Source organism: Burkholderia sp. MS389 (assembly GCF_016899425.1).
GTDB lineage: Bacteria > Pseudomonadota > Gammaproteobacteria > Burkholderiales > Burkholderiaceae > Burkholderia > Burkholderia sola.
Genome location: NZ_CP045995.1, coordinates 2,117,778 through 2,173,787, shown reverse-complemented (window position 1 = coordinate 2,173,787; position 56,010 = coordinate 2,117,778). Strand labels below are relative to the sequence as shown.

Below are 56,010 nucleotides of genomic sequence, written 5' to 3'. Positions count from 1 at the left end.
GTGAAGAGCGGATCGCCGCCTGTCAGCCGGCTCCACACGAACACCATCGCCGTGCACGGCGCGGCAGCCAGCAGGATCAGCCCGGCGATATAGCTGTCGAGCTGATCCGCCGGCAACAGCGGTGCAAACAGATGGCGGATGAACAGCCAGCCGAGGAACGCCATCGAGAACGGCTTGACGAGCCAGTTCACGACGAGCGTGACGCCGATGCCCTTCACGTGCTGACGCACCTCGTGCAGCGCGCCGAAGTCGACCTTCACCAGCATCGGCACGATCATCACCCAGATCAGCAGCCCGACCGGCAGATTGACCTGCGCGTACGCCATCCGGCCAATCGCGTGAAACAGGCCGGGCAGCGCCTGGCCGAAGGCAATGCCCGCGACGATGCACAGCGCCACCCATACGGTCAGGTAGCGTTCGAAGAAGTTGATGGCGGGTTGCGTGACCGCCGTACCGGGCGGCGCGACGTTGGGCGTATTCATCGGACGAGGTTCCGTCTTGAAGTCATGAGCGGCCGCTCGTTTCGCGCACATCGCGCTGCGCGCGGTCAGTGTTGTGCAATCTCGATCAGCGCCGCGTGAAGTGCGTCGTCGCTCATGCGATCGAGCGGCAGCGCCAGCAACTGCAGCATTCGATAGCCGATCGCTTGCCGAGTCAGTTCGAAGGCGAGACGCTTGCCTGCTTCGCCGCCCGTCGCGTTCGACGGATCGGCGTAGCCCCAATGCACTTTGACCGGGCTGCCGGGCCAGTACGGGCACGTCTCGGACGCCGCGCTGTCACAGACCGTGATGACGACGCGCATCTCGGGCGCGCCGTCGCCGACGAATTCGTCCCAGCTTTTGCTGCGAGCGTCGCCGACGTCGACACCGGCGTTCGTCAACGCTTCCAGCGCGAACGGATTCAGACGGCCGCTCGGTGCGCTGCCGGCGCTGTAGGCATGCACATCCTTGCCGAGTTTCGCGGCCCAGTGATTGAGCATGCCTTCCGCGAGCACGCTGCGCGCCGAGTTGTGGGTGCAGAGGATCAGGACGTTCGTGGTCATGGGCGAGCACGCGAATGCGCGTCAGGATTGACGGGAGCGGTCGATTTTTGCGGAAGGCGAGCAGCCGGACACCGGCGAGCACGGATTGCCGCCGCAACAGTTCTCCGTGAGATAGCCGAGCAGCCCGTTCATCGTGTCGAAGTTCGCGCAATAGAACACGAAGCGGCCGTCCTGACGGCTCGTCACGAGCTGCGCGTGCGCCAGCTCTTTCAGGTGAAAGGACAGCGACGAAGGCGGCACGGCGAGCAACGTGGCGATCTGGCCAGCCGGCATGCCTTGCGGCCCGGCCTGCACGAGCGCGCGAAAGACCGCGAGGCGGGATTCATGCGCGAGCGCCGCGAGTGCGGCAATGGTTTCGTTCGTTTCCATATTTCTATAATAGTCGAAATATGGAAATAGGGGAAGCGATGCCGAGGCATGGCATCGCCGGGGCGGTCTGTCGGTCAAAACGAGGCGTGATATCGAACACGTGTTGCCGCGCGCGCCGGCTCGCCACCATACGGCCGGTGTCTCGGTCCGAAACGACAGTCGGCCTGATCCTACCCGCGCCCGTGCAGTCGAACGGACAGCGCCTTCCGTACGGCCCCTGCGTCGACCCCTCGCGCCCTCGCCTCGTCGGTCGACCGTTCAATTGCCGCGATACGTCGACACGTGCCGCGGCGAACACAGCAACGGCGCGTGATGAACGAGATACTCGTGCGGTACGCGGCCGGCTGATCGAAGCCCGTCTCTGAAACGCTTTCTGACACATCGTCCATGACGTGGCGATGCGTCCAGCCAATGCGAATGTCGCGGAATCGTTGTGCAGCAAGCATTCGAAGCATCGGCCAAATGGCCAATGCCGATGAATTCGTACATGACCGGTGCCTGACGCCGGATGTTCTCCGCTACAGTGGTTGCACGTTTTCGCGAAGCGTCTCGGGCTGCTTCGGCATGCGATGCATGTAATGGAATGGCGCTCGAAACTCGCTGCGTAAACGAGCGCGGCCCGTAGGTGAAACAGCACCTGCAGGCCGCTGACCATAACCAACTCCACACAGGAGAGTTAACCATGGCTGGCGCGAATCATAACGCACCGACGTATTTCCGCGATTGTTTTGTCTCCCCTCGCTCGTCTCTTCAATCTGGCCGCATCGTGCCGCACATCCGGCTCACCGACATGGCGCCGCCTGTCATGTGTGTGTGGATGAAGCTGTCCGGCCGGTGGATCGAGGCAGCAGGCTTCGATCCCGAGCAGCGCCTGCGAATCGAGGTGTCGCACAAGCGGCTGGTGATCACGCCGATGGACGACGCGGATTGCGCTTCGGTCGAGAGCGCGGGACTCCCCGATATCGATCGCGGAACCGGGCAGCAGCGGCGCCTTTCGATGATGACGGAGGAAGCGTAATGAACTACGACGCATCGAATCAACGCACCGACAAGGTGCCGGACGATTTCGACTACTACGACGTCGGTGAACTGACGGCCAAGTCCGTCCTCGTACTGAAGCTCAATGCGCTGATGGTGTCGCGCGGCCTGACCGAAGAAGAGGCTGCAGCGCTCTCCGAAATGGCCCGGCCGGTCGTCACCCCCGAACAGCGCGAGCGGCTCCGGAACGTGACGCTGGACCAACTGATGCTGACGCTGGCGTCGTTCGGCCAGCATGTGGAGATCGTGGTGCGGCCGGCGGCGGGATCTGGGCCGGCGGGCATCACGGTTTCGGTCTGACGGGCCGGAGCACGGCTTAAAGAAGTGTGTTGCAGCCGGAAGCGCATCAGCGCTCGCATGAGGCAGCGTCAGGAGTAAGTACTATCGAATTACATAGCATGACTACAGCCGGGCCCAACGGCCGCCGCCGAAGCGGCTCCGGCGCCGCCACACCCGATCAATTTAACGTGGCGGATTGTTACAGCCAATCGGACCAGGCTGATTCTGCGAAAGCAGCGCACGGAGCGCGGCGAATTCTTCCTCCAACTGATCGTACGCAGCCTTGACGGCCGAATCCGCGAGCAGGCGTGCAGTGTCCGCCGCGGTGTGCCGCACCGGCACGTACCGATCCTCGTAAACGCTTGTACCGCGAGCCTTGGTCATCGTTGGCTTCCTCCTTCAATGGCCCATTGGCGATGCCCTCTGAGCCAGGTAAGTGAAGTTCGAACGATAACTGCTGCACACGCTCGACACAAAAAGAAAAACTGCTGCCGTCACAAACGGCAGCGGCCTACCCCGGCTGGTGTACCCGCCGCGCCGGCATCTCGATGCGAAAACGCGCGCTTGGGTGGACTTCATGAAGCAGGCGCTACAGGCGGCACTCGGCGGGCCATGCAGCGCCCTGTCGGCGACGCGGCCGCACCGGAGAATTCCGGCGCGACCGCCCCTGCCGCAGTTACGCCACGGCCGTCACCGCGCGCTCCGCGTCAAAGAACGTTGCCTGCGCAACCTGATCCGCACGCGCATACGCGCGGTTCACGCCGCTGATCACCGCACGAATCGACGCGGTCGTCAGGTTCGCATCGACGCCGACACCGAACGCACTGCCGCGCACACCCGTGCCGGCCAGCTCGGCGATCGCGATCGCCTTCGCATCGGCGCCCTGCGACAGCGCGCGCTCCTCGTAATGCTGGATCCGCAGCGGCGTGTGCAGCGCATGCATCAGCGCGTCGAGCGGGCCGTTGCCCTCGCCGCGCAGCACGCGGCGCTCGCCGTGCACGTCCGCGGTCAGCACGATCGTCTCGCGGCCGTCGCGCTCGATCAGCTCATGGCCGACATAGCGCAGCGGCGTATCGCTTTCGACGTATTCCTGCTGGAACAGCGACCAGATCTGCGCGCTCGTCACTTCGTGCCCGCTGTCGTCGGTCAGGCGCTGCACGGCCGCGCTGAAATCGACCTGCATGCGGCGCGGCAGCGCGACGCCGTAGCCCTGTTCAAGCAGGTACGCGATACCGCCCTTGCCCGACTGGCTGTTCACGCGAATGATCGAATCGTACGTGCGGCCGAGATCGCTCGGATCGATCGGCAGGTACGGCATTTCCCATACGGCGTCGGCGCGCTGAACCGCGAAGCCCTTCTTGATCGCGTCCTGGTGCGAACCGGAGAACGCAGTGAACACGAGATCGCCGACATACGGATGGCGCGGGTGAATCGGCAACTGCGTGCATTCCTCGGACGTACGCGCGATTTCGTTGATCCGCGAGAAATCGAGGCCCGGATCGACGCCCTGCGTGTACAGGTTCAGCGCGAGCGTCACGAGGTCGACGTTGCCCGTGCGTTCGCCGTTGCCGAACAGGCAGCCCTCGATCCGGTCGGCGCCCGCCATCACCGCGAGCTCGGCCGCCGCGACCGCGGTGCCGCGGTCGTTGTGCGGGTGGACCGACAGGATCAGCGAATCGCGGCGCGCGAGATTCCGGTGCATCCATTCGATCTGGTCCGCATAGTAATTCGGCGTGCCGATTTCCACCGTGGCCGGCAGGTTCACGATCGACTTGCGCTCGGGCGTCGGCTGCCATACGTCGAACACCGCATCGCAGACTTCCTTCGCGAAATCGAGTTCGGTCGCCGTGAACGTTTCCGGGCTGTACTGCAGCGTGAATTGCGTGTCGGTCGCCGCATCGGCGCAGCGCTTGATCGTGCGCGCCGCGTTCACCGCGAGCTGCTTCACGCCATCGCGATCGAGGCCGAACACGATCTTGCGGAATTCCGGCGCGGTCGCGTTGTACAGGTGCACGATTGCGCGCTTCGCACCGCGCAGCGATGCGAAGGTGCGCTCGATCAGGTCGTCGCGCGCCTGCGTCAGCACTTCGATCGTCACGTCGTCGGGAATGTGACCGCCCTCGATCAGCTCGCGGACGAAGTTGAAATCGGTTTCGGACGCGGACGGGAATGCGACCTCGATCTCCTTGAAGCCGATCGCGACCAGCGTCTTGAACATCCGCATCTTGCGCGCGGCGTCCATCGGTTCGAACAGCGCCTGGTTGCCGTCGCGCAGGTCGGTGCTCATCCAGATCGGCGCCTGCGTGATCGTGCGCGACGGCCACGTGCGGTCGGGCAGGTTGACGGGCGTGAACGGTCGGTATTTCGTCGCGGGGTTCTTCAGCATCATGATGTCGGTCCTCGGTCTGTTTGTCGGTGAAGCGCGGCGCGGCGGCCATCGGCGGCAAGAGCCGGCCGCGCGCGCAGCGGTAAAAACGGCAAGAAAACGGCACAACGGCAAAGCGGTACGGCGAACGACGGCCTTGGCGGTTGAGCGACCGGGACGGAGCGGAGTGATGACGGAAAAAAGACGAACTCAGGCGCCGGTCGACAACCGGGGCCAGGTCGGTGATGCGGGGAAAATCTGGCGCTTCAGGAACGAAGCAGATGGAAAGCGCGCAGCCGCAGACCCAGCCCGGAGAAGCGGGCTAGTAGTCGTAGCGAGAAGAGGAACTGGGCGGCGTGCATGGCCGGCATCAAATCACAGGGTGACCACGGCTGTCAACCGGGGACGGCTGCGCCTTCCGTCCCGCCCGATCCCGCGATACGCGCGTTGACGCAGAATCAGTCCCGTCCGATAGCCGACGGCGTCCGTCGTCGATATGCTTCACGGGTGCGGCGCCGGTGAGGCCCTATTCATGTTCGGAGTGAGTCGGTCCATCCTCTTCGCCGGTCGCCGCACACCCCTCCCTTGCGATCGGGCTTCGGCGCGGGCGTTCGACGGTGGCCGGTGGGCGCGGCCACGACCGAGATGTCGATGTTGAAACGAAACGCTGCCATATGCGAACGCCGAGCGTCTGCTCCGAAGTCCGATTGCGCCCCCCTCTCTCGCTTCGCGTTGCGCGCTCGCGCATCATTCAGGAAATCGATACACGCATCGATATAGTTCATCGAATATATCGAAATCCCCTTCATTAATCACATTTCAGTAAATCGATTAGCGCCGCCTTTCGATTTAATGAACAATAACCATTCTCGCCCGAATATTTTTTTATTTATTTTTCGCCATGCTTTGTACGTCGCGTTTCAAACGGCAAACGTTTGCGCGACAAGGCTCGCGCCTTATCCAATACCTATCAGGAGGCAAGCATGGCCGACTCTCAAACGTCATCCAATCGCGCCGGCGAGTTTTCGATTCCGCCGAATACCGATTTCCGCGCGATTTTCTTCGCGAATGCAGCCGAGCAACAGCACATCAAGCTGTTTATCGGCGACAGCCAGGAACCCGCCGCGTATCACAAGCTGACGACGCGCGACGGCCCGCGTGAAGCCACGCTGAATTCCGGCAACGGCAAGATCCGTTTCGAAGTGTCGGTGAACGGCAAGAAGTCGGCGACCGACGCGCGCCTCGCGCCGATCAACGGCAAGAAATCGGACGGCTCGCCGTTCACGGTCAACTTCGGGATCGTCGTGTCGGAAGACGGCCACGACAGCGACTACAACGACGGAATCGTCGTGCTCCAGTGGCCGATCGGCTGACCTGACGCGCGATCGACGGTCGCCCGCTGCCGGCCGCTTCCATGGCGGCCGGCGGGTTTGCGCCGGGTTCCGCGGACCCTCGCGCCCCATCCAGAACAAACCGCCTCATCACCGGAGACATCCATGCCGCTTCTTTCCGCTTCGATCGTCAGCGCGCCCGTCGCGACGTCGGAAAGTTACGTCGACATCCCGGGCCTGTATATCGACATCGCGAAGGCCGGGATTCGCGACGGGAAACTGCAGGTCACCCTCAACGTGCCGACGCCTTACGCGACCGGCAACAACTTCCCCGGCATCTATTTCGCGATCGCGACCGACAAGGGCGTCGTCGCGGACGGCTGCTTCACCTATTCGTCGAAGGTGCCCGAAAGCACCGGGCGCATGCCGTTCACGCTCGTCGCGACGATCGACGTCGGCAGCGGCGTCACGTTCGTGAAGGGCCAGTGGAAAAGCGTGCGCGGCAGCGCGATGCATATCGATTCGTACGCGAGCCTGTCCGCGATCGGGGAAACGGCCGCGCAGTCGTCGTCGCAAGGCGGCGGCAATCAGGGCGGCGAAACCGGTGGCGGCGGATCGGGCAACATCGGCGGCGGCGGCGAACGTGACGGCACGTTCAACCTCCCGCCGAACATCAAGTTCGGCGTCACCGCGCTCACCAACGCGGCGAACGACCAGACGATCGACATCTACATCGACGACGACCCGAAACCCGCGGCGACGTTCAAGGGCGCCGGCGTGCAGGACCAGAACCTCGGCACGAAGGTGCTCGACTCCGGCAAGGGCCGCGTGCGCGTGATCGTGATGGCGAACGGCAAGCCGTCGCGCCTGGGCTCGCGGCAGGTCGACATTTTCAAGAAGTCGTACTTCGGGATCGTCGGCTCGGAAGACGGTGCCGACGACGACTACAACGACGGCATCGTGTTCCTGAACTGGCCGCTCGGCTGAGCGGCTGAGCGGCGGCGGTCGCGAAACATCGCAACGGCGACCGGCCCGCCCTGCATTGCGAATCGTTCGAGCAGTCATTTGCAGTCCCACGTTCCACGCTCGGCGCCGCGCGCGGCCCGGTGCAATCCGTTCACCGGCCGCGCGGCGCGAGACTTTCCATCAACACGAGGACGACATGTCACAACCCTTTACCCACGACGATCTGTACGCACTGCTGCAACTCGCGGGCAACGACGCCACCGCCGTGCAGGCCAGCGGCGATCAGGCCGTGCTCGACCGGATGCGTCAGTTCATGACCACGCAGCTCGTCGAGAAACTGCCGCAGTACGACGTATTCGTCGATATCGCGACGATCCCGTACAGCTTCGACGTCGGCAGCTGGCAGAACAAGGTGAAAACCGATGCGGCCGGGCAGGTCGTCGCGTGCACGGTGACGTGGGCCGGCGCGCCGGGCGTGTTGCCCGGCGCCGCGGCGAAGTTCGGCGTCGGCGCGGTGGTCAATTACTTCTCGAAAGCGACGCCGCAACCCGTGCAGCCGGAGCCCGTGCCGACCGGCGGCGGCGAACGCGACGGCGTCTTCAACCTGCCGCCGAACATCGCGTTCGGCGTGACCGCGCTGGTCAATTCGTCCGCGCAGCAGACGATCGAGGTCTTCGTCGACGACAACCCGAAACCGGCCGCGACGTTCCAGGGCGCCGGCACGCAGGACGCGAACCTGAACACGCAGATCGTGAACTCGGGCAAGGGGAAGGTTCGCGTGGTCGTGACGGCGAACGGCAAGCCGTCGAAGATCGGCTCGCGTCAGGTCGATATCTTCAAGAAGACCTACTTCGGGCTGGTCGGCTCGGAAGATGGCGGCGACGGCGACTACAACGACGGCATCGCGATCCTGAACTGGCCGCTGGGTTGAACCGCAGGAGCCTGACGGTCGTCGCCACGCCGCCCGGCGTGGCGATTGGCCGGTGTGCCTCGGCCCTCTGCAAGCGCAGCCCCGCACCGATCACCCCGCCTGCGGCGCGACAGCCGTCGACATCGCCACGGGCTGCGCGAACGCGGCCGACGCCAATTGAGTGCGCGCGTCACGCGCCACGCGGTTGAACGCCACGCGCTGCGCGCCCTTCAGTTTCGCCGCCTTGGCTGCATGCACGAGTTCGATTGGATCGACGAGGCGGGCATGCCGGCGAACCTCGAAGTGCAGATGCGGGCCGGTCGCCGTGCCCGTGCTGCCGACCGCGCCGACGCGTTGACCGCGCACGACGCGCGCGCCGGTGCGCAGCGTCGGCTCGAACGCCGACAGGTGCGCGTAGTACGACGCATAGCCGCCGTCATGCCCAATCACCACGTACTTGCCGTAGCCGTTCGGCTCGGTGCCGATGAACGTCACGACGCCGCGCTCCGACGCATGCACGGCGCGGCCTGCGGGCGCCGCGAGATCGACGCCCGAATGCACGTGACGCGCCCCGCTCACCGGATGCACGCGCGTGCCGAATTGCGAGCTGATGCGCGTCGCGGCGACCGGCATCGCGAAGCGCGTGCCGGCAAGCGGCATGCCGTCGAGTTCGTAATAGGCGCCCGGCGAGCCGGCCTGCGGCGCGAACCACACGGCCGCGACGCGCTGCCCACGAAAGCGGACGTCGAGCGCCGTCACGCGTGCGCGGCCCGGCCGCACTGCGTCGTGGTCGGGCTCGAATGCCACGCGGAACGTATCGCCATGCGCGCCGCGCTGCTTCGGATCGACGCGCCCGGCCAGCATGCGGACGATCTGCTCGGCGACGCCGGTCGGCAGATCGGCGCGCGCCAGCGACGCGCGCAGGCTGCCGACGATCGCGCCGGCGCGCGTGCCGCGATCCGGCTGCGCGAGCGTGAACGGCTCGGCGGATGCCAGATCGACCGCGCCTCGCGCGAACGCCGGCTGCGCGCCCGTCGCGGGCAGCGCCGACGCCAGCCCGTAATGGAACCGCGACGCATAGCCGCGTTCGACCGCATCGCGCGCGGTCTCGCACAGCACGCGATACGCGACGCAGGCGCCGAAGCGCGCCACCGGATCGCCGCGCCCGGCGCCGGTCGACACGTTCAACGCGGGCGACACGTATGCGACGTCGAGCGGCGCGGACGATGCATGCAGGCCGCCCCACGTCGTGCGGGCGGCATTGAAGAAAGGCACGTCGTCAAGGTCGGTGGTTTCCGCCGTCGCGGGCGCGAGCTGCGCGGCGTCGTGAAACGCCTGCGCTGCCGCGCCCTGTGCGCCGGCCACGCAGGCCGCCGCGACGATGCCGCGCAGTAACGCGCGGCCCATCGGGAAACGGAGAACGCCGCGCGGCGCGGGTTGACCTTGCTCGCGTGCGACACGGAAACGCAGGTCTGACCGCATGACGTCGTCACTCGCTATTCAATGAAAATCGGGAAAAAACCGGGCATCGCAGAGGAACGATCGTCGCGATCCGGCTACTCGAAAGCGAGTGTATCGGCGTGGTCGAAACGGCTAAATAGGACTTGTCTTATTTTCTTGAAAAGATGATTAATACTCGTACTAAATCGACGCAACCGGTCGCCGCGCATCGCGCGAAGCCCACGCCGCCGTGTACAGTCGAGGGCTGCCGGCGCGCGACACGCGCCGCGCACTGTGTGTTCAAAACCGGAATCCCGTCATGTTTCTCGATCATCTTCATCCGGAACGCTGGACGTTCCTGTGGAACGCGTTGTCCACCCTCTCCATCAAGCTGTCCGCCGGCCTGGCGCTGCTCGTAGCAGGCTGGTGGCTGTCGAAGCGCGTCGGCAACTGGCTGAACCGGCTGCTCTCGAACAAGGAGCGCGTCGACGACACGCTGCGGCCGATCCTCTGCGACGTCGCGGTGTGGGGCATCCGCATCGTCGCGATCGTCGGCGCGCTGTCGCAACTCGGCATCGAAACCGCGAGCATCGTCGCGGTGCTCGGCGCGGCCGGCCTCGCCATCGGGCTCGCGCTGCAAGGCACGATGCAGAACATCGCCGCCGGCATCATGCTTCTGCTGCTGCGGCCGTTCAAGGTCGGCGACTACATCGACGGCGGCTCGGGCGTCGCGGGCACCGTCGACGAGGTCGGGCTCTTCATGACGCGCCTCACGAAGCCGGACGGCATCTGCGAATACGTGCCGAACAGCGCGCTGTGGGGCAGCGCGATCCGCAACTACACGCGCAACCCGACGCGCCGCCTCGATCTCGAAGTGGAAGTGTCCGTGCATGACGATATCGAGCGCGCGCTCGAAGCGCTGCGTGCGCTGGCCGCGGCCGATCCCGACGTGCTGGAGGACCCCGCGCCGGACGTGATGGTGATGCGCTTCGACGACAGCACCGCCGTCGCGAACATGCGCGTGTGGACGCATACCGACACGTTCTGGGCGCTGCGCTGGCGCCTCGCGCGCCAGGTCCGCAAGACGCTCGCCGATGCGGACTGCGCGCTGCCGATCCGCACGCGGGAATTGCATATCGTGCACGATGCGGAGCGCCGTGCGGACGATGCGCGCGTGCGCGTTTCGTAAGGACCCGATGAAACGTTACTCTCCCGCCGCGTCGTTTGCCGCCGCGATGGCCTGCGTATTCGTCCCGGTGTAGCAGCATGTCCATCACACCCATTCCGCCCTGCTGATCCGCATCGATTTTCCCGCGTCGCGCACCGTCATTCCGGAAACCCGGACGCACAAAAAACCCCACGAAAACAGGGATATTCGTCGTCTGCGACACATTGTCCGAGTTCGGTTATATTACGCGCCCCTTGCCACCCCGCCCCCGCAAAACGCGTCGCGCGCGGCCTCGGTCAACGCAGCCTGAAGCGCCGTCCGCTCAGGCTTGCCGCCAGAGCCCCGGCGCGTGGCACACCGTCGCGACGCAGGCGCTTGCCTGCTCTCGGGAAGCCGATCCGAAGGTGTCCTTCCGAATGGCTTCGCGTGCGCAAATGCAACGGCGCGCAGCGCCGGTCCGGAATTCCGGATTCGCGATCCGGATCTCCGGACCCGTGTTTCGGCGCAACGGAACCGCACGCCGGGCGGCATGGCAAACCGATGCATCCAAGTTGAAAAAGGGATCTGCTGTGATCAAAACGTTACGGGTAATACTGTCGGCGCTCGCGCTGTGCATCGCGACAACGTCCGCGCACGCCGCCGATACGAAGAAGGTCGATGTCCTGCTGGTGGGCGGCGGCATCATGAGCTCGACGCTCGGCGTCTGGCTGCACGAACTCCAGCCCGACTGGTCGATGACGATGGTCGAGCGCCTCGACGGCGTCGCTCTGGAAAGCTCGAACGGCTGGAACAACGCCGGCACCGGCCATTCGGCGCTCGCCGAGCTGAACTACACGCCGGAGAAGGCGGACGGCAAGGTCGACATCTCGAAGGCGATCGAGATCAACGAATCGTTCCAGATCTCGCGTCAGTTCTGGGCCTGGCAGGTGAAGCAAGGCGTGCTGAAGAACCCGCACTCGTTCATCAACTCGACGCCGCACATGAGCTTCGTGTGGGGCGACGACAACGTCCGCTTCCTGAAGAAGCGCTACGAAGCACTGCAGGCGAGCCCGCTGTTCCGCGGGATGCAGTATTCGGAAGACTACGACCAGATCAAGCAATGGGTGCCGCTGATGATGGAAGGTCGCGACCGCAGCCAGAAGGTGGCCGCGACGTGGACGCCGATCGGCACCGACGTGAACTTCGGCGAGATCACGCGCCAGTTCGTCGGCTACCTGAAGACGCAGCCGAACTTCACGCTGTCGCTGTCGAGCGAAGTGCGCGAGATCTCGCGCAACGCCGACGGCACGTGGCACGTGTCGTGGGTCAAGCTGCATTCCGACGAACCGGCGCAGTCGGTCGACGCGAAGTTCGTGTTCATCGGCGCGGGCGGCGGTGCGCTGCATCTGCTGCAGGCGTCGGGCATCCCCGAAGCGAAGGACTACGGCGCGTTCCCGGTCGGCGGCTCGTTCCTCGTGACCGACAACCCCGAAGTCGTGAAGCAGCACCTCGCGAAGGCCTACGGCAAGGCGTCGGTCGGCTCGCCGCCGATGTCGGTGCCGCACCTCGACACGCGAATTATCGACGGCAAGAAGATCATCCTGTTCGGGCCGTTCGCGACGTTCTCGACCAAGTTCCTGAAGAACGGCTCGTATTTCGACCTCGCGAAGAGCACCAACCTGCACAACGTCGCGCCGATGATGCGCGTGGGCGTCGACGAATTCCCGCTGGTGCAGTACCTCGCCGGCCAGTTGATGCTGACCGACGACGACCGCTTCAACGCGCTGAAGGAATACTTCCCGAACGCGAAGAAGGAAGACTGGCGCCTGTGGCAGGCCGGCCAGCGCGTGCAGATCATCAAGCGCGACCCGGTCAAGGGTGGCGTGCTGAAGCTCGGCACCGAGATCGTCGCATCGCAGGACGGCAGCATCGCGGGCCTGCTCGGCGCGTCGCCGGGTGCGTCGACGGCCGCGCCGATCATGCTGAACCTGATGAAGAAGGTGTTCAAGGACAAGGTCGCGACGCCCGAGTGGCAGCAGAAGATTCGCCAGATCGTGCCGAGCTACGGCACCAAGCTGAACGACAGCCCGGCGAAGGTCGTCGAGGAATGGACGTACACCGCCGACGTGCTGCAACTGTCGCCGCCGCCGAAGATCGACCTCGGCGTGCCGTCGCAGGCCACCGGCGCCGCACCGGCCCGCCCGGCGAAGGCGTCGACCGACATGGCGCTGTAACGCGCCCGACGCCGCGCAACACCGCGCGCGGCACCCGCGGCACCGTTATGCCGCCCGACACGGCCGCCCTCCGGGGCGGCCGTTTTTCCTGGTGCGCGCCGGGCGGAGGCACCGGCTTCCGCTAGAATTGCGGCACGCGCGACCGCGTCGCCGCCCGATCCATCACCCGCATCGACACAACCCGAGCCACCGCCGGTGCGGCCCGCGCCCGAGCCGCGCGAGCGCCGCCCGCCGTGGCCGCGCCCGCCCGGGCGCGCCATCAACCGAATTCAGCTGGAGAAAGACCGTGTTTACCTGCCGAAACCAGAGCTGCGGCACGCAGTGGGAACAGTCCGACGTCGTCATCAAGGACGAAGGCCAGGGGCTGCTGTTCCGCTGCCCGCTATGTGGCGCCCGCAACTATCTCGAACGTTTCGAGGACGACGAAGGCAACGTCGTCTACGAGCAGATGGAAGGCCGCCCCTACCTCGGAGACCTGTCTTGACCCAACCGACCGCCACGCCGTTCAGCGCGCTGCCGCTGACGCCCGCCACGCTCGCGAACCTCGCGCAGCTCGGCTATGTCGACATGACGCCGATCCAGGCCGCGAGCCTGCCGATCGCGCTGGCCGGCCAGGACCTGATCGCGCAGGCGAAGACGGGCAGCGGCAAGACCGCGGCGTTCTCGCTCGCGCTGCTCGCGCGCCTCGACGTGCGCAGCTTCGACGTGCAGGCGATGATCCTATGCCCGACGCGCGAGCTCGCCGACCAGGTCGCGCAGGAAGTGCGCCGCCTCGCACGCGCCGAGGAGAACGTGAAGGTGCTGACGCTGTGCGGCGGCACGCCGATGCGCCCGCAGGCGCAAAGCCTCGAGCACGGCGCGCATATCGTCGTCGGCACGCCGGGCCGCATCATGGATCACCTCGATCGCGGCAACCTGAAGCTCGACGCGCTGAACACGCTGGTGCTCGACGAAGCCGACCGGATGCTCGACATGGGCTTCTTCGACGACATCGCGAAGGTCGCGCGGATGTGCCCGACGACGCGCCAGACGCTGCTGTTCTCCGCGACCTATCCGGACGGCATCGCGAAGCTGAGCCAGCAGTTCCTGCGCAATCCGAAGGAAATCAAGCTCGCGGAACGCCACGACGACAGCAAGATCCGCCAGCGCTTTTATGAAGTGACCGAGGACGAGCGGCTGCATGCGGTCGGCCAGTTGCTGAATCACTACCGGCCGGTGAGCACGATCGCGTTCTGCAACACCAAGCAGCAGTGCCGCGACCTGCTCGACGTGCTGCACGCGCAGGGCTTCCACGCGCTCGCGCTGCACGGCGAGCTCGACCAGCGCGAGCGCGACCAGGTGCTGATCCAGTTCGCGAACCGCAGTTGCTCGGTGCTGGTGGCGACCGACGTCGCGGCGCGCGGGCTCGACATCGCGCAGCTCGAGGCGGTGATCAACGTCGACGTGACGCCCGACCCGGAAGTGCACGTGCACCGCATCGGCCGCACGGGCCGCGCGGATCAGGACGGCTGGGCGCTGAGCCTCGCGAGCATGGACGAGATGGGCCGCGTCGGCGCGATCGAACAGGCGCAGAAGCGCGAGGTCGAATGGCATCCGCTCGCCGAGCTGAAGCCGGCGGACGACAGCGTGCTGCTGCCGCCGATGGAAACGCTGCAGATCCTCGGCGGGCGCAAGGACAAGATCCGCCCGGGCGACGTGCTCGGCGCGCTGACCGGCGACGCCGGGTTCGACGGCAAACAGATCGGCAAGATCAACGTGACCGAGTTCTCGACCTATGTCGCGATCGAGCGCGGCGTCGCGCGCGACGCGCTGCGCAAGCTCAATGCGGGCAAGATCAAGGGCAAGCGGGTCAAGGTCCGGTTGATGGACGAGGAGTAAGCGGCGCGCGGCGCGGGCGGTCGCGGCACCGTCGCGCGCCGCCCCGCGTCAGGCGAGTTCGGGATAGCCGTGCGCGGCGGCTGCCTGCGCGAACCGCGCAATCGTGTCGTAGTCGGCCGGCGCCAGCCGGTCGAACCCCTTCAGCCTCAGCACGCGCGCCCGCTCCGCATCGACGGCGACCGCGCGATCGAGCGCATCTTGCAACGCGGCGACCTTCGCGTCGGGCAGCGCCCGCGATGCGACGAACGGCAATCCCGGCGCGGACGCCGTCGTGCCGATGATCCGGATGTCCTTCAGCAGATCGGGCAAGGCGTCGCGCACATACGCGAACGTCACGCAGTCGATCGCCGCGCAATCGGCTTCTCCCGACGCCAGCGCACGCAGCACGTTCAGGTGCGACCCGAACGGCGTGACCGAGCCGAAGAACCGTCCGTCGTGCGCATGCGGCGCGACCGCGTGCCGGAAGGCGTTCATCCCGCTGTGCGAATCCTCGCCGTTGAAGGCGGCCCGCAACCCGCGGCAGGCAGCGAGCGTCGTCGCGCCGCCCGCATGCACGCGCGCCGACACGACCAGCACGCTGCTGTAGCGCGCACCGTCGCAACCGTCCGCGTCGAAAATCGGGGTTGCAACCAATCGCACGACGTCGCGCAAGCCGAGCATCCGGTACGGGTAGCCGCAGGTCTGCGACAGCAGCAGATCGTCGCGCCGCCACAGCGCCTGCAGGTCGTCGAACGGCGCGTCGGGCAGCATGACGTCGGCAGGCCCGCCCGCGTTCACGAACGCATCGAGCGCATCGCGCAGCAGCGCGCGCCACAGCACGGCGTGGCGCGGCGTCACGTTGTACATCGGCAGGACTGCGATCCAGGGTTTCATGCGGGGATTTTACGCGTCGGCGGCGGCCCGGATGCTTATCGGCCGCAACGCGATAAGCAAATGCGAATCGATTGGTTGGCGTAGCCGCGCCGCCTCGGTACCGTTCGAATGCCTGCCGGCGCGCCGTCGTGCGCGATGCCGGGCGGGCCGACCGTGATCCGCGAGACACCAGCGCACCCGGGCCGAGCGCCCCGGTTCCATCGCTCGTTCCCCGCACTGCCCGATCCATCCTGCCTCAACGCCATGGCCGAATACTTCGACGTCGACCACGCGCGCGCGATCGCCGCGCTCGACGCCCGCTTCACCGCCCGCACCGAGTGGCCGACCTGGCTGCTGGTCGTGGTCATCTACGGCGGCTGGCTCGCCGTGCTGCTGCTCGTGCGCGAAGGACACCTGTCGCTCGCCGCCGCGACGCCGCCGCTGATCCTGCTCGGCGCGTGGCACCTGTCGCTGCAGCACGAGCTGCTGCACGGCCACCCGACGCGTTCCGCGTTCGTGAACAAGCTGCTCGGCTATCCGCCGCTGACGGTCTGGTATCCGTACACGCTGTATCGCGACACGCACCTCGAGCATCACCGCGACGAAGACCTGACCGTGCCGGGCATCGATCCCGAAACGAACTACGTCACGCGTGAACGCTGGGCGCGGCTGCCGCGCTGGCGCCGGGCGCTGACGGTCGCGCGCAAGACTTTCATCGGACGCATCGTCGTCGGGCCGCCGCTCGCCATCGTGGCGACGTTCCGCGATGCGTTCGCCGCGTTCCGGCGAGGCGACTTTCGTTATCTGCCGATGTGGTTGACTCACGTTGCCTGCGTGGCCGCGCTGCTCGCGTGGCTGCAATGGGCGATCGGCGTGCCGTGGTGGTACTACCTGCTGGCCGTCACGTGGCCCGCGCTGTCGCTCGCGATGATCCGCTCGCTGTACGAGCATCGCGCCGCGCCGCATCCGAAGGCGCGCATCGCGATCAACGAAGCCGGCTTCGCGATGCGGCTGCTGTACCTGAACAACAACTATCACCTCGTCCATCACGACCTGCCGAAGCTGCCGTGGTACGACCTGCCGCGCGCATACCGGATGCGACGCGACGCGTATGCGCGGAAATGCGGCGGCTTCGTGATCCGCGGCGGGTATCGCGCGCTGCTCGCGCGCCATGCGTGGACGCCGACCGATCCGCCCGTGCATCCGTTCGACGAGGGTACGGCATCGCTGTCGACGGGCAGCGGGATCAAGGTGGCGGTGGTCGACAGGGTGTTGCAGATCAGTACCTGACGTCAGAAGTTTCCGCGTTTCGGCACCGATCCTTACGAAAAGCCGACAACGCCGATCGTCGTCCGCGAATTGCCAATTGCGCCGGCAATGCGCAGAATGGCGGCTCATCCGGGGCTTCCGACCATCATTCGTCCCGGCTCCGCCGCACGGCCGCGCGCCGCCTTCCCCGACGACGATGCAACCCAACACCCCACCCGGCGCGATCCGCGCGCTCGGCAACGACTGGTCCGTTTCCGCGATCACCGCAGGCTTCCTCGCGGTCCTGATTTCCTACGCGGGCCCGCTCGCGATCTTCTTCCAGGCTTCGCAGGCCGCGCATGCGTCCAACGACATGATGTCGTCGTGGGTCTGGGCGATCTCGATCGGCGCGGGCGTGTCAGGGCTGTTCGCGAGCTGGAAGCTGAAGGTGCCCGTCGTCACCGCGTGGTCGGCGCCGGGCACTGCGCTGCTCGTCGGCCTGTTTCCGCAACTGACGCTCAACCAGGCCGTCGGCGCTTACATCACGGCCGCGCTGATCATCCTGGCGATCGGCGTGTCCGGCTATTTCGACCGGCTCGTGCGCCACATCCCGCGGGGCATCGCCTGCGGCATGATGGCCGGCATCCTGTTGCCGTTCGGCATGCATGCGTTCTCCGCCGCGACCGCGCAGCCGGTGCTCGGTTTCGGGATGATCGCGGCGTACGTGATCTTCAAGCAGCTGCTGCCGCGCTACAGCATCGTGCTCGTGCTGCTGACGGGCGCCGCGCTCGCGACACTGCTCGGGATGACGGATCTCGGCAACGTGTCGCCGAGCCTCGCACGGCCGATCTTCATCGCACCCGAATGGACGCTCGGCACGACGCTCAGCCTCGCGCTGCCGCTCGTCGTCGTCAGCCTCACCGGACAGTTCCTGCCGGGGATGACGATTTTGCGCGTGTCCGGCTATCACACGCCGGCGCGCCCGATCATCACGGCGACCAGCGTGATGTCGCTGGTGGTCGCGTGCTTCGGCGGAATCACGATCGTCGTCGCGGCGATTACCGCGGCGCTCTGCACCGGCAAGGACGCGCACGAGGATCCCGCGCGGCGGTACGTCGCCGGGCTCGCGAACGGCGCGTTCTACCTGATCGGCGGGCTCTTCGCGGGCACGATCGTCACGCTGTTCTTCGCGCTGCCGAAGGCGTTCGTCGCGATTCTCGCGGGGCTCGCACTGATCGGTGCAATCGGCGCGAACGTGCATGGAATCTTCGAGGATGAGAACCACCGCGAAGCGTCGGTGATCACGTTCCTCGCGACCGCGTCGGGGATGACGTGGCTCGGGCTCGGGTCGGCGTTCTGGGGGATCGTGATCGGGTCGGTGGCGTATGGGGTGTTGAACAAGATGCGCAGGCCCGCGTGATGCGCGCCGCGCCCCCTTCACTCAACGCGCATGCTTGCGCACCAGTTGCGCAAGCGCTTCCTCCAGCGTCGTCGTCCCGTACACCCGCTCCGACACGTCGGCCTCGACATCGATCCGCCCGGCGTTGTGCACGTCGTACAGATCGACGATCAGCTGTGCATGACGCTCGCTGAGCCCTGCGCGCAGCAGTGTCGCGTTCCACGTGTCGCGCGGCAGCTCGCGCGCGACGATCGCGCGGCCCGCCGCCGCGCCCAACGTATTCGCAATCGCGGTCACGCTCACGCGACGCGGCCCTTCGACGCTGACGATGCGCGGCGCGCTCCCGCCTTCCGGTGCATCGAGCAGCAGCCGTGCCGCGACGACGCCCACATCGGGCGCCCAGACCGTCGGAAATACCTTGTCGACCGGATGGTGAAAGCTCGGCAGCACGCCGGTGCCGAGCGCGACCGGCAGCACGCGCGCCCAGTTCTGCAGATGCTCGGCCGAGCGCAGCACCGTCAATTGCGTCGGGATCGTCTTCAGCCGTTTCTCGAAGTCATGAAACAGACGCGTGATACCCGTATTGCCATCAAGCTCCGCGCCGTAGTCCGACAACGCGAGCAGCGCCGGCGGCGGGTTCGCGGCGAGCGCGGCGGTCGCTGCATCGATCGTCCGTGTCATCGTCGCGGCCGGATCGAGATCGGCGGCCGGCACCGGGCACAGCATCTGCACGGCCTGCGCGCCGTCGATCGCCGCGGCGATCGCATTCGCGTCCGTCAGGTCCGCGATCGCGACTTCGCAGCCAAGCTGCACGAAACGTTCGCTATGGCGTGCGTCGCGCAGCACCGCGCGCACGGAATGGCCTGCGTTGCGCAAGGTCGTCACGGTCGACAGGCCGACGTTGCCGGATGCTCCGAAGATCACGAACACGATTCGCTCCTGGGGGATGAAAGTGCTGTGATTGTCGGCAGGCGCGACCGGAAAGGCGCGCACGGAGGGATGAATCGAGCAGGAAAGGATGACGGGATGCGAGCGCGGGTACGGCCCGCGCGTCCGTCCGCGCGCGCTAGCGACGTGGAGGCTTCGTGCCATCCTCGCCGTCATAGGCAAGCCGCAACCCGCCCCGCGCACCCGACCGCGCGATCTCCGTCGGCGTTGCGCCAAGCACGCGGTTCATCCAGTTCGCCATGTGGCTCTGATGCGCAAACCCGGCTTCCAGCGCGATCTGGCTGATGCTGAGCCGGCCTTCGAGCAGCAGCGCCTTCGCGCGCTCCACCCGGCGCCGCACGACGTACTGGTGCACGGGCATCCCGAGCGTTTCGCGGAACAGCACCTTGAAATGCGGCACGCTGATCGACACGAGCGCCGCGAGTTCGGCCAGCGTCATGCGCCGGTCGAGATTCGCCTCGACATAGTCGATCACGCGCGCCGCGGCCTTCGGCGCCAGCGTGCGCCGGCGTTCGCGAAACGCCGGCTGGCCGTCGACCAGTCGCGCGACGAGCGCCGTGCACAGGCTTTCCGCGTAGAGCGGATCGGATGCGTCTTCCGCTTCGAGTTCGGCGGCCATCGCCCACGCGATGTGCTGCAGCCGCGGGTCGCGCACCTGCAGCCGCCGGCGGATCTGCGCGCGCGACGGCTTCAGTTCGAGCTGTTCGACGGTGCGCCGCACGAACGTGTCGCTGAGCGCGATGTGCAGGATCCGGCAGTCGGCGCTGTCGGTCCACTGGCCGGGCAGGCCGGCCGGAATCACGTCGACGTCGCCGTGCGCCTGGATGCGCGACACGCGCTCGCCGTCGCACACGCAATCCGCGCGCACCGGCGCGCCGATATGCACGCCGATCCGGTGATGCTCGGCCGCCGGAATCCGGTACGTGCCCGCGCGAATTTCCAGCAGCGACGCGCCGAAGCCGCGCCAGCCGAGCCCGCGGCTGGAGCGCAGGCTGACGGGGACGCCGTTGTCCGTCGGCGCGGCAAGAATCGGATCGCTCATTGATGGTCTCCACCAGATCAGGTGCCGAACGCGCATTGTGACGCGTTTCGGGCCGGCGTGCCGGCCCTGCGCGGCCGCCGCCGAATCGAGTAGAAAAAGATCATCCGTTTCTGCTCGGGACGATCCTTGCGTGCGCGCCGGCGGGCGCCGCGAAGCCTACGATCGCCTCATCCGACACCTACGGAGCCCCGTCATGCCCCATTACTGCCCGCTACGCGCGACGTTCATCGCGCCCTCGCCTTCCGCCGCTCGCGCTCCATCCGGCCCCGACTCCCGCAACCGCCGCACCGCCATCGCCATGTGGTGCCTGCGCGTCGTCGGCTGGTACCGGCTCGAACGGCTGCTCGCGTCGATTCCCGACAGTAACGACGACTTCGGGCTCGTCTGACCGGCCGGTCGATACACTCCATCTATTTGCGTCGCCGCTCGTGCGACGCCACCGTCGCGCCGTCGATCACCGGCGCGCCCTGCTTGATCAGGAAGTCGCGGAACAACCCCGTCACCTGCGAGATCCGCCGGTCGGCGAGCGTGACGACATACCATTCGCGCTCGATCGGGTTGCCGGGAAACGGCAATTGCCCGAGCAGCCCGGTGCGCAGTTCGAGCGCACACGCGTGCAACGACAGGAAGGCGACGCCGAGGCCCGCTTCGGCCATCTGCTTGATTGCCTCGTTGCTGGACAGTTCGGATCCGACATGAAAGCGATAGCCCGCGTTCTTGAACAGGCTCTCGACGGTCGAGCGCGTACCCGCGCCGCGTTCGCGCACGAGCAGGTGCGCGGATTCGAGATCCTTCAGCGCGACGCGCTTGCGCTGCATCAGCGGATGGCCGGGCGCCGCGACGAACACCATCGGGTGCTTCGCGAACTCGACCGCGTGCGTGCGCAGCTCCTTCGGCGCGCTGCCCATCACCGCGAGATCGATTTCATGCGTCGCCAGCATACGGATGATGTCGTCGCGGTTGCCGACCTTGAAATACGTCTTCACGTGCGGACGCGTCGCGGTGAATTTGACGAGCAGCGGCGGGATCAGGTATTCGGCCGTCGTGATCGCGCCGATCCGCAGCGTGCCGCCGAGATCGCCGGTCAGCGCGGCCACTTCGTCGCCGGCCTCGCTCCACAGGTGCAGGATCTCGCGCGCGTAGCGCGCCACGATCTCGCCGGCGGCGGTCAGCTGCACGCCGCGTCCCACCCGCTGCAACAACGCGGCGCCCACGGCCTCTTCGAGCAGGCGAACCTGCAGCGACACGGCCGGCTGCGTCAGGTTCAGCTCCTCGGCCGCGCGCGACACGCTACCGAGCCGCGCGATCATGTCCAGCGCCTTCAACTGCCGGAACGTCGCGGTCTTTCCTATAAGTGAATACATATGAGTCGCTTATAAACATTAAATTGTTCGACTGGGTACGAAACTATATCGTCGGTTCTTGAGCAATGTCATCCGAATCGTCATTCAGCGGGAGCCCAACATGGACAACACCACGCCCACCCTTGCAATGGACCGCGCACCGCGCCTGCCGCACATCGTGATCGTCGGCGGCGGCGCCGGCGGCCTGCAGCTCGCGACGCGTCTCGGCGATACGATCGGACGCCGCGGGCAGGCCGAGATCGTGCTCGTCGACCGCTATCCGACGCACTTCTGGAAGCCGCTGCTGCACGAAGCCGCATCGGGCCATCGCGATCCGGCGTCCCACACGATCGAATACGCAGCGCAGGCGAAGCGCCACGGCTTCCGCTTCGTGCAGGGCGCGCTGCAGTGGGTCGACCGCGCGGCGCGCACGGCGACGATCGCGGCCGTGCACGATGCGGACGGCACGGAAATCCTGCCGCAGCGCTCGCTGGACTATGACGATCTCGTGCTGGCGGTCGGCAGCGTGACGAACTTCTTCAATGTGCCGGGCGCCGAGCGCCATGCGCTGCCCCTCGAAAACCTCGACCAGGCCGAGGATTTCCGCCGCAAGTTCCTTGCCGCCTGCACGAAGGCGAATCACGTCGCCGAGCAGCAGCCCGCGCGGCGCGTGGCGCCGATCTGCATCAACGTGATCGGCGCGGGCGCGACGGGCGTCGAACTGGCCGCAGCGCTGCGGCACGCGATCCAGCAATTGACGACGTACCGCTTCAAGGCGCTGGTGTCCGCGCGCGACGTGCACATCCGGCTGATCGAAGGCGGCCCGCGCATCCTGCCGGCGCTCGACGAACGGCTGTCCGGCAAGATGCACGCGCAACTGCGCGCGCTGAACGTCGACGTGCTGACCGACACGCGCGTGGCGGAAGTCGGCGCGGACGCCGTGACGACGGCGACCGGCGAACGCCTCGCGAGCGACATCACGATCTGGGCGGCCGGCGTCGCGGGCCCCGCGATGCTGCGAAACATCGGCGACATCGCGCTCAACCGGTCGAATCAGGTGATCGTGACCGACACGCTGCAGACGCCCGACGATCCGCACGTGTACGCGTTCGGCGACTGCGCCGCGTGCCCGTCGACCGGTGCAAGCGGGTGCCTGCCGCCGCGTGCGCAAGTCGCGCACCAGCAGGCCGTGTATCTGGTCAACGCGTTCGCGCGCCGCATCGCCGGCAAGCCGGTGGCCGGCTTCACGTTCCACGACGCGGGCACCGTCGTGTCGCTCGGGCAGGCGGGCGCCGTGTACCAGGCGGACATCGGCGTGCGCTCGCGCTCGCTGATCGTCGACGGGCTCGCGGCGATCGGGCTGTACAAGTTCCTGTATCGCAAGCACCTGTTCAGCGTGGTCGGCGCGAAGCGCGCGCTGTTCCAGTCGCTGAGCCACTGGCTGCAAAGCCGTAACCAGCCGTCGATCAAGCTGCACTGATCGCACCTGTTCGCGCACGGCATCGCAACGCGGCATATCGGGCCGGCATCGCTCGATATGTCGTTTTTTTATATGCATATGCTCGATGCATTCACCATGCGCGCCACGCTGGTGCATCACGTTGAACGCCGTCGACACGATTCCATTCATGCGGGGCATGCCGCGCGACACACAGCCCGCGCCCGCTCTGGCTTGCCGCCCCATTCATTAGTCGAATCGTATGAGTCGGCTAAAAATATTAATTGGTCGCGTTTTCCGGATCGACGCTAAGGTGTGTGGCATTCCCGTCGGCGAACGGATCATCACGTTTCTGAAAAGGAATCACCGTGGTCATCGAAGCCATCGTCACCCGTCTCGACGCAGCATTCGCGCAGATCGAAGCAACCCCGGATTCGCGCGAATCGCGCCATCAGCGCGATGCAATCATCCAGTGGCTCGACCGCGCATCGGAAGAAGGCTATCGACTCGGTCTCGTCACGACGCTGCCGGCCGCGCGGCTCAACGACATGTTCGAAGGCCAGTTCGGCCGCGCGAACCTCGACCGCTTCTCGGTCGTCGTCACGGACACCAATCAACAGGACTCCCGATCGAATCAGCATCCGTTCGATGTCGCGCTGCAAGCGCTCGGCGTGCCGCGCGAGCGCGCGGTCGGGATCGCGAGCAGCGAACCGGAACGCCGTGAAGCCGAGCATTTCGGGCTGTCGCGCTGCGTGAACATCACCGATACAGTGCGCTCGATCGCATCGGCCGGGCTGCACTGAACGCCCGCACACGGGCCGGCCGTGGCCGGCCATCATCGTCGATTCGGCGGCAATCCGACAATTGTCCGACCGCATTCTGACATTCTGCTGTCAAAGTCGCTTGCAACACTTCGGGGTTCGACCACATTGCCCCGGAGACGGCGCGACGCGCATGCGCATCGTGCCGTCCGTTGCCCGCCACGATGACACGCCCGACCCGCACCACCACCGCCCTCGCGATTGCCTGCCTGTTGCTCGCCGCTTGCGGCGGGGATGACTCGACGCCGCCCGCCACGTCGGCCGACAACAACGGCACGGCGCCCGCACCGCAGCCGCAACCTCAGCCCACGCCGACTCCGGCACCCGCGACCTACTACCAGACGAAGACGCCGTACCGCCCGCAGCAGGACGCCGCGACGTACGAAGCGCCGCCGGCCGGCTACGCGCCCGTCTATACCGAACTCGTCGCCCGTCATGGCTCGCGCGGGCTGTCGGGCTTCAAATACGACGGCGCGATCTACGCGATGCTGGTCAAGGCCGAGGCCGACGGCGCGCTGACGCCGCTCGGCGTGCAGCTCAAGGCCGACACGTACGCGATGATGAAGGCCAATGCGCTGCTCGGCTACGGCGTACAGGGCATCTCGACACCCGGGTACGGCAACCTCACGCAAACCGGCATCCGCGAACATCAGCAACTTGCCGCGCGTCTCGCGCAGCGGCTACCCGCGCTGTTCGCGGCGGGCAACCGGCAGGTGGTCGTCGTCAACTCGGGTCAGGATCGCGCGGTCGACAGTTCGACGTATTTCTCGGCGGCACTGGTTGCCGCGCAGCCGGCGCTGGCGCCGGCCATCACGCTGCCGGCCGCGCCGGCCGGCTATCCGGCGAGCGCACCGGTCGCGCAGCCGGCCGGCACCAACCGCTTCCTGCTGTATTTCCATTCGCTGAAGCCGGCCACCGATCTCGTGACCGACACGAGCGATCCGTACTACGCGACCTATCAGGCGAGCCAGGCGTACCAGACCTATGCAAACGACGCGACGGTGGCCGCGAAGCTGAAGGCGATCAAGGCCGCGCCGCAGGCCGCCGACGTCGCGCAAACGGTGCTGTCCGCGCTCGTGTCGCCGGCCTTCATCGCGAAGCTCGGCGCCGACGGCTACACATTCGCGAACACCGGCACCTATGCGTTCACGTCGACGGATGGCAAGTTCACCAACACGCTGAAAGGCGACGGCAAGACGAAGATCGCGACCGCCGTCGATGCGGTGAACGTGCTGTACAACCTGCTGCAGGTGGCGCCGGCCATGACCGCGGAAACCGGCGGCGTCACGATGGAAAAGTACATCGGCGCGGAGCAGGCGCAGTATCTCGCGTATCTGCAGGATGCCGAGGACTACTATCAGAAGGGGCCCGGCATCCAGGAAGCGAACCCGGTGACGTACCGGATGGCGAAGGTGCTGCAGGACGATTTCTTCGGCGAAGTCGACGCGATCGCGCGCGGCGACCTGACGCACGCCGCGAAGCTGCGCTTCACGCATGCGGAGATCGTGATTCCGTTCGCGTCGATCATGAACCTGAAGAACGTGTTCGTGCCGACGCCTCAGGCGCAGACGTACACGTATGCGAACAATCCGTGGCGCGGCGACCAGGTGTCGCCGATGGCCGCGAACATGCAGTGGGATGTCTATCGCAACGGATCGCGCCTCATCGTGAAGATGCTGTACAACGAGCGCGAGACGGATTTCCAGGCCGCGTGCGACGGCGCGAAGATCGCGCCGGACAGCCACTTCTACGACTACGCGGGGTTGAAGCAGTGTTACGGGTATCAGTGATGGGATGCGCGGGGCCTTCTGGCCGCAAGCGCGCGTCGAAACCCGGACGGCGCAGGCCGTCCGGCCACGGCCCGCTAGACTTTGTGCACGCCGTTCTGAAGCAGCACTCGATACAGGAATGCCACTTGTCCGTCGTTCAGCACGCGCTTCGGTACCACGCGAAACATCACCGATGACTGATACAGCAGGATCATTTGACGATCCTCGCCCCAGTGAATGAGATCCGCGTAGTGAATTTCGTCGCGCGAAGTCGGCGTTTCGACAATGAACCGGTCGCCTTGGAAAATGACCGTGTGAACCTGATGAAGCGTCCTTTGCTGGTCGTAAATCTTGCGACCTGCGCGCGGCAGTATCAGATGATTCAGGATGGGCACGCCGATCGCGACGACAGCCGCGATTCCCGCGGCCATCCAGACATAGCGCCATTCCGGAAAATGTCCGCTTGCTATCCGGACGCCGCCGACCAGCAGGACGATGTACACGATCGCACCGATCGCAAATGACTTGAGCAGGTATTTCCAGTTGTACCTGCGCCAAAGATGCAGGCGGTAGGCGTGGACGAGATCGTCCGCGGTTATTTGAAAAACGACTTCGGTATCGCTCATGGGCGGGCTCGGAACGCTCTCTGGTTCTTGTAATTGCTCTGGACGCTTCGCCGCGAGCACCGCGCTCGGGCGGGTTGGCAGTGCGCGCGCACAGAGACGTGCAAACGAAGCGGCGCGATATCGCCGGCCGATCGATGCACGGCGACAATATACATGCGTGGAACGACACCCGTGCGGCGAGTCGCCGCGGCAGTGGGGCGGCCTGCGGCGAGCGGCAGACGCGGACGGCCGGCATTGTACGCGGCCAGCAGTCTGTTCGGGGAAGTGACTCGCATGTTGCGCCCACGAACTCACGACGGCTCGCATGGTCGAACGTGCATCGCCGGAGAACCCTCATGAAACGCGTCGCCCTTGCCGCTGCCCTGACCCTGTTTGCCACCATCGGCGTGTCCGCGCCGGCCTTCGCCGGTGCGTCCTCCGGCATCGCGCCGGTTCCGGTTCAGGCCTACGCGAAAAATTGCGTGCCGTCGCGGGATGCCGCGCAAGGCGCCCATTCGCCGTCCAGCGCGCCGCCGATCCGCGTCTGCGTCGGCGATTCCGATACGCAGTTGAACCTGCCGTGGTTCGTGACCGATGTCCTCACCGCCGTGGACACGCACCAGTCGCCCAGCGGCCTGCTCCACAAGATGCGCAACGACTTCTGACGCGCCGCCGGCACCGCATCGTTCATGGCTCGTCGGGGCGCGTCAGCACCTGGATGAACGTGCCGACGATGCCGGCCCACATCGCGGGGTCGGCGATGCGCGCCAGCAACCCCCGCAATTCCCGTCGCTCTCTTTCCGACAGCACGCCGTGCGCGCCGCAGATGCTGTCGTAACGCGGCGTACCACGCGACGCGAGCGCGCGATCGAGCGAATAGTCGCGGGCCTCCCCGTCCACCGAAATCCGGATCCACAGCGAACCGCCGTCCGCCGCGGCGGCGCCATCGGTCACGATGACCGTCGGTGTGGCATTTTCTTTCATCGCAACGCTCCGGTTTGACGCGCTGGCGGCAAATTGCCGACCACGGCGCCCTATTGAAATGTTTCTTTTCGAGACGCAATCCCGAAACATCATCAATTTTTAGACAACGATATTACGTAATGGCGCGCCGCATCTTATACTTGCCACGCACCATCCTCGTGCCAAGAGACGGTGTCTTTTGTCCCGGCTGCACGCACCGTGCGGCCGGGGCTTTTTTCGGTACGTTACATCGAGATACATGCCGAATGTGCGCATGTTCTTAAGGAATGCTGCCAGATGAATGGCTGATCGCGACTGGCCGAGCGGATGCCGTCGCGACGCCCGACTCGATCGGCGTCCCGAAACCGGCGCGCAAGCCGCATGGTCCGAATCAGGCATGCGGCTTGCGCGCCGTCGGCGCACCGACCGGTTCGACTTGCCACGCCATGCGTACAACACCAAAGGCAACCGCGGGATTACGGGCGCTCCCGCCCGGCTCGACGCATCTTTTCCACCGCGGCGGCGCGTGGCCGCGCGTCGTCCTTTTCGCCGCCGTGATCATTTGCGTGCTCGTGCCCGCGTTCGCGATCGTGCTGGCCGACCGCTACGCCCGCGATACCGTCACCGCGCATGAGCGCGCCGTGGCCCACGACATCGTGGCTTCCGTGGACCGCATCCTGGACGGCGTGCGCCTCCGCCACGCGGACGAGCTGACCGCGCTGGTCGGACAGCCGTGCGCGACGGTGTTCCGGACGCTGGCCGAAGTGGGCACTCGCCTGCGCTATCTGCGTGCGGTCGCGCTGGTGAACGACGGCCGCGTCATATGTTCGTCGGCGCTCGGCTCGATCGACGTGCCGCTCGTCAAGTATGCGCGCGAGCCCGAACCGGGATCGATGACCGTCACGCTGCTGCGCCAGACGGCGTTCCAGCGCGGCATTCCGGTGCTGTACGCATTCCGCGCCACTGCGCGCGGCGCGGGCGTCCTGTACCTGATCGAAGGCGACTACGTGGCCGACGCGCTCGCCCTCGGCACCGCCAACGGGGCGGAAACGGCCACGCTGTCGATCGCGGGGTCGGGCCGCCTCGATCAGCACGGGACGTTCGCGCCGGACACGGACGCCGGCCCCACGGGCGGCAGCACGATTGCGTCGCAGCGCTGGCCGTTCAAGGTGTCGGTCGTCGCATCGGCGCGCTACGCGTCACAGGTCCAGCGCCACGACCGGCTGATTTGCGCGACGATCGTCCTGCTGGCCGACAGCCTCGTGATGGCCGCCTACCTGCTCGCGATGGCGCCGCGGCGGCTGTTGCTGAAGGCCGTGCGCCACGCGCTCAGGCGCAACGAATTCCATGTCGTATACCAGCCGATCGTCGACGTGCAGACGCGCAGGACGGTCGGCGTCGAGGCGCTGCTGCGCTGGCACCATCCGAAGTGGGGGGCCATCAGCCCGGCCGTGTTCATCCCGCAGGTGGAATCGAGCACGCTGCTGCCGAAGGTCACCGAATTCGTGTTGCGCACGGCGGTGTCCGAGCTGACCGCGCTGACGCCGTCCGCGCCGCTGCGCATCGCCGTGAACGTGGCGCCGCGGGATCTCGAGCGCGCGCGGTTCGTGGCCGTCGTCGAGGAAACGATCCGCGCGCTGCCGCCCGGCTTCACGCTGGTGCTCGAAGTCACCGAGCGCATCCTGCTCGAGAAGAACGCGCGCACCACCGAGATCTTCCAGGCGCTGCGATCCAAAGGCGCGAAGTTCGCGATCGACGATTTCGGCACGCATCACAGCAATCTCGACATGCTGTCGCGCTTCCCTTTCGACTACGTGAAGATCGATCGACAGTTCGTCTCGCAACTGGACAGCGGCAGCGAGAAGCTGATCGAAGGGATCGCGACCGTCGCGCACCACTACGGCATGAAGATCATCGCGGAAGGCGTGGAGACGGAAACCCAGCATCGCGCGCTGCATGCGGTCGGGATCCAGTACGCGCAGGGATACCTGTACCAGCGGCCGCTGCGCGCGAAGAACCTGAAGCGCGACGTCGCATGGGCGACGGTGTAGCGGCGACGCCGAAGGCGACTACTGCGCGCCGTATTGACCGCCGACGCGCACGCGATCCTGCTCGACCCATCCTTCGACGTCGTCGCCGGTCTTGCCGTTCACGTACATGATGTTGTACCAGCGCCCGTGCGACTTGTAGACGGTCACCGAATCGCCAGGAACGATGAAGGTACGCTTCGTGATGCACTGCGCGTCGGGCGCAGAGTAGAAATACGCGCGCCCCGTGCCGACGACCGTGCCGGACGCCGGTGGCCGAAAGTTGTCGTCCGGGCCGCTCGTGGCCGCGTCGAGCTTCCCGCAATCGACCGCGCTCTTTGCGTGCGCGCCGTTCGCGCCCACGCTCGCACCGAGCACCAGCATCGCGATGCCGATGCGCATCGTCGTTTTCATCTTCATCATTCGCCCGCTACGCCCTATCGTTTTCTCGGTTTGCCGGTTCGCGGCCGGCACTCGCTCAATCCTGCGCGACGGTCGTCGCTTCCGGATGATACGACGACCATCGAAACGCATAAAAACGGACCACCGTTCCGAATCATGTCCTATAGTCAGTCAGCAGACATCATTCGACAACGGGACGCATCGACGTCCACGGAGGAGACGTGAAGCTGAAACAGGCCATCGACCGCATTCCGGGCGGGCTCATGCTGGTCCCGATGCTGCTGGGCGCGTGCGTGCACACGTTCGCCCCGAACGCCGGGAAGTACTTCGGCTCGTTCACCAACGGCCTGATCGCGGGCACGGTGCCGATCCTCGCCGTCTGGTTCTTCTGCATGGGCGCGACGATCGACCTGCGCGCGACGGGCGTCGTGCTGCGCAAATCGGGCACGCTGCTCGCGACGAAGATCGTGGTCGCATGGCTCGCGACGCTGATCGCCGCGCGGTTCATCCCCGACGACGGTATCCGCACGGGCCTGTTCGCGGGCCTGTCGCTGCTCGCGATCACGACGTCGATGGACATGACCAACGGCGGCCTCTATGCGGCCGTGATGCAGCAATACGGCACCAAGGAAGAAGCCGGTGCGTTCGTGTTGATGTCGATCGAATCGGGGCCGCTCGTCAGCATGCTGATTCTCGGCGCGGCCGGCGTCGCGGTGTTCGAGACGCGGCTTTTCGTCGGCGCGGTGCTGCCATTCCTGATCGGCTTCACGCTCGGCAATCTCGATGTGCAGCTGCGCGACTTGTTCGGGCGCTGCGTCCATCCGCTGATCCCGTTCTTCGGCTTCGCGCTCGGCAACGGCATCGATCTGAACGTGATCGCGAAGAGCGGGCTGCCGGGTATCGCGCTCGGGCTCGCGGTGATCGTCGTGACGGGCGTGCCGTTGATTCTGGCGGACAAGTTCCTGGGCGGCGGCAACGGGACGGCCGGGCTGGCCGCGTCGTCGACGGCCGGCGCCGCGGTCGCGAACCCGGCGATCATCGGCGAGATGATCCCGAAGTTCAAGCCGATGGTGCCGGCGGCGACGGCGATCGTCGCAACCGCGTGCCTCGTGACGGCGATTCTCGTGCCGATTCTGACGGCGATGTGGGCGAAGCGGGCGGCGAGGGCTTCCGGGGTGCCGGTGAGAGTCGCGACGCGGGCGGCGCATGGCGGGGCGATCGAGCATGAGGGGCATGTTTGAGGCGGTGCCGGTTCGAGTCTGGCCTCAGGCACCGCACATCCTGGCGTCTGCCAGCCATGATCCCGCAAACGCTCACCTTCATGTAGGCTCCGGAAGCCGGCTCACGTCGCCCAGGCCGGCGTTTTCCGGAGCGCTTTTCATGCCCACTGCCGTCCTGCTGCGGACAAACCATTCGCACCTCTACCCGGGCAGCATCGTGACGCTCGACCGCGATGCGCCGCGCACCGCCCAGCCGCATCCCGCCGTCATCGAATTCGCGGACGGCTCCGGCGCCGCCGCGACACTGTCCCGCGTCGGCGACGATACCCTTGAACTCGCGGTAGACGAATACGTCACGCAGAAGCGCAATACGATCGCCGCGCGCCGCTGGTTGCTGCAGCCGATCGATGCGGCCCAGACGGGATGGCGCGTCGCGCTCCGCCTTCCTGCCACCTGATGCCAGACGGCCGCCGCCGGCGCGAAGCGCTTCCAGGCGCTAAAATCCGCCGCCTGAGCATCCACGACGAGCAAGCGTTTTGACGGCGTTCGAGCAGGGTTTCATCCTCACCCGCCACTGGCGGGACACCGCATCCGGCATCGAGATCGAGTTCTGGCTGGCAACCGAACACGGTCCGCGCCGCGTACGGTTGCGCCCGCAGGAAGCCGTCGCGTTCATTCCGGCCGAACAGCAGGCGCTCGCCGAACGCACGCTGGCCGGCGAGCGCGAGGCCGAGTTGCGCCCGCTCGCGCTGCGCGACTTCCGGCAGCGCCCGGTCGTCGGCCTCTATTGCAAGCGCTATCGCCATCTGTCCGGGCTGCAGAAGCGGCTCGCCGCCGCCGGTGTCGACGTCTACGAAGCCGACGTGCAGCCGCCCGACCGCTACGCGATGGAGCGCTTCATCACCGCATGCGTCCAGTTTCGCGGCCAGCCCGGCCGCGACGGCACGCTCACCGGCGGCGAGCTGAAGCCCGCAACCGGCTATCGCCCGGCGCTGCGCTGCGTGTCGCTCGACATCGAAACCAGCGTCCACGGCGAGTTGTACTCGATCGCGCTCGAAGGCTGCGGGCAACGACAGGTCTACATGCTCGGGCCGCCGAACGGCGACGCAAGCGGCAGCGCAGGCGCCTTGGACTTCAACCTCGACTACTGCGACAGCCGCGCCACGATGCTCGCGCGGCTCAACGACTGGTTCGACGAGCACGAGCCCGACGCGGTGATCGGCTGGAACCTCGTGCAGTTCGACCTGCGCATCCTGCACGCGCACGCGGAGCAATACGGCGTGCCGCTGAAACTCGGGCGCGGCGGCAGCGTGCTCGACTGGCGCGCGCACGGTCAGCAGCCCGACCACTTCTTCGCGGGCGCGGCCGGCCGGCTGATCCTCGACGGCATCGACATGCTGAAATCCGCGACGTGGACCTTCCCGTCGTTCAGCCTCGAATACGTGTCGCAATCGCTGCTCGGCGAAGGCAAGTCGATCGACAATCCGTACCAGCGGATGGACGAGATCCAGCGCCGCTTCGATCACGACAAGCCCGCGCTCGCGCGCTACAACCTGAAGGATTGCGAGCTCGTCACGCGCATCTTCGACAAGGCCGACCTGCTGTCCTTCGCGCTCGAACGCGCGAGCGTCACGGGGCTGGCTGCCGATCGCACCGGCGGGTCGGTCGCGGCGTTCACGCACCTGTACCTGCCGCGCATGCATCGACTCGGCTACGTCGCGCCGAACCTCGGCGACGTGACGGGGCAGAACAGCCCCGGCGGCTTCGTGATGGATTCGCGCCCCGGGCTGTACGACTCGGTGCTCGTGTTCGACTACAAGAGCCTCTATCCGTCGATCATCCGCACGTTCCTGATCGATCCGGTCGGCCTGATCGAGGGGCTCGCGCATCCCGGCGACGACGCATCGGTGCCCGGTTTTCTCGGCGCGCGTTTCTCGCGCACCGCGCACTGCCTGCCCGACATCGTGCGGCGCGTGTGGGAAGGCCGCGACGACGCGAAGCGGCAGCGCAACGCACCGCTGTCGCAGGCGCTGAAGATCATCATGAATTCGTTTTACGGCGTGCTCGGCTCGACGGGCTGCCGCTTCTTCGACCCGCGCCTCGCGTCGTCGATCACGATGCGCGGCCACGAGATCATGCACCGCACGCGTCAACTGATCGAAGCTCAGGGTTACGAAGTGATTTACGGCGATACCGATTCGACGTTCGTGTGGCTCGGCCGCGCGCATGACGACGACGAAGCCGGCGCCAAGGGTCGAGCGCTCGTCGAGCACGTGAACCGCTGGTGGCAAGCCCATCTGCGCGAACAGTTCGGACTCGACAGCGCGCTGGAGCTGCAATACGAGCGGCATTACCGCCGCTTCCTGATGCCGACCGTGCGCGGCGCGGAAGAAGGCAGCAAGAAGCGGTATGCGGGGCTCGCGGCGACGGCCGGCGGCGGCGAAGATCTCGTATTCAAGGGGCTCGAAACGGTGCGCACCGACTGGACGCCGCTCGCGCAGCAGTTTCAGCGCGAGTTGTACCGACGCGTGTTCAGGCGCGAGCCGTATCGGGATTTCATTCGCGACTACGTACGCCGCACGCTGGCCGGCGAATTCGACGATCAGCTCGTGTACCGCAAGCGCGTGCGCCGGCCGCTGCGCGAATACGAACGGAACGTGCCGCCCCACGTGCGCGCGGCGCGCATCGCCGACGAGTTCAATCATGCGCAGGGCCGGCCGCTGCAGTATCAGCGCGGCGGCTGGATCAGCTACGTGATGACGACGGCCGGCCCCGAGCCGCTCGAAACGATGCGCTCGCCGATCGACTATGCGTTCTACCTGAGCCGCCAGCTTCAGCCCGTCGCCGATGCGATCCTGCCGTTCCTGCGCGACGATTTCGAACGCGTGATCTCCGGGCAGGGGCAGTTGTTCGGCGACTGACGGGCCGATGGGCCGAACGGTGCACCGGGCGCGGATTCCGGCGCGCTGGCCGTGCCCGCCGTGAAGCGCCGACGCGCCGCCGATCGCTGCGGGGAAGCACCCCATTCCGCGCCGCCCCGCAGGCATGCGGCTAAAATACCGGCCTGCCGCGCGTCCCGCCGCGGCCGGAGGACACTCATCATGACCGCACGTCGCGGTGCCGCGGTCGCCATCGCACCCGGCCACGAGACAGCCAGCCTGTCGAAAGCCCAGCAAACCTTCAATGCGCTCGTCGAGCAGATCGAGGCGCGGCGCGAGCGGCTCGGCGCATGGGACGCGGTCATGCCGGCCTTCCAGAAAAAGTTCGTCGACGCGCTGCTGCCGCTCGAACAGGCGTCGACGGCGTTGCGAATCCGGTTGCTCAACCTGCTCGACGACGCGTTCCTGCAGAAAGGTCTGAGCAAAGCCGAGCAGCGCGCGCTATCCGCGCTGATCGCCGACATGGCGCGCGACTTGCTCGGCGTCAGCGACGACGCGACGTTGAAAATCATCTACAACCGGCACTGCCCGTCCGACGACGACGACGGCGCCGCAGCGACGGCCTCCGCACGGACGAAGCCGGAACCGGAACCGGAAACGGAACCCGCCGCCGAACCAGCGGACGATCTCGACACGCTGTCGCCCGACGAACTCGCCGCCCGCATCCAAGCCGAATTCGACGAACAGTACACGCGCGACATGGCCGCCCACGAGGCCCGCGAAGCCCAACGCGCGAAGCGCAAGAAAGCGCCCCGGCAATCGGCCGCGCAGGCGCGACGCGAAGCCGAGCAGGCCGAATCGAGCAAGTCGCTCCGCGACGTCTATCGCAAGCTCGCCAGCGCGCTGCATCCCGATCGCGAAACCGATCCCGAGGAACAGGCGCGCAAGACCGTGCTGATGCAGCGTGTCAACCACGCGTATGCGAAAGGCAACCTCCTGCACTTGCTGGAGCTGCAACTGGAGATCGAACAGATCGACCGGCGCGCGATCGACGGCCTGAGCGAAGCGCGGCTGACGCACTACAACGGCATCCTGGAGGAACAGCTCCGCGAGCTCGACCAGGAGATCGGGCACGTCGAGAACGATTTCAGGCGAACCTACGGCATCGCGTCGTCCACCAAGGTCGCGCCCGATACGGTGATGCGCATGCTGACGCGCGACATTGCCGGCATGCAGCGCAGCAACCACGACCTGACCGTCGCGCTGCGCGAGTTCGACGATCCGGACAGGGTCCGCGACTGGCTGAAGGACCTGAAGCGCCGGCCCGCAGCGTCGCGCTTCGACGACGATTCGTATTGAGCCATCGAGCCGGCAAGCGCGGGCGAACTTGCGACGCGCACGCCCCACCGTTCACCGCACCTCGCCGATCCCGCCCATCAGCGCCATCAACTGCCCGCGCAGCCACTGGCTGCCCTGATCCTGATCGGCGCTGCGATGCCAGTAGCAGAAGTAATCGAGTCCCGGCATCTCGAACGGCAGTTCCAGAATGCGCGCCGGATAGCGCTGCAGCAACCGCAGCGGCGCCGTCAGCGCGAGATCGCCGCGCATCGCGATCAGCGGCGCGACCATGTAGTGCTGCACGCGCATCTGGATGTTGCGGCGCAGCCCGAGCCGCGTCAGTTCCGCGTCGACGTGCCCGCTGCCCTTGCGGCGGCTCGATACGTGGATGTGCCCCATCGACAGGTAGTCGTCCAGGGTCAGCGTGTCGCCCTTGAACGGATGATCGTCGCGGATCATGCACGCGTAGCGGTCCTGCACGAGCAGCGCCTGGTGCAGATGCGGATCGCCGATCAGCGGCGCGTCGATCGCGATGTCGACCGAGCCGTTCGCGAGCGCGGTCGCGACCTCGCGGCGGTCCATCGTGTAGCTGCGCACGTGCATGCCGGGCGCATGCGTCTGTAGCAGCTCGCCGAGCGCCGGCAGCAGCAGCGCTTCGGTCAGGTCGCTCATGCTGAGCCGGAACACGCGCTCGGACGAAGCCGGATCGAACACGTCGCCTTCGTGCGCGCTCGAATCGAGCAGTTGCAGCGCCTCGCGCACGCGGCCGACGATGTTCTCGGCCATCGGCGTCGGCATCATCCCGGCCGGCGTGCTGACGAACAGCGGATCGTTCAGCGTCTTGCGCAGCCGCGCCAGCGCGTTGCTGACGGCCGGCTGCGTGAGGTTCAGCACCTCGGCCGCGCGCGTCAGGTTGCGCTTGTTGTAGATCGCCTCGAATACGACGAACAGGTTCAGATCAATCTTCGAAAGGCGCATCGCCGGATCTCCTTGCCGAGATCTTACGGCGGGCGCCATTCGTTCGTCCATGTCGCCCCGCTCAGCCGCGCGGCGGCGGCGTCAGGTACGGCGCGGTCGAGCCGAGTTCGCCGTCCTTGATCTCCATCCGCGCGATCGCCTGCAGGTGCACCTCGTCCGGGCCGTCGGCGAAGCGCAGCGCGCGGCCCCAGGTCCACAGGTCGGCGAGCGGCGTATCGGGGCTCAGACCCGCTGCGCCGAATACCTGCATCGCGCGATCGCACACGTCCGTATAAACGGTCGGCACGAGCGCCTTGATCATCGAGATCTCCTTGCGCGCGGCCTTCGCGCCGACCTTGTCGATCATCCACGCGGCCTTCAGCACCAGCAGGCGTGCCTGGTCGATCTCGATACGCGAGCGCGCGATCCATTCGCCGACGGTGCCGTGCCGGTTCAGCGGCTTGCCGAACGCGACGCGCGACTGCGCGCGGTCGACCATCAGCGCCAGCGCCAGCTCGGCCGCGCCGATCGAGCGCATGCAGTGATGGATGCGGCCCGGCCCGAGGCGCGCCTGCGCGAGCGCGAAGCCGCTGCCTTCCTCACCGAGCAGGTTGCGCGCCGGCACGCGCACGTTGTCGAACGTGATCTCGCAGTGCCCTTCCGGCGCGTGGTGATTGACCACCGTGATGTTGCGCACGACCGTCACGCCCGGCGTGTCGCGCGGCACGAGGATCATGCTCTGCTGCTGGTGCGACTCGGCCTCGGGATCGGTCTTGCCCATCACGATGAAGATCTTGCAGTTCGGATGCGCGGCGTTCGTGATGAACCACTTGCGGCCGTTGATCACGTACTCGTCGCCCGCGCGCTCGATGCGTGTCGTGATGTTGGTCGCATCCGACGACGCGACGTCGGGCTCCGTCATCGCGAACGCCGAGCGGATTTCGCCGCGCAGCAGCGGCAGCAGCCACTGTTCGCGCTGCTCGGGCGTCGCGAACATGTGCAGCAGCTCCATGTTGCCGGTGTCCGGCGCATTGCAGTTGAACACTTCCGACGCCCAGCTCACGCGCCCCATGATTTCGGCGAGCGGCGCGTATTCGAGGTTCGTCAGACCCATGCCGGGCTCGTCGTCCTTCAGGTGCGGCAGGAACAGGTTCCACAGCCCCTCCGCTTTCGCGCGCTCCTTCAGTTCCTCCATGAACGACACCGGATACTTGCCGGCGTGCACCTCTTCGTTCCACTGGCGGATGCGCGGCACGATGTGCGCATCCATGAATGCGCTCACGCGTTCGCGCAGTGCTTCCACTTTCGGGGTGTAGCCAAAGTCCATGATCGACTCCTCGAGATTCCGTATTCCGTTCGTTCGGTTCAGAAGGCCGAGACGCCGCCGTCAACGGCGACGGCCTGCCCGGTCAGATACGTGATTTCCTGCGCGCACAGCATCAGCATCGTCGCGACGATTTCGTCGGGCCGGCCGAGCCGCTTCATCGGCGAGCCCTGCGCCAGAAAATCCTGGCGCTCGCCGATCTCGCTGTCGGTAACCATCGGCGTCGTGCTGTAGAACGGGCACACCGCGTTCACGCGGATGCCGTGGCGCGCGTATTCGAGCGCGGCCGTCTTCGTGAGCCCGACCACCGCATGTTTCGACGCCGCATACGCGGCCAGCTTCGGCGCGCCGCCGAGCCCGGCCATCGACGCGACGTTCAGGATCACGCCCTCGCGCTGCGCGAGCATCTGGCGGATCTGGTGCTTCATCCCGAAGAACACGCCTTTTGCATTCACCGCGAAGCTCAGGTCGAGATCGGCTTCGTCGGTGTCGATCAGCGCCTTCATCGGCGGGGCGATGCCCGCGTTGTTGATGCCGACGTCGAGCCGCCCGAAGCGCGCGACGGCCTCATGCACCAGCGATGCGACGTCCGTTTCGACGCGCACGTCGCAGTGCCGCGCGACGACGTCAGCGCCGGCCGCGCGCAGCGGCGCGGCCACGCGTTCGAGCGCATCGCCGTTCAGGTCGCCGAGCGCGAGCCGCGCACCCATCGCGGCGAGCTCGCTCGCGAGCAGCGCGCCGAAGCCGCTCGCGGCGCCGGTGATCATCACGGCCTGGCCGGCGTAGCTGTCGAGTCTCATCGTGCGCTCAGATCGTCAGGCCGCCGTCGACGACGATGCATTCGCCGTTCGTGTAGCTCGCCGCGTCCGACACGAGATACAGCACGGTGCCGGCCATTTCGCGCGGCTCCGCGTGGCGACGCAGCGGGATCTTCGTCATCCACGCGTCGTAGATGTCCTTGTCCGCGAACAGCGCGCCCGCGAACTTCGTCTTCGTGAGCCCCGGCAGCAACGCGTTCACGCGGATGCCGAGCGGCCCGCATTCCTTCGCGAACGCCTTCGTCATGTTGACGACGGCCGCCTTCGTGATCGAGTAGATGCCTTGCCGGTCGCCCGGCTGCAGCGCATTCACCGATGCCGTGTTGACGATCGCGCCGCCGCCGTGTGTCTTCATCAGCTTGCCGGCTTCGACCGACATGAAGAAGTAGCCGCGGATGTTCACGTCGACGGTCTTCTCGTACGCGGCGAGATCGGTATCGAGGATGTGCCCGAAATACGGGTTCGCGGCCGCGTTGTTCACGAGGATGTCGAGGCGGCCGTGCTTGCCGCGGATGTGCTCGAACGTCGCGGCGATGTCCTCCAGGCGCCCGACGTGGCACGCCAGCGCCTCGGCGCGGCCGCCCGCCGCGACGATCGCGTCGGCCACGGCCTGGCAGTCGTCGAGCTTGCGGCTCGACACGATCACGTACGCGCCCTGCTCCGCGAGCAGCTTGGCGATTTCCTCGCCGATGCCGCGGCTCGCGCCCGTCACCAGCGCGATCTTGCCCGTCAGGTCGAACAGATTCGTTGCCATGTTGCTGTGCTCCTCCATTGATTGAGTTGTCGTGTCGCCGCGTGGCGATATCAGCGATGCGCGTCGATCACGCCGACGGCCAGTTCGGCCAGCCGGCCGGCCATTTCGCCGACGCGCAGCGCCTGCTCGCTCGATGCGTTGCCCTGCAACGCGCGCGCCTTCACGCCCTGCGCGATCGCCGCTAGCCGGAAGAAACTGAAGGCGAGGTAGAAATGCCAGTCGCGGATCGGCGCGATGCCGCGCAGTTCGCAGTAGCGCGCGACGATCGCCGCTTCGTCCGGAATGCCGAGTTCGGCACGATCCTGGCCCGCGAGCCCGCGCACCTGGCCGCCGGACGGTAGCCGCAGGCACATGCAGAAATACGCGAGATCGGCGAGCGGGTTGCCGAGCGTCGACAGTTCCCAGTCGAGCACGGCCTGCACGCGATAGCCGTCCCGCGCGAACATCAGGTTGTCGATCCGGAAGTCGCCGTGCACCAGCGCCGGCCGGCCCGTGTCCTCGGGGCATGCCTTCGGCAGCCAGTCGATCAGCGTCTCCATCGCGTCGAGGCGCCCGGTTTCGGCCGCGCGATACTGCTTCGTCCACACGCCGATCTGCCGCTCGAAGTAGTTGCCCGGCCGGCCGTAGTCGGCGAGGCCCACCGCGTCGACATCGACGTCGTGCAGCGCGGCCATCGTCTGCAGCAGCGCGTCGTAGCAGGTCGCGCGCTCGGCCTTCGGCAGTTCCGGCAGCGCGGGGTCCCAGAAGATCCGGCCGTCCTCGAAACTCATCACGTAGAACAGGCTGCCGATCACGTCGCGGTCAACGCAGAGGTGATACGGGTGCGCGACCGGCACCGCGGTGCCCGACAGCGCGGTGAGCACGCGGAATTCGCGGTCGACCGCGTGCGCGGATTTCAGCAGTTCGCCCGGCGGCTGGCGGCGCAGCACGTAGCGGCCGCTCTTCGCATTCAGCAGGAAAGTCGGATTCGACTGGCCGCCGGCAAACTTCTCCGTGTCGACCGGGCCTTCGAAGCCCGGCACGTGGGTTTCCAGATAGCGCGTAAGGCGGGCTACGTCGAGTTGCTGGGAAGGATTCGTCATCGTCGCGATCGTTCGTGGGTCAGCCGTAGGTGCGCAGCGCGTGTCGTTCGGGGTCCTCCAGATGCGGGATGCCGTTGAACGACGCGAGGTGAAACGCGTCGGCGTTGAAGAAAAACTGCGAAAGACTGCTGTTGCGGATCTGCAGGTTCAGCGCGATCGCGCTCGACGGCGGCGCGGCGAGCACCTGCTGCACGGTGACCGCGATCGGGCCGCCGGAACTCACCGCGAGCACGCGCTGGCCGCCGCCCTCGCGGATCGCCGCGCGCGCGTCGGCCACGCGCTGCTGGAAATGGGCCCAGGTTTCGGGGGCCGCCTCGCCGAGCTTGTCCTCGGTCCACAGCTGCAGCACCTGCCGGAGCGCGCGGAAGTGTTCCTTCATCGAGCCGGCCGCAAGCCGCGCGATCTCCGGATAGTCGCTGGCGGCTGCCGCGAACAGCCCGTGGAAATCGTATTCGTTCAGGCCCGGATGGCGATCGACCACGACGCCTTCGCGGCCCATCCCGCGCAGAATCGCGGCGACCGTCTGCGCATGGCGGTTCATCGTGCCGCAGATCACGCGGTCGAACGTCAGGCCCTGCCGCGCGAAGTATTCGCCGAGCCACACGCCCTGCTGGTCGCCCGCCGCAGACAGCCGGTCGTAGTCGTCGGTGCCGAACGACGCCTGCCCATGCCGTACCAGAAAAAGTTCAGCCATTGCGCTCGCCTGAGGAAAACGAAGGCCCAGCATAGCGACCGGGCGTGCATTTTTGAAATTTATTTTCTGAATCAAACAGTATTCATCGCATGAATTACGCGGATTCATACGATGCGCTTGCGCCGGTTTCATCTGTCCCCACGTCGCGGCACGCGAATTGCGACAGCGCACACCGTGTCGAATAAATTCTGGAGGGATGCGATGCTCGGTACGATCCTCATCATCGTTCTGATTCTGCTGCTCATCGGAGCATTTCCTGCATGGCCGCACAGCCGAAGCTGGGGTTACTGGCCATCGGGGACCGTCGGGCTGATCGTCGTCATTGTCGTGATACTGGTGCTGCTCGGTCGCATCTGAACACGGCCGCGCGTGCCGCTGCATGGGCACGCGCGTTCCGATCGACTTCCGATCTGCCGCCGTGACTTCTTTACACGCGAAAGTAAGCCGTAAAGGAAAACGCGACGGCATCGCGTACGCTTACTTGGGCGTCCGCTCGCTTGCGGTCCAGCCATCCACGGACACGCACAGGTGCGGCGCATGATCAGGTGCGCCATTTCTTGCGAACACAACGTCTCGCCGATGTGCAGGTGCGTCACCGGATAATCCATCTGCATCGCGCAACAGAGCGCCTTGCGCGTCAACTCGCGCGCCCCGTTCGTCTTCATTCGATGGATTTGGCCGTACGGTAGTATGGCGATTCGATGGAACCCCGCTGAATCCGAACGAGTGGCCATGCCCGAATTTCCCTCATCTCCCGGCGCCGGCCAAGGCGCGCAAGCGCTCATCCTCATCGCCGAAGACGAACCCGAGATCGCCGAGATCCTGACCGCCTATTTCGCGCGCAACGGCCTGCGCACCGTGCACGCCGCCGACGGCCGCCGCGCGCTCGAACTCCACCTGTCGCTGAAGCCGGACCTCGTGTTGCTCGACGTGCAGATGCCGCACGTCGACGGCTGGAAGGTGCTCGCCGAGATCCGCCACCGCGGCGACACGCCCGTCATCATGCTGACCGCGCTCGACCAGGACATCGACAAGCTGACCGGGCTGCGCATCGGCGCCGACGACTACGTGGTCAAGCCGTTCAACCCCGCCGAAGTCGTCGCGCGCGCGCAGGCGGTGCTGCGCCGGTCGATGGCCGGCTCGCGCCAGGAAGAGCAGCGCGTGCTGCGCGCCGCGCCGTTCGAGATCGATCTCGAGCACCACGAAGCGACGGTCGAAGTCGACGGCGCGCGCCACACGCTCGTGCTGACGCTCACCGAATTCAAGCTGCTCGCGCAACTCGCGCGCGCGCCGCGCCGCGTGTTCAGCCGCGCCGAGCTGATGGCGACCTGCCTGCCGGAAGGCGATGCGCTGGAGCGCACGGTCGACAGCCACGTCAGCAAGCTGCGCAAGAAACTCGACGATCTCGGCGTCGCGGGCGTGCCGGCCAGCGTGCGCGGCGTCGGCTACAAACTGTGGAGCGGCGAGTGAGACTAGACGGCCTGAGCCGCCAGATCGCGCTGACGATGGGCGCGATCGCCTTCGGCGTCACGGTGCTGATCGTCGTGACGGCCTACGCGTTCTACTACCTGCTGTACCAGTACTCGCCGGAGTCGTTCAAGCCGGAAAGCTGGCTCCCGAGCGGGCCGGAGTGGGTGTGGATCACCTCGACCACACTGGTCGGCCTGCTGATCGCGGTCATCGTCGCGATCAACCTGTCGCGCCGCATCCTCGTGCCGCTGAATTCGGTGACGGACAGCATCCGCCGCGTCGCGCGCGGCGATCTCGGCGCGCGCGCGGTCGCCGGCGACCGTTCGCTGAAGGAAGCGGCGCTGCTCGCCGACAACTTCAACGCGCTCGCGAGCGAACTGCAGCGCGTGACCGACGAGCAAACCTTCTGGAATGCGGCGATCGCGCACGAACTGCGCACGCCGGTGACCGTGCTGCGCGGCCGCTTGCAGGGGCTCGCCGAAGGCGTGTTCACGCCGAGCGACGCGCTGTACCGCAGCCTGCTCGCACAGGTCGAAGGGCTGACGCGTCTGATCGAGGATCTGCGCGTGGTCAGCCTCGCCGACAGCGGCCATCTGAGCATCGAGATCCGCGACACCGATCTCGCCGCCGACGTGCGCGCGGTGGTCGACGTGTTCGCGCACGCGCTGCAGGCCGCCGGCCAGCATCCGGAACTCGATCTCGACCCGCGGCGCATGCGCTGCGACCCGGTCCGCATCCGCCAGGCGTTGCTCGCACTGCTGGAGAACGCGCGCCGCCATGCGGCGCCCGGCGCGATCCGGATCCAGACGCGCATCGAAGACGGCATGTGCCGGCTGCGCGTCGAGGACGACGGCCCCGGCATCCCGGCCGAGTTCGCGCCGCACGTGTTCCAGGCGTTCCGGCGCGTCGACGAGTCGCAACCCGGCGGCACCGGCCTCGGGCTCGCCGTCGTCGCGGCGATCGCGCATGCCCATCGCGGCGAAGCGCTGTGCCTGCCGACCGGCGCGGGCGGCACGCGGTTCGAGGTGCGGTGGCCCGACGATCTCGTGCCGACGCCCGAAGGCGAGCGCTTCGCGGCGTAACGCGCGAGCCTCGCCGCTGACGCGCGCGGTTTGCGCCCGACCACCACATTTTGTGCATCGCACGACCAACCCTGAGCAAAAAGTATCGGTTCCCGAACTCTTTTGATGTGGTGATCGCCTCGCCCGCGTCACACCATTGTTCCTGCCGCCATCGGTGGCATTCGAACAAGCAGAATCAAGGAGACACGGGTGAACAAGATGCGAATCGTCGCAGCCGGCGTGCTGCTCGGCGCCTGTCTGCCGGGCATCGTGGCCGCGCAAACCTGCAAAGTGCCGACCCTTCGGGTGCTCGCGCAGAAGAGCCTCGGCCTGTCGGTAATGGAAAAGTCGCTGGCCGACTACGAAAAGAAGAACGGCACGAAGGTCGAGATCAGCTATTTCGGCGAGAACGACCGCCGCGCGAAATCGCGGCTCGACGCGTCGACTGGCGCGGGTTCCTACCAGATCTACTACGTCGACGAGGCGAACGTCGCCGAATTCGCGTCGGCCAACTGGATCGTGCCGCTCCTCAAGTACTACCCGAAGGACTACGACTACGACGACTTCCTGCCCGGCCGCCGCGCGGTCGCGAGCTACAACGGCGTCGCGTACTTCGCGCCGCTGATCGGCGGCGGCGACTTCCTGTTCTATCGCCGTGACCTGCTCGACGCCGCGCACATTCCGGTGCCGAAGACGCTCGACCAGCTCGTCGCCGCGATCAAGCAGCTCAACGCGCCGCCGAAGCTGTACGGCTGGGTCGCGCGCGGCCAGCGCGGCTCGGGGATGAACGTGTGGCGCTGGTCGCCGTTCATGCTCGGCATGGGTGGCACATGGACCGACAAGGGCGGCCAGCCCGCGTTCAATTCGCCGGGCGCGGTGAAGGCCACGCAGCTCTACAGCGACCTGTTCAAGTACGCGCCGCCGGGTTCGGCGACCTACGACTGGAGCAACGCGCTCGAAGCGTTTCGCTCGGGCAAGGTCGCGTTCATGATCGAATCGACGCCGTTCGCGGACTGGATGGAGGATACGAGCAAGTCGAGCGTGGCCGGCAAGGTCGGCTACACGCGGCCGCCCGCACCGCTGCCGTCGGCCGCGTATGGCCACGGCTTCGCGATCTCGGCGGTCGGCGCGAAGGACGACTGCACGCGGATGGCCGCCGGCCGCTTCATCGCATGGGCGACCAGCAAGGATCAGGAACAGGCGCGGCTACGCAACGGCGTGTTCAGCGACTACAACCGCTCGAGCACGATCGGCAGCCCGTACTTCAAGCAGCACGTCGCGCCGCAGATCCAGGCCGGCCTGAACGACACGAATCCCGTCACGCAGGTGACGATCTGGCGTACGCCGCAGTGGCCGGATATCGGCGACAACCTCGGCATCGCGCTCGAACAGGTGTTCACCGGCACGCAGACGGATATCCGCGGCACACTCGACGACGCGGACCAGTATGCGAAGGACGCGCTCGAACATGGCGCTCGCAAATGACGGCGCCGGCGGACGTGCGCTCGGCGTCCGCCCGGCCTCTCCCGCACCGTCGACCCGGCGCGGCCGCGCGCGCCGCGACCGCACGAGCCTGCCGTGGGTGTTCCTCGCGCCGACGCTCGCGCTGCTCGCGGTCCTGAGCCTCGTCCCGACGATCGCCGCGATCAACCTCGCGCTGCGCAACCGCGTGCTGCGCTACCCGGACAGCGAATTCGTCGGCCTGCGCAACTTCGTGCGGCTCGCGTCGGACCGGCGCTTCCTGAACGCGATCGAGGTGTCGGTGCTGTGGGAAGTCGTCACGGTCGCGGGCGCGGTGCTGGTCGGGATCGCGCTCGCGGTGTTCCTGTTCGAGCGCGTGCACGGCCGCTGGCGCCGCTTCGCGTCGCTGGTGCTGATCATGCCGGTGCTGCTGCCGCGCGTGTCGGCCGCGTTCATCTGGAAGTTCATGTATGCGCCGCTCACCGGCATCCTGAGCTGGCTGCTCGGCGCGCTCGGCGTCGAACACACCGCGTTTCTCGCCGATCCGCATCTCGCGCTATACGCGGTCGCGCTCGTCGACGTGTGGCAGTGGGGGTTGTTCTTCGCGGTCGTGATCCTGAAGCTGCTGGAGACGCTGCCGCCCGAGCCGCTCGAAGCCGCGCGGCTCGACTACGCGACGACGTGGCAGGTGCATGCGTACATCGCGCTGCCGATGCTGAAGGCGCCGCTCGTGAGCCTCGTGTTCATCAAGATGGTCGAGTCGCTGCGCTCGTTCGACCTGATCTACGTGATGACGAAGGGCGGCCCGGGCATCGCGACCGAGACGCTCGATCTCTACGCGTACCAGCAGGGCATCGGCCTCGCCGGCAAGGTGTCGTATGCGTCGGGCATGGCCGTGCTGATGATGGTCGCGACCACGCTCGTGTTCACGCTCATCTGGAAGAGGGTCAACAAATGGGACGACTGATGGCCCGGCGCGGTGCCGCCGCCGTTTCCACCGTCGCGATCGCCGGCGCGATCCTGCTCGTCGCCGCGTTCCCGCTGTTCTGGGCCGTGCTCAATTCGCTCAAGCACCTGCTCGACATCGTCACGCCCGTGCCGCGCTTCTTCTTCACGCCGACACTCGCAAACTACGAGCAGGTGCTGTCGAGCCCCGAGGTGCTGATCGGGCTCGGCAACAGCATCGCGATCGTCGGCGCGGCCGTGCTGATCGGCGCGGTGCTCGGCGTGCCGGCCGCGTATGCGATCGCGCGCTATCCGGTGCGCGGCAAGCGCGACATCCAGTTCTTCCTGCTGTCGCTGCGCTTCCTGCCGCCCGTCGCGGTCGCGCTGCCGCTGATCGCGATCTGGGTCGATCTCGGGCTGTACGACACGAAGCTGTCGATGATCGTCACGTACCTGCTCGTCACGCTGTCGACCATCACGTGGCTATCGATTCCCGTGTTTCGCCGGCTGCCGCGCGAGATCGAGGAAGCCGCCGCGCTCGACGGCTACGGCCCGTACGCGGTGTTCTGGCACATCGCGCTGCCGGTGTGCGCGAGCACGCTGCTCGGCGGCATCGTGTTCAGCTTCGTGCTGGTGTGGAACGAACTGATGATCGCGCTCGCGCTCACGTCGTCGCGCAGCGCGACGCTGCCGGTGGTCGCGTCCGCGTTCACGTCGCTCGGGCAGGAAGTACCGTGGGGCGTGATCAACGCGTCGACGGTACTGCTCGCGCTGCCGCCGCTCGTCTTCGTCGGCATGCTGAGCCGGCTGCTCAATTCGATCGTCAAGGGAAAATAAGGAGAACACGTTGAAAGCACTCGTCCTCGAACGCACGCGCGAACTCGCGCTGCGCGACATCGACCTGCCGCAAGCGGTCGGCCCCGGCGACGTCCGGATCAAGGTGCATACGGTCGGCGTCTGCGGCAGCGACGTGCATTACTACGTGCACGGCGGGATCGGCCCGTTCCGCGTCGACGCGCCGATGGTGCTCGGCCACGAAGCGTCCGGCACCATCGTCGAGACCGGCGCCGCCGTCACGCACCTGCGCGTCGGCGACCGCGTGTGCATGGAGCCCGGCGTACCGCGCCTCGATTCGCCCGCGACGCTGCGCGGGCTCTACAACCTCGATCCCGACGTGCGCTTCTGGGCGACGCCGCCCATCCACGGCTGCCTGACGCCGTTCGTCGTGCATCCGGCCGCGTTCACGTACCGGTTGCCCGACAACGTGTCGTTCGCCGAAGGCGCGATCGTCGAGCCGCTGTCGATCGGCCTGCAGGCCGCGAAGAAGGCGGCGATGAAGCCGGGCGATCTCGCGGTCGTGATCGGCGCGGGCACGATCGGCGCGATGACGGCGCTCGCCGCGCTCGCCGGCGGCGCCGCGCGCGTGATCCTCGCCGACGTCGTGCCGGACAAGCTCGCGCTGTTCGCCGGCAACCCGGCCGTCACGACCGTCGACGTGCGTACGCGGCCGCTGGCCGACGCGGTGGCCGAGGCATCCGGCGGCTGGGGCGCGGACGTCGTGTTCGAGGCGAGCGGCAGCACGAACGCGTACGCGGGCCTCGTCGGCCTGATGTGCCCGGGCGGCTGCGCGGTGCTGATCGGGATGCCGGTCGCGCCGGTGCCGCTCGACGTGGTCGCGCTGCAAGCGAAGGAAGGCCGCATCGAATCGGTATTCCGCTACGCGAACATCTTTCCGCGCGCGCTCGCGCTGATCGCGTCCGGCGCGATCGACGTGAAGCCGTTCATCTCGCGCACGTTCCCGTTTTCCGAAGGCGTGCGCGCGTTCGAGGAAGCGGCGAGCGGCCACCCGCGCGACGTCAAGATTCAGATCGAAATGGATTGAGCCATGGCCCAGATCACCTGCAAAGGTTTGTCGAAGCACTACGACGGCGGCCCCGCCGTGCTGCATCCGCTCGACCTCGAGATCGCCGACGGCGAATTCATCGTGCTGCTCGGCCCGTCCGGCTGCGGCAAGTCGACGATGCTGCGGATGATCGCGGGCCTCGAGGCGATCACCGGCGGCGAGCTCGTGATCGGCGACGCGGTCGTCAACGACCTGCCGTCGCGCGAGCGCAATGTCGCGATGGTGTTCCAGAACTATGCGCTGTACCCGCACATGACGGTGTACGACAACATCGCGTTCGGCCTGCGGCGGCTGAAGGTGCCGGCCGACGAGATCGACCGCCGCGTGCGCGACGTCGCGCGCACCCTGAGCCTCGACGCGCTGCTCGACCGCCGCCCGCGCGCGATGTCGGGCGGCCAGCAGCAGCGCGCGGCGATCGCGCGCGCGATGATCAAGACGCCGGCCGTGTTCCTGTTCGACGAGCCGCTGTCCAACCTCGACGCGAAGCTGCGCACGCAGTTGCGCGGCGACATCAAGCGGCTGCATCGGCAACTGAAGACGACCACGCTGTACGTCACGCACGATCAGCTCGAAGCGATGACGCTCGCCGATCGCGTCGTGCTGATGCGCGGCGGCCACATCGAGCAGATCGGCACGCCGGCCGAACTGTACGGCCAGCCGCACACGGTGTTCGCGGCCGGGTTCGTCGGCACGCCTGCGATGAACTTCGCGGACGGCACGATCGAGCGGGTCGGCGCGAACGTGTGGGTCGACTGCAACGGCGCGCGCTGGCCGCTCGCGTCGTCGCGCTTCGCGCGGCTGCAGCACGGCCAGCAGGTCAAGGCCGCGATCCGACCGAATCACCTGCGGCTCGTCGCGGAAGGCGATCCGCCCCCGGGCACGCTCGCGCTGACCGGCACGGTCGAGCTCGTCGAGTTGCTCGGCGCCGAGGCGCTCGTCACGCTGGACTGGCGCGGCCAGCCGTGCGCGGCCCTCGTGCCGGCCCCGATGGCCCCGGCGCCGGGCGCCGTGGTAGCGTTTCGCTTCGACGAAGAAGCGCTGCATCTGTTCGACGCCGGCACCGAGCGCAACGTCACGCTGCCGGACCCGAACCCGATCGCGCACGCGGTGCCGCCGGCGGCCGCGACGCGCGCCACGCCGCCTGCCGCGACGAGCTGGTCGATGTCCCGTCCGTAGCGCGCCGGCACGCCCCGACGGAGCACACGATGAACCCGGATCTCGAGATCGTTCCCACCCACCGCGACGAATCGTTCCGCGCGTGGGTCCACGACTATCCGCATTCGGTCGCGAAGTGGCACTTCCATCCCGAGTACGAGATTCACCTGATCCAGGCGTCGCGCGGCAAGGTGTTCGTCGGCGACCACATCGGCGACTTCGGGCCCGGCAACCTGATCGTCACCGGGCCGAACCTGCCGCACAACTGGGTCAGCGAGCTCGCCGACGGCGAACGCGTACCGTCGCGCGACGTCGTGCTGCAGTTCTCGCGCGATGCGATCGAAAAGATGGTCGGCGCGTTCAGCGAGCTGCAGCCGGTGATCGACCTGATCGACGACGCGGCGCGCGGCGTGCAGTTTCCCGACCGCGTGGGCGTCGAGGTCGCGCCGCTGATGCTCGAACTCGCTGACGCGCACGGCTGCCGGCGCGTCGAGATCCTGATGTCGCTGTTCGACCGGCTGTCGTCGTGCCGCGAGCGGCGCGTGCTCGCGGGGCCCGGCTACCGCAGCGACGCGCAGCACTACATGTCGTCGACGATCAACCAGGTGCTGTCGTACCTGCAGCAGAACCTGCCCGGCATGCTGCGCGAAACCGACGTCGCCGCGTTCGCCGGCATGAGCGTCAGCACCTTCACGCGGTTTTTCCGGCGTCACACCGGCTCGTCGTTCGTGCGCTACCTGAACCGGTTGCGCATCAACGAGGCGTGCGAGCTGCTGATGTTTTCCGACCTGACGGTGACCGACATCTGCTACCGGGTTGGCTTCAACAACCTGTCGAACTTCAACCGTCAGTTTCTCGCGATGAAGCAGGTGCCGCCCTCGAAGTTCCGCGCGCTGCACCGGCTCAACGAACCGCACGGCCGCGACGACGCGCCGCCCCCGCGACGCGTGCCGCCGCGCGCCCCAGACAGGATGCTTCATACGTGACATATCTCGGCATCGATCTCGGCACGTCCGAGGTCAAGGTTCTGCTCACCGATTCCCGATCGGTCCCCCTCGCGACCGGCTCGGCCAGCCTGTCGATCAGCCGGCCGCGTCCGCACTGGTCCGAACAAAGCCCCCAGGCGTGGTGGCACGCGATGCTCGACGCGATCGCGTCGGTGCGCGCCGCGCATCCGGCCGGCTTCGCCGCGCTGCGCGGCATCGCGCTGTCCGGGCAGATGCACGGCGCGACGCTGATCGACCGCGCGGACCAGGTGCTGCGCCCCGCGATCCTGTGGAACGACACGCGCGCCGGTACCGAATGCGTGGAACTCGAGGCGCTGGTGCCGGAATCGCGCGCGATCACCGGCAACATGGCGATGCCCGGCTTCACCGCACCGAAGCTGCTGTGGCTCGCGAAATACGAGCCGGCCGTGTTTCGTGCGGTGCACAAGGTGCTGCTGCCGAAGGACTACCTGATCTGGCGCCTGTCCGGCGAATTCGTGTCCGATATGTCCGACGCGTCGGGCACGCTGTGGCTCGACTGCGCGCGCCGCGACTGGTCCGACCGGATGCTTGCCGCGACCGAGCTGTCGCGCGCGCAGATGCCGCGCCTCGTCGAAGGCAACGCGGCCGCCGCGCAGTTGCGCGACGCGCTGCGGCGCGAATGGGGGATCGCCGGGCCCGTGACGATCGCCGGCGGCGCCGGCGACAACGCGGCGTCCGCGATCGGCATGGGCGTCACGGGCGCCGGCAGCGGCTTCCTGTCGCTCGGCACGTCGGGCGTGCTGTTCGCGGGCAACGACCGCTTCGCGCCGAACCCGGACGCGGCCGTGCACGCGTTCTGCCACTGCGTGGAAGGGCGCTGGCACCAGATGAGCGTGATCCTGTCGGCGGCCGCGAGCCTCGACTGGCTCGCGCGCGCGCACGGCACGACGCCCGGCGTGCTGGCCGCCCGCGCCGAGCACGCCGATCCAGCTCGCGCGCCGCTGTTCCTGCCGTATCTCGGCGGCGAGCGTACGCCGCACAACGACGCGCATGCGCGCGGCGTGTTCTTCGGGCTGTCGAACGAACACGATGCGGACGATCTCGCGTATGCGGTCATGGAAGGCGTCGCGTTCGCGATGGCCGACGGCTACGGCGCGCTACGCGCGGCCGGCACGACGCTCGACGCGGTGTCGTTCATCGGCGGCGGCTCGAAAAGCGCGTTCTGGGCGCGGTTGTGCGCGAATGCGACCGGGCTCGCGATGCAGCGCCATGCGGATGGCGCGGTCGGCGCGGCACTCGGCGCCGCGCGGCTCGCGCGACTGGCGGCGACGGACGACAGCCTGGAAGAAGTCTGTGTCGCGCCGCCCGTCACGGAGACGGTCGCGCCCGATCCCGCGTCGGTCGATCTGCTGGCGGGCCGGCTCGCGCGCTATCGACGGTTGTATCGCGCGCTGCGCGACGAGTTCGCGGCCGGCGACTGAGCGTTGGAGCGATCGCGCTTGACCCGACCCTTGGGACTGCCTTTATGCTGACCGCAACGAATCGACAGCAAAGAGGTGACGGATGGGTACGGACACACTCCGCTTGAACGCATCGGCCGCCGCCGCGCGGCTCGGCATCTCGATCAAGGCGCTACGGCTGTACGAGCGGCACGGCCTCGTCATGCCCGAACGGACGCCGGCCGGATACCGCGCGTACGGCCCGGACGATCTCGCCCGCGCCGCCGACATCGCGGCGCTGCGCAAGCTCGGCCTCGGTCTCGCGCAGATAGCGAACGTGCTCGGCGGCGACGCGCGCAGTCTCGATGCCGCGCTGGCTGCTCACGAAGCGGCGCTCGATCGCGGGATTCAGGATCTCGTTGGCAAGCTCGACAGCGTGCGCGCGATGCGTGCCGGCCTGGCACGGGGACGGATGCCGACAGACGGCGAACTCACCCGGCTGGTCGACCCTGGCAGCGCGGGCGTCGCGTTCGACCTGCCGTGGCCGTGGGGCGGCGAACGGTTCGAGTGTCGCGATATCCGGCCGTTGAACTACATCATCGGTTCGCTCGGGAGCGGCAAGACGCGGCTCGCGCTTCGGCTGGCCGATGCGTTGCCGGGCGCCGTGTTCGTCGGCCTCGATCGGCTGGACGACGACTGTGCCGCGGCATTCGATGCATTGCGTGCCGATCCGGAACTGAAGTCGCGCGTCGACCGCACCGCGGCGTTGCTCGCCGGCAACGGCGCGACGCCGTCGGCGGCGCTGACCGCGCTGCTCGTCAGCGTCGAAGCGGCAGGTCCGCGCGTACTGATCGTCGACATGATCGAACAGGATCTCGATCAGGCCACGCAACACGCGTTGATCGCGCATCTGCGCGCATGCGCGGCCGCCGGCATGCGGCCGCTGTTCGTGCTGACGCGCTCGGCGGCGATCCTCGATCTCGCGGCGGTCGGCCCCGACGAAACCATCCTGTTGTGCCCGGCCAATCACAGCCCGCCTGCGCGCGTGGCGCCTTACCCCGGCGCGCCGGGGTACGAGGCCGTCGCGACGTGCCTGGCGGCGCCGGCGGTCCGGGAGCGGATTGCGCGGCCGCCGGAAGCGCGCGCTATGATGCTCGGTACGGCGCGCGAAATGAATTGAATGTTTCGCGACCGGTCCGTCGGAGAACATGATGGCACGCGACACGCGGGTGGAAATCGAGCTCGACGATATCGAATCGACTGAACAGTTGCACGTGCGGCTGATGAAGCAGTTGAGTTTCCCGGATTGGTATGGAAGAAACTGGGATGCGTTCCGGGACGCCATTACCGCGCTGGTCGATATGCCGCTCATTCTTCGGCTGAAAGGCTGGTCGGAATTCGAACGCCGCTTTCCGCGCGACGCGAGGCTGATGCGCAACTGCCTGCAGGACATGGCTCGGCAATATCCGGCCTTCGCATCCCGTGTCGAGTACGATTGATCGAACTCGCCGGGAGCCGCACGATCGCGCGACCCTTCTTTCGGGGCTAGCCTTTTTCCCGCACGGCGAGGAATTGCTCACCGTTCAATTGGCGTTGCATTGCCTCGATCTGCGTGCACCGCGCTTCCAACTGATTCATGGTCGCAGCAACCGGAAATGGATTCGCATCCGGATCCCGCCGCGCCCTCCTCGGCGCCATCGCTGCGTTCACCGCATGCACGGGACCGGACAAGTTCGTTGCTTGCCGGGCGCTATCGGGACCTGTCGAAAAACCGTCTTGTCCAGACGGCCAAATCGCCTGCAAACAGTCATTCGCGTTCAACATGAAGGGCATCCGGAAGCGTTCGTTTCGGGTATCGTCCCCCTCTCCTGCCAGCACTCGACATGACAGCACGCAATGGAAACAGTACCGCCCCGGCCGAAATCGGCCCCTTCGACGCGATGAGCCGATTTCGCGTGACGTACGACGGGCCCACGCTCGATTCGTCCGAGATGGATGTGCGCGAACTCGCGCCCGCGCTGCTGGCGTTCGGCGCTTTGCTCGACGCGTCGACGCGCGCACTATGCGGCGATCGGGTCCGGCCGCAGGTCAACGTGCGCGGCAGCTTCAAGACCGGCAGCTTCGGCATCGACTTCACGCTCGCGACGTCGCTGCTCGGCCGCATGCGCGACATGCTGAGCGGCAACGAAGGCACGGCGCTCGCCAATGCGGTCACGATCCTGACCGCGCTCGGCATTGCCGCACCCAAGGCGAGGAAGGGGCTGTTCGCCGTCCTCAAATGGCTGCGCGGACGCGAAATCACGCATGTGCGGATGCAGGACCACACCGCGGTGCTGGACGTCGACGGCGACATACTCGAAATCGACCTGCCCGTGCTCACGCTGCTGCGCGACGTCCGCGTTCGCCGTGCCACCGCGCAAGTGCTGGCACCGCTCGCGCGCGAAGGCATCGAGATTTTCGCGGCCGGCACCGACACCGAGGTGTACGAGACGGTCGCCCGCAACGAGATCGCATGGTTTCGCGCGCCGGAGCCAACCGATGCGCTTCTGCTCGACGAACATCGCAAGATGGCGTTCTCGATCGTGTCGCTCGCGTTCAAGGACGATAACAAGTGGCGACTGTACGACGGCACGTCGACGATTCACGCGACGATCTCCGATGCCGGCTTCCTGTCGCGCGTGAACAACAGCCAGATCAGTTTCAGCAAGGGTGACGTGCTGTTGTGCAATGTCCGTATGCAACAGTGGCAAACTTCGGACGGCGCAAAAACCGAATACGAGGTCACCGATGTCCTCGAACATCGCCCGGCCGGCCTGCAGATTCCGTTGTCGGGCCTGTGATCCACGCCGTGGCCTCGCGCCCGACGCAACCGTTCATCACTCATGAAACCGGCGATCCATCTGCGTGCTGCTTCCCAGGAAGATCTCCCGTTCCTGCTGACGCTCCGTCGACTGACGATGACCGAGCACCTGCAGCGCGTCGGCGCGCCGACCGACGATGACGCGCACGACCGGCGCATCCGCACGAACTTCGACGATGCGATGATCGTCTGCGAAGGCGCCGACGCGATCGGCCTGCTGAAGGTGACGCGCGACGCCGGCGAATGGCACGTCCATCAGATCCAGATCCTTCCCGCGCGCCAGGGCCACGGAATCGGCGAGGCCGTGCTGCACGCATTGCTGACCAACGCCGCACGCGCGCACGTGCCGGTGTCGCTCAGCGTGCTGCACGGCAATCCGGCGCGGCGACTCTACGAACGACTCGGCTTCCGCGTCGCGTCGGAGACCGACACCAGCGCGAACATGATCTGGCGCGCGTGACGCGCGGCGATTCGACACCGCCGCATTACCGTTACTGCGTGATCTTCGCGTCCCTCAGCAGATTGCCGATCATCTGCGCACTCGCCTTCTCGGCCGCGATCGCCTGCAACTGCTGCTGAAGCGTCGGCTTCGCGGTTTCGAAACCCGGCACCTGCGTCGGCCGCTTCGCATCCAGCTTCACGATCGCGCGCGCGCCATCGACCGGAATCGAATCCTTCGTCACCGCGCCGACCGGCAGTTTCTCGAGCGCCTGCGCGACCGGCAGCGGCAGCCCGGCCGTCTTGCCTTCCGCGGCCGGCGTGTTGAAGCTCACCCACGGCAGCTCGCCGCCGGTATCGCGGCTCGGCGCCAGGCTGTACTGGCGCGCCAGCCCGTCGAACGACTTGCCCGCTTTCAGCTCGCTCAGCACGGTCGCCGCCGCCACCGGATCCTTGACGACGATCACGCGCGGCTTGTACTCATTCTTGCCGAGCGCCGCGACGAGTTCGTCGTAGCGCGCCTTGACCTGCTCGTCGGTGACCGGCTCCGGCTTCACGTTGTCGCGCAGGTACAGCTGCACCTCGGCCGTCACCTTCGCCTGCTGCATCGCCGCCTTGACCTCGGGCTTGTCCGCGTAGTTTGCCTTCTCGGCCGCCTGCCGAACCAGCACGCGCGTGATCAGCTGATTCTTGATCGCCTGACGGATCTGCGGCGAATCGGGCTGCCCGGACGCGCGCAGCAGCGTATCGACGTCGGCCTGCGTGATCGGCGTGCCGTTGACGGTCGCGACGGTCGCCGCCGTCTGCGCGTGGGCAGCGCCGCTCAGTGCGCCGGCCAGCGCGACGATCGTCAACAGGCGATTCGGTGTCGTTTTCATCTTCATCGGTTGGGTCGCTTCGAGCATAAGAAACGCGGCAGGGGTAGCCGCGCCGGTTCATCGTGCACGCCCGCACACCGTCTGCGGGAGTCGCTGCCATTGTGCACGGAACCGCATTTCCACGTCGGGAGGTTCGGGAAGCGGGTCCGACACGGCGCCGCGCGCATGGTGCCCGCGGTTCATTGCGTGCGCGTTGCGCAACAATCCCGCGGAATCGCATCGATTGCGCGCACGATTGCTTTCACGACTTCGCGACTACGGCCGCTGCCCAAGGCGGCCGCACGTTCAAACCGTCACGGCGTCCACCGGTACACGGTGATGCTGTTCCCCTTCACGTTGTTCTTCATCACCACGTATTCGCCGTTCGAGCGGCGGTACGCGCGGATGCTGTACATCGCATCGATCGCGCTGCTGGTATCGACGGTCGCGGGGCTCGCGTTGACCAGCGTCGTGTCGAGATTGCCGGTGTTGAGGTTGAACGCGTCGACGTTCGGCCACAGCGGCCCGCTG

58 protein-coding genes (2 of these 58 running past the window's edge) are annotated in these 56,010 nt (G+C 66.9%); 35 read left to right on the top strand and 23 right to left on the bottom strand.

What is annotated here, in order from left to right; translation table 11 throughout:
• The 3 genes from arsB to GJG85_RS26100 all read right to left on the bottom strand — a co-directional run.
• A protein-coding gene (arsB, locus tag GJG85_RS26110; protein ID WP_089489984.1) for an ACR3 family arsenite efflux transporter crosses the window boundary here: on the bottom strand, positions 1–482 show its start. The gene continues 616 nt to the left of window position 1, outside the view; 482 of the gene's 1,098 nt are visible here — the first part of the coding sequence; it begins with the start codon at positions 480–482; its stop codon lies off the left edge, out of view.
• A 65-nt stretch (positions 483–547) separates the two neighbouring features.
• On the bottom strand, positions 548–1,042 hold the full coding sequence (locus GJG85_RS26105; RefSeq protein WP_089489983.1) for an arsenate reductase ArsC: 495 nt from the start codon (positions 1,040–1,042) through the stop codon (positions 548–550).
• A gap of 21 nt (positions 1,043–1,063) precedes the next feature.
• On the bottom strand, positions 1,064–1,411 hold the full coding sequence (locus GJG85_RS26100; protein ID WP_050017913.1) for a metalloregulator ArsR/SmtB family transcription factor: 348 nt from the start codon (positions 1,409–1,411) through the stop codon (positions 1,064–1,066).
• 682 nt (positions 1,412–2,093) lie between these two features.
• On the opposite strand from GJG85_RS26100, the gene GJG85_RS26095 reads away from it, so the two are divergent.
• Together GJG85_RS26095 and GJG85_RS26090 are read left to right on the top strand one after the other, a co-directional pair.
• Positions 2,094–2,429: a SymE family type I addiction module toxin gene (locus tag GJG85_RS26095; RefSeq protein WP_089490028.1), complete on the top strand. Its 336-nt coding sequence runs from the start codon at positions 2,094–2,096 to the stop codon at positions 2,427–2,429.
• Positions 2,429–2,749, top strand: a complete 321-nt coding sequence (locus GJG85_RS26090) for an XRE family transcriptional regulator (RefSeq protein ID WP_089489982.1) — start codon at positions 2,429–2,431, stop codon at positions 2,747–2,749. The genes GJG85_RS26095 and GJG85_RS26090 overlap by 1 nt, the downstream gene beginning before the upstream one ends.
• A 162-nt stretch (positions 2,750–2,911) precedes the next feature.
• Here the strand turns inward: GJG85_RS26090 and GJG85_RS26085 are convergent, their stop codons facing one another.
• From GJG85_RS26085 to GJG85_RS26075, 3 genes are all read right to left on the bottom strand, one after another.
• Complete coding sequence (locus GJG85_RS26085) at positions 2,912–3,112, bottom strand: hypothetical protein (protein WP_050017916.1); 201 nt, start codon at positions 3,110–3,112, stop codon at positions 2,912–2,914.
• A 292-nt stretch (positions 3,113–3,404) separates the two neighbouring features.
• Positions 3,405–5,114 (bottom strand): 2-isopropylmalate synthase, encoded by a 1,710-nt coding sequence (leuA, locus tag GJG85_RS26080; RefSeq protein ID WP_179233188.1) that lies wholly within the window; start codon positions 5,112–5,114, stop codon positions 3,405–3,407.
• 509 nt (positions 5,115–5,623) lie between these two features.
• Positions 5,624–5,878, bottom strand: coding sequence for a hypothetical protein (locus GJG85_RS26075; RefSeq protein ID WP_124631451.1), 255 nt, complete (start codon positions 5,876–5,878; stop codon positions 5,624–5,626).
• A 198-nt stretch (positions 5,879–6,076) separates the two neighbouring features.
• On the opposite strand from GJG85_RS26075, the gene GJG85_RS26070 reads away from it, so the two are divergent.
• The 3 genes from GJG85_RS26070 (at position 6,077) to GJG85_RS26060 (ending at position 8,321) form a co-directional block, all read left to right on the top strand.
• Entirely contained in the window at positions 6,077–6,466 is a 390-nt protein-coding gene (locus GJG85_RS26070) for a fucose-binding lectin II (protein WP_050017095.1), read from the top strand.
• Positions 6,467–6,589: 123 nt separating this feature from the next.
• Positions 6,590–7,411, top strand: coding sequence for a fucose-binding lectin II (locus tag GJG85_RS26065; protein ID WP_089489980.1), 822 nt, complete (start codon positions 6,590–6,592; stop codon positions 7,409–7,411).
• A 175-nt stretch (positions 7,412–7,586) separates the two neighbouring features.
• Positions 7,587–8,321, top strand: coding sequence for a fucose-binding lectin II (locus GJG85_RS26060; protein ID WP_050017098.1), 735 nt, complete (start codon positions 7,587–7,589; stop codon positions 8,319–8,321).
• Positions 8,322–8,411: 90 nt separating this feature from the next.
• Here the strand turns inward: GJG85_RS26060 and GJG85_RS26055 are convergent, their stop codons facing one another.
• Entirely contained in the window at positions 8,412–9,782 is a 1,371-nt protein-coding gene (locus GJG85_RS26055; RefSeq protein ID WP_050017100.1) for a M23 family metallopeptidase, read from the bottom strand.
• 277 nt (positions 9,783–10,059) lie between these two features.
• On the opposite strand from GJG85_RS26055, the gene GJG85_RS26050 reads away from it, so the two are divergent.
• The 4 genes from GJG85_RS26050 (at position 10,060) to dbpA (ending at position 14,999) form a co-directional block, all read left to right on the top strand.
• The gene (locus GJG85_RS26050; protein ID WP_050017101.1) at positions 10,060–10,929 is read left to right on the top strand and encodes a mechanosensitive ion channel family protein; all 870 of its coding nucleotides are present in this window, start codon (positions 10,060–10,062) and stop codon (positions 10,927–10,929) included.
• Positions 10,930–11,459: 530 nt separating this feature from the next.
• Positions 11,460–13,121: a malate dehydrogenase (quinone) gene (gene mqo / locus GJG85_RS26045; RefSeq protein ID WP_185722684.1), complete on the top strand. Its 1,662-nt coding sequence runs from the start codon at positions 11,460–11,462 to the stop codon at positions 13,119–13,121.
• Between the two features lie 286 nt (positions 13,122–13,407).
• The gene (locus tag GJG85_RS26040; protein WP_006483193.1) at positions 13,408–13,605 is read left to right on the top strand and encodes a hypothetical protein; all 198 of its coding nucleotides are present in this window, start codon (positions 13,408–13,410) and stop codon (positions 13,603–13,605) included.
• Positions 13,602–14,999, top strand: a complete 1,398-nt coding sequence (gene dbpA, locus GJG85_RS26035; RefSeq protein ID WP_124556785.1) for an ATP-dependent RNA helicase DbpA — start codon at positions 13,602–13,604, stop codon at positions 14,997–14,999. The genes GJG85_RS26040 and dbpA overlap by 4 nt, the downstream gene beginning before the upstream one ends.
• A 48-nt stretch (positions 15,000–15,047) precedes the next feature.
• Here dbpA and GJG85_RS26030 read toward each other — a convergent pair whose 3' ends face one another.
• A complete protein-coding gene (locus GJG85_RS26030; RefSeq protein ID WP_124631453.1) occupies positions 15,048–15,872 on the bottom strand; it encodes a PhnD/SsuA/transferrin family substrate-binding protein in 825 nt (274 codons plus the stop codon).
• Positions 15,873–16,115: 243 nt separating this feature from the next.
• Between GJG85_RS26030 and GJG85_RS26025 the strand changes: the two genes are divergently transcribed.
• The gene (locus GJG85_RS26025; RefSeq protein ID WP_204383985.1) at positions 16,116–17,141 is read left to right on the top strand and encodes a fatty acid desaturase; all 1,026 of its coding nucleotides are present in this window, start codon (positions 16,116–16,118) and stop codon (positions 17,139–17,141) included.
• A gap of 175 nt (positions 17,142–17,316) precedes the next feature.
• Positions 17,317–18,519 carry a benzoate/H(+) symporter BenE family transporter gene (locus tag GJG85_RS26020; RefSeq protein ID WP_089489977.1) on the top strand — a complete coding sequence of 401 codons (1,203 nt, stop codon included), beginning with the start codon at positions 17,317–17,319 and terminating at the stop codon, positions 18,517–18,519.
• 21 nt (positions 18,520–18,540) lie between these two features.
• Here the strand turns inward: GJG85_RS26020 and GJG85_RS26015 are convergent, their stop codons facing one another.
• Both GJG85_RS26015 and GJG85_RS26010 read right to left on the bottom strand, forming a co-directional pair.
• Positions 18,541–19,428 (bottom strand): NAD(P)H-binding protein, encoded by an 888-nt coding sequence (locus GJG85_RS26015; protein ID WP_124631456.1) that lies wholly within the window; start codon positions 19,426–19,428, stop codon positions 18,541–18,543.
• A gap of 136 nt (positions 19,429–19,564) precedes the next feature.
• On the bottom strand, positions 19,565–20,488 hold the full coding sequence (locus tag GJG85_RS26010) for an AraC family transcriptional regulator (protein WP_089489976.1): 924 nt from the start codon (positions 20,486–20,488) through the stop codon (positions 19,565–19,567).
• 193 nt (positions 20,489–20,681) lie between these two features.
• On the opposite strand from GJG85_RS26010, the gene GJG85_RS26005 reads away from it, so the two are divergent.
• Positions 20,682–20,876, top strand: a complete 195-nt coding sequence (locus GJG85_RS26005) for a hypothetical protein (RefSeq protein ID WP_050017111.1) — start codon at positions 20,682–20,684, stop codon at positions 20,874–20,876.
• A 22-nt stretch (positions 20,877–20,898) separates the two neighbouring features.
• Here the strand turns inward: GJG85_RS26005 and GJG85_RS26000 are convergent, their stop codons facing one another.
• A complete protein-coding gene (locus GJG85_RS26000) occupies positions 20,899–21,852 on the bottom strand; it encodes a LysR family transcriptional regulator (RefSeq protein ID WP_034203040.1) in 954 nt (317 codons plus the stop codon).
• A gap of 100 nt (positions 21,853–21,952) precedes the next feature.
• Between GJG85_RS26000 and GJG85_RS25995 the strand changes: the two genes are divergently transcribed.
• From GJG85_RS25995 to GJG85_RS25985, 3 genes are all read left to right on the top strand, one after another.
• Positions 21,953–23,311 carry an NAD(P)/FAD-dependent oxidoreductase gene (locus tag GJG85_RS25995; protein WP_050017112.1) on the top strand — a complete coding sequence of 453 codons (1,359 nt, stop codon included), beginning with the start codon at positions 21,953–21,955 and terminating at the stop codon, positions 23,309–23,311.
• Between the two features lie 326 nt (positions 23,312–23,637).
• Positions 23,638–24,072 (top strand): phosphatase, encoded by a 435-nt coding sequence (locus GJG85_RS25990; protein ID WP_050017113.1) that lies wholly within the window; start codon positions 23,638–23,640, stop codon positions 24,070–24,072.
• Positions 24,073–24,254: 182 nt separating this feature from the next.
• Positions 24,255–25,880, top strand: coding sequence for a histidine-type phosphatase (locus tag GJG85_RS25985; RefSeq protein ID WP_176016733.1), 1,626 nt, complete (start codon positions 24,255–24,257; stop codon positions 25,878–25,880).
• A 74-nt stretch (positions 25,881–25,954) separates the two neighbouring features.
• On the opposite strand, the gene GJG85_RS25980 is transcribed toward GJG85_RS25985, so the two are convergent.
• Entirely contained in the window at positions 25,955–26,485 is a 531-nt protein-coding gene (locus GJG85_RS25980; RefSeq protein ID WP_050017115.1) for a YcxB family protein, read from the bottom strand.
• A 335-nt stretch (positions 26,486–26,820) separates the two neighbouring features.
• On the opposite strand from GJG85_RS25980, the gene GJG85_RS25975 reads away from it, so the two are divergent.
• Complete coding sequence (locus GJG85_RS25975; RefSeq protein WP_050017116.1) at positions 26,821–27,129, top strand: hypothetical protein; 309 nt, start codon at positions 26,821–26,823, stop codon at positions 27,127–27,129.
• A gap of 22 nt (positions 27,130–27,151) precedes the next feature.
• On the opposite strand, the gene GJG85_RS25970 is transcribed toward GJG85_RS25975, so the two are convergent.
• Positions 27,152–27,448, bottom strand: coding sequence for a hypothetical protein (locus GJG85_RS25970; protein WP_204383983.1), 297 nt, complete (start codon positions 27,446–27,448; stop codon positions 27,152–27,154).
• A 425-nt stretch (positions 27,449–27,873) separates the two neighbouring features.
• On the opposite strand from GJG85_RS25970, the gene GJG85_RS25965 reads away from it, so the two are divergent.
• The gene (locus tag GJG85_RS25965; protein ID WP_089490026.1) at positions 27,874–29,478 is read left to right on the top strand and encodes an EAL domain-containing protein; all 1,605 of its coding nucleotides are present in this window, start codon (positions 27,874–27,876) and stop codon (positions 29,476–29,478) included.
• 18 nt (positions 29,479–29,496) lie between these two features.
• Here GJG85_RS25965 and GJG85_RS25960 read toward each other — a convergent pair whose 3' ends face one another.
• Positions 29,497–29,856 (bottom strand): hypothetical protein, encoded by a 360-nt coding sequence (locus GJG85_RS25960; RefSeq protein WP_239469000.1) that lies wholly within the window; start codon positions 29,854–29,856, stop codon positions 29,497–29,499.
• Between the two features lie 221 nt (positions 29,857–30,077).
• On the opposite strand from GJG85_RS25960, the gene kdgT reads away from it, so the two are divergent.
• The 4 genes from kdgT to GJG85_RS25940 all read left to right on the top strand — a co-directional run bounded on the left by kdgT (position 30,078) and on the right by GJG85_RS25940 (position 35,314).
• Positions 30,078–31,097 carry a 2-keto-3-deoxygluconate transporter gene (gene kdgT, locus GJG85_RS25955; RefSeq protein ID WP_204383982.1) on the top strand — a complete coding sequence of 340 codons (1,020 nt, stop codon included), beginning with the start codon at positions 30,078–30,080 and terminating at the stop codon, positions 31,095–31,097.
• Positions 31,098–31,236: 139 nt separating this feature from the next.
• Complete coding sequence (locus tag GJG85_RS25950; RefSeq protein ID WP_050017120.1) at positions 31,237–31,533, top strand: hypothetical protein; 297 nt, start codon at positions 31,237–31,239, stop codon at positions 31,531–31,533.
• Positions 31,534–31,612: 79 nt separating this feature from the next.
• Entirely contained in the window at positions 31,613–33,997 is a 2,385-nt protein-coding gene (locus GJG85_RS25945) for a DNA polymerase II (RefSeq protein ID WP_204383981.1), read from the top strand.
• 180 nt (positions 33,998–34,177) lie between these two features.
• Positions 34,178–35,314, top strand: a complete 1,137-nt coding sequence (locus GJG85_RS25940) for a J domain-containing protein (RefSeq protein ID WP_089489970.1) — start codon at positions 34,178–34,180, stop codon at positions 35,312–35,314.
• Positions 35,315–35,365: 51 nt separating this feature from the next.
• On the opposite strand, the gene GJG85_RS25935 is transcribed toward GJG85_RS25940, so the two are convergent.
• The 6 genes from GJG85_RS25935 to GJG85_RS25910 all read right to left on the bottom strand — a co-directional run bounded on the left by GJG85_RS25935 (position 35,366) and on the right by GJG85_RS25910 (position 40,922).
• Positions 35,366–36,271: a LysR family transcriptional regulator gene (locus GJG85_RS25935; RefSeq protein ID WP_050017138.1), complete on the bottom strand. Its 906-nt coding sequence runs from the start codon at positions 36,269–36,271 to the stop codon at positions 35,366–35,368.
• A 61-nt stretch (positions 36,272–36,332) separates the two neighbouring features.
• The gene (locus GJG85_RS25930; RefSeq protein WP_089489969.1) at positions 36,333–37,577 is read right to left on the bottom strand and encodes an acyl-CoA dehydrogenase family protein; all 1,245 of its coding nucleotides are present in this window, start codon (positions 37,575–37,577) and stop codon (positions 36,333–36,335) included.
• A 38-nt stretch (positions 37,578–37,615) separates the two neighbouring features.
• On the bottom strand, positions 37,616–38,374 hold the full coding sequence (locus GJG85_RS25925; protein ID WP_089489968.1) for a glucose 1-dehydrogenase: 759 nt from the start codon (positions 38,372–38,374) through the stop codon (positions 37,616–37,618).
• Between the two features lie 7 nt (positions 38,375–38,381).
• Positions 38,382–39,146, bottom strand: a complete 765-nt coding sequence (locus GJG85_RS25920; protein ID WP_050017141.1) for an SDR family oxidoreductase — start codon at positions 39,144–39,146, stop codon at positions 38,382–38,384.
• A 50-nt stretch (positions 39,147–39,196) separates the two neighbouring features.
• Positions 39,197–40,228 carry a phosphotransferase gene (locus tag GJG85_RS25915; RefSeq protein ID WP_050017142.1) on the bottom strand — a complete coding sequence of 344 codons (1,032 nt, stop codon included), beginning with the start codon at positions 40,226–40,228 and terminating at the stop codon, positions 39,197–39,199.
• Positions 40,229–40,247: 19 nt separating this feature from the next.
• Positions 40,248–40,922: a histidine phosphatase family protein gene (locus GJG85_RS25910; RefSeq protein WP_050017143.1), complete on the bottom strand. Its 675-nt coding sequence runs from the start codon at positions 40,920–40,922 to the stop codon at positions 40,248–40,250.
• Between the two features lie 201 nt (positions 40,923–41,123).
• Here GJG85_RS25910 and GJG85_RS25905 point away from each other — a divergent pair, with 201 nt between their 5' ends.
• The 12 genes from GJG85_RS25905 to GJG85_RS25850 all read left to right on the top strand — a co-directional run bounded on the left by GJG85_RS25905 (position 41,124) and on the right by GJG85_RS25850 (position 52,823).
• Positions 41,124–41,279, top strand: a complete 156-nt coding sequence (locus tag GJG85_RS25905) for a DUF3309 family protein (protein WP_006483086.1) — start codon at positions 41,124–41,126, stop codon at positions 41,277–41,279.
• 375 nt (positions 41,280–41,654) lie between these two features.
• Positions 41,655–42,392 (top strand): response regulator, encoded by a 738-nt coding sequence (locus GJG85_RS25900; RefSeq protein ID WP_050017144.1) that lies wholly within the window; start codon positions 41,655–41,657, stop codon positions 42,390–42,392.
• Positions 42,389–43,474 (top strand): ATP-binding protein, encoded by a 1,086-nt coding sequence (locus GJG85_RS25895; RefSeq protein WP_204383980.1) that lies wholly within the window; start codon positions 42,389–42,391, stop codon positions 43,472–43,474. The genes GJG85_RS25900 and GJG85_RS25895 overlap by 4 nt, the downstream gene beginning before the upstream one ends.
• A gap of 189 nt (positions 43,475–43,663) precedes the next feature.
• Entirely contained in the window at positions 43,664–44,938 is a 1,275-nt protein-coding gene (locus tag GJG85_RS25890; RefSeq protein WP_050017146.1) for a sugar ABC transporter substrate-binding protein, read from the top strand.
• Complete coding sequence (locus GJG85_RS25885) at positions 44,922–45,881, top strand: sugar ABC transporter permease (protein ID WP_239468949.1); 960 nt, start codon at positions 44,922–44,924, stop codon at positions 45,879–45,881. Before GJG85_RS25890 ends, GJG85_RS25885 begins: the two co-directional genes overlap by 17 nt.
• Positions 45,869–46,696: a carbohydrate ABC transporter permease gene (locus GJG85_RS25880; RefSeq protein WP_050017147.1), complete on the top strand. Its 828-nt coding sequence runs from the start codon at positions 45,869–45,871 to the stop codon at positions 46,694–46,696. Before GJG85_RS25885 ends, GJG85_RS25880 begins: the two co-directional genes overlap by 13 nt.
• A gap of 10 nt (positions 46,697–46,706) precedes the next feature.
• Positions 46,707–47,741 carry an NAD(P)-dependent alcohol dehydrogenase gene (locus GJG85_RS25875; RefSeq protein ID WP_089489965.1) on the top strand — a complete coding sequence of 345 codons (1,035 nt, stop codon included), beginning with the start codon at positions 46,707–46,709 and terminating at the stop codon, positions 47,739–47,741.
• A 3-nt stretch (positions 47,742–47,744) separates the two neighbouring features.
• Complete coding sequence (gene ugpC, locus GJG85_RS25870) at positions 47,745–48,938, top strand: sn-glycerol-3-phosphate ABC transporter ATP-binding protein UgpC (protein WP_124631466.1); 1,194 nt, start codon at positions 47,745–47,747, stop codon at positions 48,936–48,938.
• A 29-nt stretch (positions 48,939–48,967) separates the two neighbouring features.
• A complete protein-coding gene (locus tag GJG85_RS25865; protein ID WP_050017150.1) occupies positions 48,968–49,903 on the top strand; it encodes an AraC family transcriptional regulator in 936 nt (311 codons plus the stop codon).
• Entirely contained in the window at positions 49,900–51,366 is a 1,467-nt protein-coding gene (gene xylB, locus GJG85_RS25860) for a xylulokinase (protein WP_050017151.1), read from the top strand. Before GJG85_RS25865 ends, xylB begins: the two co-directional genes overlap by 4 nt.
• A gap of 82 nt (positions 51,367–51,448) precedes the next feature.
• Complete coding sequence (locus GJG85_RS25855; protein ID WP_204383979.1) at positions 51,449–52,504, top strand: MerR family transcriptional regulator; 1,056 nt, start codon at positions 51,449–51,451, stop codon at positions 52,502–52,504.
• 31 nt (positions 52,505–52,535) lie between these two features.
• Positions 52,536–52,823, top strand: a complete 288-nt coding sequence (locus GJG85_RS25850) for a barstar family protein (RefSeq protein ID WP_050017163.1) — start codon at positions 52,536–52,538, stop codon at positions 52,821–52,823.
• A gap of 46 nt (positions 52,824–52,869) precedes the next feature.
• Here GJG85_RS25850 and GJG85_RS25845 read toward each other — a convergent pair whose 3' ends face one another.
• Complete coding sequence (locus tag GJG85_RS25845) at positions 52,870–53,148, bottom strand: hypothetical protein (RefSeq protein WP_143328923.1); 279 nt, start codon at positions 53,146–53,148, stop codon at positions 52,870–52,872.
• 59 nt (positions 53,149–53,207) lie between these two features.
• On the opposite strand from GJG85_RS25845, the gene GJG85_RS25840 reads away from it, so the two are divergent.
• Positions 53,208–54,164, top strand: a complete 957-nt coding sequence (locus GJG85_RS25840; protein WP_089489962.1) for a hypothetical protein — start codon at positions 53,208–53,210, stop codon at positions 54,162–54,164.
• A 42-nt stretch (positions 54,165–54,206) separates the two neighbouring features.
• On the top strand, positions 54,207–54,644 hold the full coding sequence (locus GJG85_RS25835) for a GNAT family N-acetyltransferase (RefSeq protein ID WP_089489961.1): 438 nt from the start codon (positions 54,207–54,209) through the stop codon (positions 54,642–54,644).
• A 31-nt stretch (positions 54,645–54,675) separates the two neighbouring features.
• On the opposite strand, the gene GJG85_RS25830 is transcribed toward GJG85_RS25835, so the two are convergent.
• Together GJG85_RS25830 and GJG85_RS25825 are read right to left on the bottom strand one after the other, a co-directional pair.
• On the bottom strand, positions 54,676–55,506 hold the full coding sequence (locus GJG85_RS25830) for a peptidyl-prolyl cis-trans isomerase (protein WP_089490024.1): 831 nt from the start codon (positions 55,504–55,506) through the stop codon (positions 54,676–54,678).
• A gap of 287 nt (positions 55,507–55,793) precedes the next feature.
• Positions 55,794–56,010, bottom strand: the end of a protein-coding gene (locus GJG85_RS25825; RefSeq protein WP_204383978.1) for an SMP-30/gluconolactonase/LRE family protein. Its footprint extends 1,718 nt past the window's final position; only the last 217 of its 1,935 coding nucleotides appear in the window; the start codon falls outside the window, past its right edge — the gene reads right to left on this strand; its stop codon occupies positions 55,794–55,796.

Bases quoted from the DNA above. Each gene is read 5' to 3' on its own strand.
- GJG85_RS26105 (WP_089489983.1), bottom strand. From the start codon at position 1,042: ATGACCACGAACGTCCTGATCCTCTGCACCCACAACTCGGCGCGCAGC.
- GJG85_RS26100 (WP_050017913.1), bottom strand. From the start codon at position 1,411: ATGGAAACGAACGAAACCATTGCCGCACTCGCGGCGCTCGCGCATGAA.
- GJG85_RS26095 (WP_089490028.1), top strand. From the start codon at position 2,094: ATGGCTGGCGCGAATCATAACGCACCGACGTATTTCCGCGATTGTTTT.
- GJG85_RS26090 (WP_089489982.1), top strand. From the start codon at position 2,429: ATGAACTACGACGCATCGAATCAACGCACCGACAAGGTGCCGGACGAT.
- GJG85_RS26085 (WP_050017916.1), bottom strand. From the start codon at position 3,112: ATGACCAAGGCTCGCGGTACAAGCGTTTACGAGGATCGGTACGTGCCG.
- leuA (WP_179233188.1), bottom strand. From the start codon at position 5,114: ATGCTGAAGAACCCCGCGACGAAATACCGACCGTTCACGCCCGTCAAC.
- GJG85_RS26075 (WP_124631451.1), bottom strand. From the start codon at position 5,878: ATGAACTATATCGATGCGTGTATCGATTTCCTGAATGATGCGCGAGCG.
- GJG85_RS26070 (WP_050017095.1), top strand. From the start codon at position 6,077: ATGGCCGACTCTCAAACGTCATCCAATCGCGCCGGCGAGTTTTCGATT.
- GJG85_RS26065 (WP_089489980.1), top strand. From the start codon at position 6,590: ATGCCGCTTCTTTCCGCTTCGATCGTCAGCGCGCCCGTCGCGACGTCG.
- GJG85_RS26060 (WP_050017098.1), top strand. From the start codon at position 7,587: ATGTCACAACCCTTTACCCACGACGATCTGTACGCACTGCTGCAACTC.
- GJG85_RS26055 (WP_050017100.1), bottom strand. From the start codon at position 9,782: ATGCGGTCAGACCTGCGTTTCCGTGTCGCACGCGAGCAAGGTCAACCC.
- GJG85_RS26050 (WP_050017101.1), top strand. From the start codon at position 10,060: ATGTTTCTCGATCATCTTCATCCGGAACGCTGGACGTTCCTGTGGAAC.
- GJG85_RS26030 (WP_124631453.1), bottom strand. From the start codon at position 15,872: ATGAAACCCTGGATCGCAGTCCTGCCGATGTACAACGTGACGCCGCGC.
- GJG85_RS26025 (WP_204383985.1), top strand. From the start codon at position 16,116: ATGGCCGAATACTTCGACGTCGACCACGCGCGCGCGATCGCCGCGCTC.
- GJG85_RS26020 (WP_089489977.1), top strand. From the start codon at position 17,317: ATGCAACCCAACACCCCACCCGGCGCGATCCGCGCGCTCGGCAACGAC.
- GJG85_RS26010 (WP_089489976.1), bottom strand. From the start codon at position 20,488: ATGAGCGATCCGATTCTTGCCGCGCCGACGGACAACGGCGTCCCCGTC.
- GJG85_RS26005 (WP_050017111.1), top strand. From the start codon at position 20,682: ATGCCCCATTACTGCCCGCTACGCGCGACGTTCATCGCGCCCTCGCCT.
- GJG85_RS26000 (WP_034203040.1), bottom strand. From the start codon at position 21,852: ATGTATTCACTTATAGGAAAGACCGCGACGTTCCGGCAGTTGAAGGCG.
- GJG85_RS25995 (WP_050017112.1), top strand. From the start codon at position 21,953: ATGGACAACACCACGCCCACCCTTGCAATGGACCGCGCACCGCGCCTG.
- GJG85_RS25985 (WP_176016733.1), top strand. From the start codon at position 24,255: ATGACACGCCCGACCCGCACCACCACCGCCCTCGCGATTGCCTGCCTG.
- GJG85_RS25980 (WP_050017115.1), bottom strand. From the start codon at position 26,485: ATGAGCGATACCGAAGTCGTTTTTCAAATAACCGCGGACGATCTCGTC.
- GJG85_RS25975 (WP_050017116.1), top strand. From the start codon at position 26,821: ATGAAACGCGTCGCCCTTGCCGCTGCCCTGACCCTGTTTGCCACCATC.
- GJG85_RS25970 (WP_204383983.1), bottom strand. From the start codon at position 27,448: ATGAAAGAAAATGCCACACCGACGGTCATCGTGACCGATGGCGCCGCC.
- GJG85_RS25965 (WP_089490026.1), top strand. From the start codon at position 27,874: ATGCGTACAACACCAAAGGCAACCGCGGGATTACGGGCGCTCCCGCCC.
- GJG85_RS25960 (WP_239469000.1), bottom strand. From the start codon at position 29,856: ATGCGCATCGGCATCGCGATGCTGGTGCTCGGTGCGAGCGTGGGCGCG.
- GJG85_RS25950 (WP_050017120.1), top strand. From the start codon at position 31,237: ATGCCCACTGCCGTCCTGCTGCGGACAAACCATTCGCACCTCTACCCG.
- GJG85_RS25940 (WP_089489970.1), top strand. From the start codon at position 34,178: ATGACCGCACGTCGCGGTGCCGCGGTCGCCATCGCACCCGGCCACGAG.
- GJG85_RS25935 (WP_050017138.1), bottom strand. From the start codon at position 36,271: ATGCGCCTTTCGAAGATTGATCTGAACCTGTTCGTCGTATTCGAGGCG.
- GJG85_RS25930 (WP_089489969.1), bottom strand. From the start codon at position 37,577: ATGGACTTTGGCTACACCCCGAAAGTGGAAGCACTGCGCGAACGCGTG.
- GJG85_RS25925 (WP_089489968.1), bottom strand. From the start codon at position 38,374: ATGAGACTCGACAGCTACGCCGGCCAGGCCGTGATGATCACCGGCGCC.
- GJG85_RS25920 (WP_050017141.1), bottom strand. From the start codon at position 39,146: ATGGCAACGAATCTGTTCGACCTGACGGGCAAGATCGCGCTGGTGACG.
- GJG85_RS25915 (WP_050017142.1), bottom strand. From the start codon at position 40,228: ATGACGAATCCTTCCCAGCAACTCGACGTAGCCCGCCTTACGCGCTAT.
- GJG85_RS25910 (WP_050017143.1), bottom strand. From the start codon at position 40,922: ATGGCTGAACTTTTTCTGGTACGGCATGGGCAGGCGTCGTTCGGCACC.
- GJG85_RS25905 (WP_006483086.1), top strand. From the start codon at position 41,124: ATGCTCGGTACGATCCTCATCATCGTTCTGATTCTGCTGCTCATCGGA.
- GJG85_RS25900 (WP_050017144.1), top strand. From the start codon at position 41,655: ATGCCCGAATTTCCCTCATCTCCCGGCGCCGGCCAAGGCGCGCAAGCG.
- GJG85_RS25885 (WP_239468949.1), top strand. From the start codon at position 44,922: ATGGCGCTCGCAAATGACGGCGCCGGCGGACGTGCGCTCGGCGTCCGC.
- GJG85_RS25880 (WP_050017147.1), top strand. From the start codon at position 45,869: ATGGGACGACTGATGGCCCGGCGCGGTGCCGCCGCCGTTTCCACCGTC.
- ugpC (WP_124631466.1), top strand. From the start codon at position 47,745: ATGGCCCAGATCACCTGCAAAGGTTTGTCGAAGCACTACGACGGCGGC.
- GJG85_RS25865 (WP_050017150.1), top strand. From the start codon at position 48,968: ATGAACCCGGATCTCGAGATCGTTCCCACCCACCGCGACGAATCGTTC.
- GJG85_RS25855 (WP_204383979.1), top strand. From the start codon at position 51,449: ATGGGTACGGACACACTCCGCTTGAACGCATCGGCCGCCGCCGCGCGG.
- GJG85_RS25850 (WP_050017163.1), top strand. From the start codon at position 52,536: ATGGCACGCGACACGCGGGTGGAAATCGAGCTCGACGATATCGAATCG.
- GJG85_RS25845 (WP_143328923.1), bottom strand. From the start codon at position 53,148: ATGTTGAACGCGAATGACTGTTTGCAGGCGATTTGGCCGTCTGGACAA.
- GJG85_RS25840 (WP_089489962.1), top strand. From the start codon at position 53,208: ATGACAGCACGCAATGGAAACAGTACCGCCCCGGCCGAAATCGGCCCC.
- GJG85_RS25835 (WP_089489961.1), top strand. From the start codon at position 54,207: ATGAAACCGGCGATCCATCTGCGTGCTGCTTCCCAGGAAGATCTCCCG.
- GJG85_RS25830 (WP_089490024.1), bottom strand. From the start codon at position 55,506: ATGAAGATGAAAACGACACCGAATCGCCTGTTGACGATCGTCGCGCTG.